The organism is Nocardia kruczakiae NBRC 101016 (genome assembly GCF_001612965.1).
GTDB lineage: Bacteria > Actinomycetota > Actinomycetes > Mycobacteriales > Mycobacteriaceae > Nocardia > Nocardia kruczakiae.
On sequence record NZ_BDBL01000047.1, the window covers coordinates 1 to 57671 of the forward strand.

50 protein-coding genes, 4 tRNA genes, 1 pseudogene and 1 riboswitch are annotated in these 57671 nt (G+C 68.2%); of the genes and pseudogenes, 27 read left to right on the top strand and 28 right to left on the bottom strand.

Translation table 11 applies throughout. The annotated features are described in order from the left end of the window. The 4 genes and pseudogenes from NK1_RS27755 to NK1_RS27770 all read right to left on the bottom strand — a co-directional run. Window positions 1-400 (bottom strand): annotated as a pseudogene (locus tag NK1_RS27755) (LCP family protein); the annotation flags it as partial. 176 nt (window positions 401-576) lie between these two features. Beyond that, window positions 577-1728 carry a tRNA dihydrouridine synthase DusB gene (gene dusB / locus NK1_RS27760; RefSeq protein WP_036497858.1) on the bottom strand — a complete coding sequence of 384 codons (1152 nt, stop codon included), beginning with the start codon at window positions 1726-1728 and terminating at the stop codon, window positions 577-579. A 112-nt stretch (window positions 1729-1840) separates the two neighbouring features. Next, window positions 1841-2806 (bottom strand): acyl-ACP desaturase, encoded by a 966-nt coding sequence (locus NK1_RS27765; RefSeq protein ID WP_036497861.1) that lies wholly within the window; start codon window positions 2804-2806, stop codon window positions 1841-1843. Window positions 2807-3132: 326 nt separating this feature from the next. After that, window positions 3133-3205, bottom strand: a tRNA-Lys gene (locus tag NK1_RS27770). 921 nt (window positions 3206-4126) lie between these two features. On the opposite strand from NK1_RS27770, the gene NK1_RS27775 reads away from it, so the two are divergent. The 8 genes from NK1_RS27775 to NK1_RS27810 all read left to right on the top strand — a co-directional run bounded on the left by NK1_RS27775 (window position 4127) and on the right by NK1_RS27810 (window position 11585). Then, the gene (locus tag NK1_RS27775) at window positions 4127-4792 is read left to right on the top strand and encodes a TetR family transcriptional regulator (RefSeq protein ID WP_063013427.1); all 666 of its coding nucleotides are present in this window, start codon (window positions 4127-4129) and stop codon (window positions 4790-4792) included. 91 nt (window positions 4793-4883) lie between these two features. Beyond that, a tRNA-Glu gene (locus NK1_RS27780) sits at window positions 4884-4956 on the top strand. Window positions 4957-4984: 28 nt separating this feature from the next. Then, window positions 4985-5058, top strand: a tRNA-Asp gene (locus NK1_RS27785). Window positions 5059-5090: 32 nt separating this feature from the next. Beyond that, window positions 5091-5164 (top strand) — tRNA-Phe (locus tag NK1_RS27790). A gap of 195 nt (window positions 5165-5359) precedes the next feature. Further along, window positions 5360-6628, top strand: a complete 1269-nt coding sequence (locus NK1_RS27795; protein WP_063013494.1) for a PucR family transcriptional regulator — start codon at window positions 5360-5362, stop codon at window positions 6626-6628. 266 nt (window positions 6629-6894) lie between these two features. Further along, window positions 6895-8340: a class I adenylate-forming enzyme family protein gene (locus NK1_RS27800; protein WP_063013429.1), complete on the top strand. Its 1446-nt coding sequence runs from the start codon at window positions 6895-6897 to the stop codon at window positions 8338-8340. Between the two features lie 27 nt (window positions 8341-8367). Next, window positions 8368-10170: a DUF3556 domain-containing protein gene (locus NK1_RS27805; RefSeq protein WP_063013431.1), complete on the top strand. Its 1803-nt coding sequence runs from the start codon at window positions 8368-8370 to the stop codon at window positions 10168-10170. Continuing rightward, entirely contained in the window at window positions 10167-11585 is a 1419-nt protein-coding gene (locus NK1_RS27810) for a phytoene desaturase family protein (protein ID WP_063013433.1), read from the top strand. Before NK1_RS27805 ends, NK1_RS27810 begins: the two co-directional genes overlap by 4 nt. Window positions 11586-11609: 24 nt before the next feature. On the opposite strand, the gene NK1_RS27815 is transcribed toward NK1_RS27810, so the two are convergent. After that, window positions 11610-12305: a DUF1345 domain-containing protein gene (locus NK1_RS27815; RefSeq protein ID WP_063013435.1), complete on the bottom strand. Its 696-nt coding sequence runs from the start codon at window positions 12303-12305 to the stop codon at window positions 11610-11612. Window positions 12306-12423: 118 nt separating this feature from the next. Between NK1_RS27815 and NK1_RS27820 the strand changes: the two genes are divergently transcribed. Further along, window positions 12424-12831 (top strand): hypothetical protein, encoded by a 408-nt coding sequence (locus tag NK1_RS27820; protein WP_063013437.1) that lies wholly within the window; start codon window positions 12424-12426, stop codon window positions 12829-12831. 12 nt (window positions 12832-12843) lie between these two features. Here NK1_RS27820 and NK1_RS27825 read toward each other — a convergent pair whose 3' ends face one another. The 7 genes from NK1_RS27825 to NK1_RS27855 form a co-directional block, all read right to left on the bottom strand. Further along, window positions 12844-13722 (bottom strand): DUF1295 domain-containing protein, encoded by an 879-nt coding sequence (locus NK1_RS27825; protein ID WP_063013439.1) that lies wholly within the window; start codon window positions 13720-13722, stop codon window positions 12844-12846. Window positions 13723-13869: 147 nt separating this feature from the next. Beyond that, window positions 13870-14532 carry a TetR/AcrR family transcriptional regulator gene (locus tag NK1_RS27830; RefSeq protein ID WP_063013441.1) on the bottom strand — a complete coding sequence of 221 codons (663 nt, stop codon included), beginning with the start codon at window positions 14530-14532 and terminating at the stop codon, window positions 13870-13872. Window positions 14533-14605: 73 nt separating this feature from the next. Beyond that, window positions 14606-15754: an acyl-CoA dehydrogenase family protein gene (locus tag NK1_RS27835; protein WP_063013443.1), complete on the bottom strand. Its 1149-nt coding sequence runs from the start codon at window positions 15752-15754 to the stop codon at window positions 14606-14608. An 11-nt stretch (window positions 15755-15765) separates the two neighbouring features. Then, window positions 15766-16953: an acyl-CoA dehydrogenase family protein gene (locus NK1_RS27840; protein ID WP_063013445.1), complete on the bottom strand. Its 1188-nt coding sequence runs from the start codon at window positions 16951-16953 to the stop codon at window positions 15766-15768. Continuing rightward, window positions 16950-18593 (bottom strand): class I adenylate-forming enzyme family protein, encoded by a 1644-nt coding sequence (locus NK1_RS27845; protein WP_063013447.1) that lies wholly within the window; start codon window positions 18591-18593, stop codon window positions 16950-16952. The genes NK1_RS27840 and NK1_RS27845 overlap by 4 nt, the downstream gene beginning before the upstream one ends. Window positions 18594-18619: 26 nt before the next feature. Then, window positions 18620-19354, bottom strand: coding sequence for an SDR family NAD(P)-dependent oxidoreductase (locus tag NK1_RS27850; RefSeq protein ID WP_063013449.1), 735 nt, complete (start codon window positions 19352-19354; stop codon window positions 18620-18622). A gap of 13 nt (window positions 19355-19367) precedes the next feature. Further along, window positions 19368-20180, bottom strand: a complete 813-nt coding sequence (locus NK1_RS27855) for an enoyl-CoA hydratase/isomerase family protein (RefSeq protein WP_063013451.1) — start codon at window positions 20178-20180, stop codon at window positions 19368-19370. Window positions 20181-20380: 200 nt separating this feature from the next. On the opposite strand from NK1_RS27855, the gene NK1_RS27860 reads away from it, so the two are divergent. Both NK1_RS27860 and NK1_RS27865 read left to right on the top strand, forming a co-directional pair. Next, window positions 20381-20560 carry a hypothetical protein gene (locus tag NK1_RS27860; RefSeq protein WP_036497946.1) on the top strand — a complete coding sequence of 60 codons (180 nt, stop codon included), beginning with the start codon at window positions 20381-20383 and terminating at the stop codon, window positions 20558-20560. A 120-nt stretch (window positions 20561-20680) separates the two neighbouring features. Then, window positions 20681-21382, top strand: a complete 702-nt coding sequence (locus NK1_RS27865) for a polyprenol monophosphomannose synthase (RefSeq protein ID WP_063013496.1) — start codon at window positions 20681-20683, stop codon at window positions 21380-21382. A gap of 49 nt (window positions 21383-21431) precedes the next feature. On the opposite strand, the gene NK1_RS27870 is transcribed toward NK1_RS27865, so the two are convergent. Both NK1_RS27870 and NK1_RS27875 read right to left on the bottom strand, forming a co-directional pair. Further along, on the bottom strand, window positions 21432-22880 hold the full coding sequence (locus NK1_RS27870; protein WP_063013453.1) for an HAD-IB family hydrolase: 1449 nt from the start codon (window positions 22878-22880) through the stop codon (window positions 21432-21434). Continuing rightward, a complete protein-coding gene (locus tag NK1_RS27875; protein WP_084461647.1) occupies window positions 22877-25240 on the bottom strand; it encodes a glycerol-3-phosphate 1-O-acyltransferase in 2364 nt (787 codons plus the stop codon). The genes NK1_RS27870 and NK1_RS27875 overlap by 4 nt, the downstream gene beginning before the upstream one ends. 297 nt (window positions 25241-25537) lie before the next feature. On the opposite strand from NK1_RS27875, the gene NK1_RS27880 reads away from it, so the two are divergent. Beyond that, window positions 25538-26794 carry a salicylate synthase gene (locus tag NK1_RS27880; RefSeq protein WP_084461664.1) on the top strand — a complete coding sequence of 419 codons (1257 nt, stop codon included), beginning with the start codon at window positions 25538-25540 and terminating at the stop codon, window positions 26792-26794. Between the two features lie 106 nt (window positions 26795-26900). On the opposite strand, the gene NK1_RS27885 is transcribed toward NK1_RS27880, so the two are convergent. Further along, window positions 26901-28547 carry a (2,3-dihydroxybenzoyl)adenylate synthase gene (locus NK1_RS27885; RefSeq protein WP_063013455.1) on the bottom strand — a complete coding sequence of 549 codons (1647 nt, stop codon included), beginning with the start codon at window positions 28545-28547 and terminating at the stop codon, window positions 26901-26903. Window positions 28548-28713: 166 nt separating this feature from the next. Here NK1_RS27885 and NK1_RS27890 point away from each other — a divergent pair, with 166 nt between their 5' ends. The 3 genes from NK1_RS27890 (at window position 28714) to NK1_RS27900 (ending at window position 31564) form a co-directional block, all read left to right on the top strand. After that, window positions 28714-29595 carry an oxidoreductase gene (locus NK1_RS27890; protein WP_063013502.1) on the top strand — a complete coding sequence of 294 codons (882 nt, stop codon included), beginning with the start codon at window positions 28714-28716 and terminating at the stop codon, window positions 29593-29595. 121 nt (window positions 29596-29716) lie between these two features. Continuing rightward, the gene (locus NK1_RS27895) at window positions 29717-30187 is read left to right on the top strand and encodes a carboxymuconolactone decarboxylase family protein (protein WP_063013504.1); all 471 of its coding nucleotides are present in this window, start codon (window positions 29717-29719) and stop codon (window positions 30185-30187) included. Window positions 30188-30475: 288 nt separating this feature from the next. Beyond that, window positions 30476-31564, top strand: coding sequence for a 3-deoxy-7-phosphoheptulonate synthase (locus NK1_RS27900; protein WP_063013457.1), 1089 nt, complete (start codon window positions 30476-30478; stop codon window positions 31562-31564). A gap of 53 nt (window positions 31565-31617) precedes the next feature. Here NK1_RS27900 and NK1_RS27905 read toward each other — a convergent pair whose 3' ends face one another. Continuing rightward, window positions 31618-32787, bottom strand: coding sequence for a pyridoxal phosphate-dependent aminotransferase (locus NK1_RS27905; RefSeq protein ID WP_063013459.1), 1170 nt, complete (start codon window positions 32785-32787; stop codon window positions 31618-31620). 229 nt (window positions 32788-33016) lie between these two features. On the opposite strand from NK1_RS27905, the gene NK1_RS27910 reads away from it, so the two are divergent. After that, window positions 33017-33217 carry a hypothetical protein gene (locus NK1_RS27910; RefSeq protein WP_063013461.1) on the top strand — a complete coding sequence of 67 codons (201 nt, stop codon included), beginning with the start codon at window positions 33017-33019 and terminating at the stop codon, window positions 33215-33217. Window positions 33218-33253: 36 nt separating this feature from the next. Here NK1_RS27910 and NK1_RS27915 read toward each other — a convergent pair whose 3' ends face one another. Further along, window positions 33254-34195, bottom strand: coding sequence for a sigma-70 family RNA polymerase sigma factor (locus NK1_RS27915; protein WP_063013463.1), 942 nt, complete (start codon window positions 34193-34195; stop codon window positions 33254-33256). A 66-nt stretch (window positions 34196-34261) separates the two neighbouring features. Here NK1_RS27915 and NK1_RS27920 point away from each other — a divergent pair, with 66 nt between their 5' ends. The 4 genes from NK1_RS27920 to NK1_RS27935 all read left to right on the top strand — a co-directional run bounded on the left by NK1_RS27920 (window position 34262) and on the right by NK1_RS27935 (window position 38908). Next, entirely contained in the window at window positions 34262-34852 is a 591-nt protein-coding gene (locus NK1_RS27920) for a GNAT family N-acetyltransferase (protein WP_063013506.1), read from the top strand. Window positions 34853-34996: 144 nt separating this feature from the next. After that, a complete protein-coding gene (locus tag NK1_RS27925; RefSeq protein ID WP_036497915.1) occupies window positions 34997-36655 on the top strand; it encodes a DNA repair helicase XPB in 1659 nt (552 codons plus the stop codon). A gap of 70 nt (window positions 36656-36725) precedes the next feature. Beyond that, window positions 36726-37400: a DUF3239 domain-containing protein gene (locus tag NK1_RS27930; protein ID WP_063013465.1), complete on the top strand. Its 675-nt coding sequence runs from the start codon at window positions 36726-36728 to the stop codon at window positions 37398-37400. 77 nt (window positions 37401-37477) lie between these two features. After that, window positions 37478-38908: a M1 family metallopeptidase gene (locus NK1_RS27935; protein WP_084461652.1), complete on the top strand. Its 1431-nt coding sequence runs from the start codon at window positions 37478-37480 to the stop codon at window positions 38906-38908. 31 nt (window positions 38909-38939) lie between these two features. Here NK1_RS27935 and NK1_RS27940 read toward each other — a convergent pair whose 3' ends face one another. Beyond that, complete coding sequence (locus NK1_RS27940; protein ID WP_063013469.1) at window positions 38940-39728, bottom strand: hypothetical protein; 789 nt, start codon at window positions 39726-39728, stop codon at window positions 38940-38942. Between the two features lie 276 nt (window positions 39729-40004). Between NK1_RS27940 and NK1_RS27945 the strand changes: the two genes are divergently transcribed. Further along, complete coding sequence (locus NK1_RS27945; RefSeq protein WP_157104471.1) at window positions 40005-40523, top strand: LppU/SCO3897 family protein; 519 nt, start codon at window positions 40005-40007, stop codon at window positions 40521-40523. A gap of 19 nt (window positions 40524-40542) precedes the next feature. On the opposite strand, the gene NK1_RS27950 is transcribed toward NK1_RS27945, so the two are convergent. Then, a complete protein-coding gene (locus NK1_RS27950) occupies window positions 40543-42897 on the bottom strand; it encodes a helicase-associated domain-containing protein (RefSeq protein ID WP_063013471.1) in 2355 nt (784 codons plus the stop codon). A gap of 41 nt (window positions 42898-42938) precedes the next feature. On the opposite strand from NK1_RS27950, the gene NK1_RS27955 reads away from it, so the two are divergent. Continuing rightward, window positions 42939-43127 carry a hypothetical protein gene (locus NK1_RS27955; protein ID WP_063013473.1) on the top strand — a complete coding sequence of 63 codons (189 nt, stop codon included), beginning with the start codon at window positions 42939-42941 and terminating at the stop codon, window positions 43125-43127. Between the two features lie 156 nt (window positions 43128-43283). On the opposite strand, the gene NK1_RS27960 is transcribed toward NK1_RS27955, so the two are convergent. Continuing rightward, on the bottom strand, window positions 43284-43925 hold the full coding sequence (locus NK1_RS27960) for a resuscitation-promoting factor Rpf1 domain-containing protein (protein ID WP_063013475.1): 642 nt from the start codon (window positions 43923-43925) through the stop codon (window positions 43284-43286). Between the two features lie 9 nt (window positions 43926-43934). Next, window positions 43935-44145: riboswitch (cyclic di-AMP (ydaO/yuaA leader) on the bottom strand. Window positions 44146-44408: 263 nt separating this feature from the next. Next, entirely contained in the window at window positions 44409-44642 is a 234-nt protein-coding gene (locus NK1_RS27965) for a hypothetical protein (protein WP_063013477.1), read from the bottom strand. A gap of 206 nt (window positions 44643-44848) precedes the next feature. Between NK1_RS27965 and NK1_RS27970 the strand changes: the two genes are divergently transcribed. After that, window positions 44849-45277 (top strand): cold-shock protein, encoded by a 429-nt coding sequence (locus tag NK1_RS27970; RefSeq protein ID WP_174552762.1) that lies wholly within the window; start codon window positions 44849-44851, stop codon window positions 45275-45277. Between the two features lie 34 nt (window positions 45278-45311). Here NK1_RS27970 and NK1_RS27975 read toward each other — a convergent pair whose 3' ends face one another. The 3 genes from NK1_RS27975 to NK1_RS27985 all read right to left on the bottom strand — a co-directional run bounded on the left by NK1_RS27975 (window position 45312) and on the right by NK1_RS27985 (window position 48472). Further along, the gene (locus tag NK1_RS27975; RefSeq protein ID WP_036497932.1) at window positions 45312-45851 is read right to left on the bottom strand and encodes a DUF2771 domain-containing protein; all 540 of its coding nucleotides are present in this window, start codon (window positions 45849-45851) and stop codon (window positions 45312-45314) included. Then, window positions 45848-47602 carry an MFS transporter gene (locus NK1_RS27980; protein ID WP_063013481.1) on the bottom strand — a complete coding sequence of 585 codons (1755 nt, stop codon included), beginning with the start codon at window positions 47600-47602 and terminating at the stop codon, window positions 45848-45850. The genes NK1_RS27975 and NK1_RS27980 overlap by 4 nt, the downstream gene beginning before the upstream one ends. A 90-nt stretch (window positions 47603-47692) precedes the next feature. Beyond that, a complete protein-coding gene (locus NK1_RS27985) occupies window positions 47693-48472 on the bottom strand; it encodes a glutaminyl-peptide cyclotransferase (protein WP_063013482.1) in 780 nt (259 codons plus the stop codon). Between the two features lie 17 nt (window positions 48473-48489). Between NK1_RS27985 and NK1_RS36260 the strand changes: the two genes are divergently transcribed. Both NK1_RS36260 and NK1_RS27995 read left to right on the top strand, forming a co-directional pair. Continuing rightward, entirely contained in the window at window positions 48490-49974 is a 1485-nt protein-coding gene (locus NK1_RS36260) for a DUF3027 domain-containing protein (protein WP_063906123.1), read from the top strand. 26 nt (window positions 49975-50000) lie between these two features. Beyond that, on the top strand, window positions 50001-52841 hold the full coding sequence (locus NK1_RS27995) for a sacsin N-terminal ATP-binding-like domain-containing protein (protein WP_245660873.1): 2841 nt from the start codon (window positions 50001-50003) through the stop codon (window positions 52839-52841). A gap of 12 nt (window positions 52842-52853) precedes the next feature. Here the strand turns inward: NK1_RS27995 and NK1_RS28000 are convergent, their stop codons facing one another. Further along, window positions 52854-53480 (bottom strand): TetR/AcrR family transcriptional regulator, encoded by a 627-nt coding sequence (locus NK1_RS28000; protein WP_036497939.1) that lies wholly within the window; start codon window positions 53478-53480, stop codon window positions 52854-52856. Window positions 53481-53567: 87 nt separating this feature from the next. Continuing rightward, the gene (locus NK1_RS35885) at window positions 53568-53804 is read right to left on the bottom strand and encodes a DUF2530 domain-containing protein (RefSeq protein ID WP_030513273.1); all 237 of its coding nucleotides are present in this window, start codon (window positions 53802-53804) and stop codon (window positions 53568-53570) included. A gap of 252 nt (window positions 53805-54056) precedes the next feature. Between NK1_RS35885 and NK1_RS28010 the strand changes: the two genes are divergently transcribed. Beyond that, window positions 54057-55205 (top strand): RNA-guided endonuclease InsQ/TnpB family protein, encoded by a 1149-nt coding sequence (locus NK1_RS28010; protein WP_063013484.1) that lies wholly within the window; start codon window positions 54057-54059, stop codon window positions 55203-55205. Between the two features lie 16 nt (window positions 55206-55221). Then, window positions 55222-55731, top strand: coding sequence for a MarR family winged helix-turn-helix transcriptional regulator (locus NK1_RS28015; protein ID WP_084461656.1), 510 nt, complete (start codon window positions 55222-55224; stop codon window positions 55729-55731). 28 nt (window positions 55732-55759) lie between these two features. On the opposite strand, the gene NK1_RS28020 is transcribed toward NK1_RS28015, so the two are convergent. Together NK1_RS28020 and NK1_RS28025 are read right to left on the bottom strand one after the other, a co-directional pair. Then, the gene (locus NK1_RS28020) at window positions 55760-56149 is read right to left on the bottom strand and encodes a YccF domain-containing protein (RefSeq protein WP_084490958.1); all 390 of its coding nucleotides are present in this window, start codon (window positions 56147-56149) and stop codon (window positions 55760-55762) included. Window positions 56150-56239: 90 nt separating this feature from the next. Further along, the gene (locus NK1_RS28025) at window positions 56240-57442 is read right to left on the bottom strand and encodes a GNAT family N-acetyltransferase (protein WP_063013487.1); all 1203 of its coding nucleotides are present in this window, start codon (window positions 57440-57442) and stop codon (window positions 56240-56242) included. Window positions 57443-57671 lie beyond the last annotated feature (229 nt).

A 57671-nucleotide genomic window follows, 5' to 3' on the forward strand; every position in this document is an offset into this window, starting at 1 on the left:
GGTCGCGCGGGTCGCCGCCGCGGCCCGGCGGGTTTACCGGCTGGGTGCCCCGCGGGTTGCCGCTACCGGCTCGGTTCGCGCCGGTGGCGGGCCGGGCGGTGTTATCCGTTGTGCGCCCGCGGTTTCCGGTCTGACGGCCGGGGTTCTCGGGCTGCGGGGTGCGGCCGGTGCCGCTCTCGTTCGCGGTGCGGCGCTTACCGGCCTCGTCCTTGCGCCGGCGCTCGATACGTTCACTGTCGACCCGCTGCACGAGGTCGTGGACGGTGATCGGCTTGGAGGTCTGCGGTTCGTCCGCACGCCGGTTACGGGGGGCCTCATCGGAATCCGGCGCGGGGTATCGCTCCCACGGGGCGCGACCTCCGGGCCGGGACGAACGCCCGCGCCGATCGTCGTCACCCACCAACGAACCTCACTTCACTCTTCGTCGCGACCGGAGCTGTCGATTCCATCACTCCGGCGGCGGCACGCGCAGTCACATCCGGCCGAATCGGCCCCAGCCATGATAACGATTACGCCACAGTTGGCCACTTCTCAATCACCCATCACTGTCGGCGCAGGTCGGAGAGTATTCGCGCGTCAGCCTCCGCTGTGCATCACATCGGCGGCCGAGGGGACGGTGGGATCCTCGGGATCGTCGAGCCAGCCCTCCGGCAGCACCACCTTCGCCGCCGGGGAACCCTGGCGGCCGCGCGGCCCCTGCGCGTCCGCGGGGAACGGCACGTCCGGCGGCAGTTGCTCGATCAGTTCGCGCAGCTGTGTGAGACTGCCCACGGTCGCGAAGCTGCGGCGCAGCTGCGAACCCAGCGGGAAGCCCATGAAGTACCAGGCCATATGTTTGCGGATATCGCGCATGGCCTTGTCCTCGCCGTCGTGGTCGACGAGCAGAGTCGCGTGCCGGTACAGGATTTCGCCGACCCGGCCCAGTCGCGGTCCCTCCGGAATCGGTTCCCCGCGCAGTGCGGCGCTCAGTTCGGCGAACAGCCACGGACGGCCCAGGCACCCGCGTCCGACGACCACTCCGTCACAACCGGTTTCGGCGATCATCGCGAGTGCGTCTGCGGCACTGAAGATATCGCCGTTGCCGAGTACCGGAATCGTGGTGACGGCCTCCTTGAGCCGGGCGATAGCCGACCAGTCGGCGGTGCCGGAATACAGCTGGGCGGCGGTACGGGCGTGCAGCGACACCGCGGCGGCGCCCTCGGCCTCGGCGATGCGCCCGGTGTCGAGATAGGTCCGATGGTCGTCGTCGATGCCGATGCGGAATTTGAACGTCACCGGCACACCGGCGGGTTCGGCCGCCGCGACCATCTCCCGCACGATCTCGGCGAACAGCCGTCGCTTGTAGGGCAGCGCCGCACCGCCACCGAGCCGGGTCACCTTCTTCACGGGGCAGCCGAGGTTCATATCGATGTGGTCGGCCCAGCCCTCGCCGACGATGATGCGCACCGCCTCGCCGAGCGTCTTCGGGTCCACACCGTAGAGCTGCATCGAGCGGGGATGCTCGTCCTCGTCGAAGGCCATCATGTGCAGCGTCTTCTCGTGCCGCTCGACCACCGCGCGGGCGGTGATCATCTCGCAGACGTAGATCGAGGTGCGGCTGCCGAATTCGCGGCACAGCTTCCGGAACGCGACATTGGTGATCCCGGCCATGGGCGCGAGCACCACCGGCGGATCGACGGGGTAGGGGCCGATTCGCAATCCGGTTCTGGTGTCGAGTGCCGCGGTCACGAGTTCCAGTGTCCCATCCGAATGACAGTGCGAGAGATCACAGGTCTCCCAGTGCGTGCGACGGGACCGGTGCCGTGCGGCACCGGTCCCGGTTGTCGTCGTGCGGGCGAGCTCAGCTCGCCGCGGTGAGGTCGCGCTCGCGCTTGGCGGCCTCGCGGGCCAGCATGCGGTCGCGCTGCTCCTCGAACTTCAGGACGTCCTTGCCCAGCTTGTCCAGGAACAGGCCGAGCCGCTCGCGGGTCTGCTCGCCGCGCGCGGTGAAGTCGTCGCGCTCGAAGATCTGCCACTTCTTCAGCACCGGCTGCACCACGTCCTCGAGGTGCTGGCGCAGGTCGTAGATGCCGTGCTTGGCCATCAGCACACCGTTGCGGCGGAAGTTCGGCATTCCGGCGCCGGGCATCTGGAAGTTCTCGAGGATCAGGGTGATCGCGTCGAGGGCCTGATCGGGCGCCAGATCCAGCGCCGCACCGCACATGTTGCGGTAGAAGATCATGTGCAGGTTCTCGTCGGCGGCGACGCGCTGCAGCATGCGGTCGGCGATCGCGTCGTCGCACACCTTGCCGGTGTTGCGGTGGCTGACGCGGGTGGCCAGCTCCTGGAAGGTCACATAGGCGACCGAGTGCAGGAAGCCGGCGTCGGCCTCGGCGGGCGAGGCGAAGCCGTTGGTCATGTGGACCATGCGGGCCTGTTCCAGCGCCACCGGGTCCACGCCGCGGGTGACCACGAGGTAGTCGCGCATCACGATGCCGTGGCGGTTCTCCTCGGCGGTCCAACGGCCGACCCAGGTTCCCCAGGCGCCGTCCTGGGAGAAGTTCTCGGCGATCTCGCGGTGATAGGAGGGCAGGTTGTCCTCGGTGAGGAGGTTGGTGATCATCGCGGCCTTCGCCACTTCACTGAGCTTCGACTGCTCCGGATCCCAGTCCACGCCGCCCAGCGCGGCGAAGTTGCGGCCCTCGTCCCACGGCACGTAGTCGTGCGGGTGCCATTCCTTGGCCATCGAAAGGTGCCGGTTGACGTTTTCTTCGGCAACCGGCTCCAACTCCGTCAGCAGCTCGAGTTGAGTCAGATCCCTTGCCATACATACGCCCTTCGGTGTTGTCCTGCGATATTGCTGGTCGCCCCCCTGCTGGCCGTGCCGCCGCCGCCCATACCTTACGGCACCGTAGGTGTGATGCGAAGCGCACCTGTATGAGTTCACAGCCTCGGTGACTGAACTCATAAGGGTGTTCGGCACATGCCCCAACCGGTTGCGAGTGTAGGGGGCGGACCTGTGCGCCAACGGTGTATCGGCTGGGAGTCTCGAACGTTAGCCGAGTATCGGATTGCCCAGGTCTCGGGCATCCGAGCTGGGGGACGACACCGGAGACGGCGATGGGCCGGAGCTTGCACTCCGGCCCATCGGTGTGCCCCCACCAGGGCTCGAACCTGGGACCTGCGGATTAAAAGTCCGTAGCTCTACCAACTGAGCTATAGGGGCGCGGTCCGCAAGTCTAATGTTTCGCGCGCGGAAGTGGTAACCGGTATCGGTCTGGCGGTGGGGCGGTGGGTATCTGCGCTGGTCGCGCGGCATTCGACGGCGGGGCGGCGGCTCCCGGGAGCGGGATTGGCGCCGGCGATATCCGGGCGCCCCCCTGAACACCGGGCCGCGCCCGCCTCGACGGTCCGAGGGTTGCGTATCCCGTCCCCGCCGGTTCCGGAGCGACGGGGCGTCCCCGTATACCCGGCCGATTGCCGGGCAATCGCCTTGCTCAGCAATTTGTTTCAGCGCGGAAGTGTGGAAACATTGTCCAAACGTAGTGCGTGACAACATATTTGGTACGGGAGGTGATCGTGTCGGTGGATCCGCCCGGTGGCCGACCGCAGCGGCCGGGATGAGTCCCGGGTATCCACGGCGCCGGCCGGTGGTGGTGAACTTTGCTGGGGCGCGCCGGAATTCGCACACGAGTGCGCTAACCGGGCATTTGCCACAACCGGGTCCGGGTCCCGGTGAAGTGACTCCTCGGTACGTGGCGCGCCGCCCCCGGATTCGGGGTACGGTGATCGCTTGGTGAATTCCGGCGAATCCGGGAGATCTTCCGGCCGTTGGGATTCGGCCGAAGATTGTGGTGCCGGCACAGCTCGCGACCGGACGGGCCGGTCACGAGGTCGGAGGAGACGACGTCGCAGGAGGCGGATCCGAGACGAACAAAACGCCCGGGTGCGCACCCCCTGCGGCGCACCCGGACGTCGAAACTATACCAGCTGGTGTGTTTCAGGTATCCCTGCGAATTTTCGTACCGAAAGTCTGAAAGCCGGGCGTTAGCCCGGAATTAAGTATTTGAAAATCTAATAACTTCTCGTCGAGGACCGTCCCCTATCGGTTCCTCCGGCGGCAAGCAGCTTCGGAGGCGTTTCGAGCATGGCACGGCAGCAAGAGCGGGCCCGCCGGACACGGGCGGCGATCATCAGGTCCGCCGCCGTTGAATTCGGGAAGAGCGGCTATGCCGCGGCATCGCTGAATCGCATATTGGAGGGATCGCGCGCGACCAAGGGCGCGATGTACTTCCATTTCGATTCCAAGGAGGATCTGGCCCGGGCGGTGCTGGACGCTGCCGTCGAACGATATCGGGCGACGACCGAAAGGTGGCTGGCCAGAACGGATCTCGAGCCGCTGGACGTCATGCACGGGATGATCGACGAGGTCGCGCTGCGCCTGGAGAACGACATCATCGCCCAGGCGGAGTTCCGGCTCGTGATCGAACCGGAGTTCTATCAGGACGCGCGAGTCGGCGGCAGCCGTATCGTCAGCCGGTCGGCGCGGCTGCTCGCGGTGCGCGCCGTCGACCGCAAGCAGCTGCGCCTGGACACCGACCCGGACCGCTTCACCCGCACCCTGGCCGCCGCGCTGGCCGGGCAGCGCTACATCATCGATCTGCTCGGCGGCGGGGTCGATCTGCGCACCCGGTTCACCGAGGCCCTGGAGGTGATCATCGAGGCGATGGCGACTCAGGATTGGCTCGAGGAGTTCCGGCGGCACGGCTGGAAGGCCTCGGCACGCCTGGAAGATCTGAATCTGGGCCTCTGACCAGCCGATTTGGGAATAGCGCAAAGCCTGTCATAAGCTATGCGAGCTCCCAACGGAAGCCGTTGAGGTACGGACCGGAGAGATCCGGCGGGCCCCCTTCGTCTAGCGGCCTAGGACGCCGCCCTTTCAAGGCGGTAGCGCGGGTTCGAATCCCGTAGGGGGTACGGTGGCAACACCGTTGAGAGCATGCAAGGCCCTGTGGCGCAGTTGGTTAGCGCGCCGCCCTGTCACGGCGGAGGTCGCGGGTTCGAGTCCCGTCAGGGTCGCTTTGTTGTACGGCATTCGGTTCGGGTGCCCCGGCCAGGTAGCTCAGTTGGTACGAGCGTCCGCCTGAAAAGCGGAAGGTCGCCGGTTCGATCCCGGCCTTGGCCACTTTCAAATCCCCTCGACCTGCGGTCGGGGGGATTTTTCGTGTCCGGGATCACCGAGCGTCAGGCGAGCCGGCTGCCGGGGGTGCGATGTCTCGGCCTGCCGGGACAGATATGAACCGTTCGTTCGTCTCGGGGAGACGAAATCTGGGCGGAACGGGGGTCGGGGCGGGGTTGGGGGCCTACCGTCCGTGGTGTGGTGAAGGCGCGGGATGGTGACGTCGGGTCGGGCGAATATGTCGCTCGGATCGCCGCGCGGTTGAACGAGCAGGTGACCGGGGTCAGTTCGCTGATCAAGGATGCGCTCGAGCAGCGCATTCCGGAGTTGCGGGGGGATGCGCGGACGGTGGAGTTGCTGGGGGCGAGTGTCGAGGGGAATGTCGACACGATTCTGCATGCCCTGCGGCACGGGATCGCGGTGGAGCGGATCACCGCCCCGACCGCCGCGCTCGAATACGCCCGGCGGCTCGCCCAGCACGGGGTGCCGGTCAATGCGCTGGTGCGGGCATATCGGCTGGGGCAGCGGCGATTGACCGAGCTGGTCTTCGCGGAGCTGCACGCCATAGATATGGAGCCGACCACCCGGATCGCGGTGATCGAGGAGATCACCGATGTGCTGTTCGCCTATATCGACTGGATCTCACAGCAGGTTGTCGCGGTCTACGAGGAGGAGCGCGAGCGCTGGCTGGAGAACCGGAACAGCGTGCGCGCCATGCGGGTCCGGGAGGTACTGGCCGAGGACACCGCCGTCGACGTCGACGATGCCACCGCCGCGATCCGGTATCCGCTGCGCCGGCATCACGTGGCGATGGTGCTCTGGTATCCGGACGCCGACTCCGACAGCGACGACCTGGCGCGGTTGCAGCGATTCGTCCGTGAACTGGCCGGCGCGGTCGAGGTGGCTGCCGCTCCGCTGTTCGCCGCGGCCGACCGCACCAGCGGTTGGGTCTGGCTGCCGTACACCTCGGATCCCGATGATCCGGCCGCGCGGATCCGCCGGTTCGCCGCCCACCGGACGGATGCACCGCATATCGCGATCGGCGCCGTGGGGGTGGGAGTCGAGGGTTTCCGCCGCTCGCATCGTCAGGCCCAGCGGGCTCGCACGGTGGTGAGCCGAAGTGGGGCGGCGGACAAGGTCGTCGCGGCCACCGATCCGGGCTTGACCGCGGCCGCACTGCTCGGCGAGAACCCGGCGGCCGTCCGGGACTGGGTCGCCGACGTCCTCGGACCGCTGGCGGCCGACACCGCGAGCGATGCCAGGCTGCGCGACACCCTGCGCGTGTTCCTGCGCACCGGATCCAGCTACAAGGCGGCGGCGCAGGAACTGGATCTGCACTACAACTCGGTGAAGTACCGGGTGAGCCGGGCGGTGTCGCGGCGCGGGCGACCGATCGCCGACGACCGGCTCGATGTGGAGATCGCACTGCTGGTGTGCCAGTGGTACGGCACATCGGTGCTCATGCGCTGAGTCCGCGAACGCGCGCCGATTGGGTGAACTAATCGTGCAAAGCCCGGCGATTCTGCGCGATTTCTCGCATTGTCGCGGAGGTTCGCACGGAAAGTTCAGGTGTACCGCCCCTGGACGCCGCACTCGCCGGGGCCCGCCGCGCGCAGATTTTTTGTCTCGCGAAGACGAGACCTCCGGAGTAATTCGTCCACACGCGACGGTGTGGTACAGCTCACTAATTTCTACCGTTGACGTGTCCGTTCGAGACCGAGGATTCAGGACCGTCCATGCACCTTTCCGAGTTACCCGACCTGCGCAGCCGGCACGACCCCGGCGGGCCCTGTGTGGCCGACGATCAGGTCGAGCTGACCAACGCCGAGTTCGCCGAGGCGGTACACCGCGCGGCCACTGCCCTTGCCGCGCACGGAGTTTCCTCCGGTGATGTCGTCGCGGTGTCGTTGCCCAACACCGTGGCGCTGGTGGTATCCCTGTTCGCCGCGTGGCGTCTGGGCGCCGCGGTGACGCCGATCAATCCGTCGCTGGTTGCGGCCGAGGCCGGCTATCAGGTCGCCGACGCCGGGGCCGAGGTGCTGGTCACCGATCGGCCGATGGATATCGGGGCCACGGTCCTCACCCCTGACGAGCTCACCGCGCGACCGCCCGCCGATATCGCCCCCGAAACTCGCGACGATGCGCTGGCCCTGCTCGTCTACACCAGCGGGACCACCGGGCGCCCCAAGGGCGTCATGCTCGATCACGCGAACCTGAACGCCATGTGCGCCATGGTGATCGGCGCCTTCGAACTCACGGCCGCCGACCACAGCCTGCTGGTGTTGCCGCTGTTCCATGTCAACGGCATCGTGGTGAGCACGCTGGCACCGCTGCTCGCCGGCGGGCGCACCACGATCGCGGGACGGTTCAGCCCGAACGCGTTCTTCGACCGGCTCGAGCGCAGCCGCGCCACGTACTTCTCCGCCGTGCCGACCATCTACACGATGCTGGCCGATCTACCGCCGGAGATCGCCCCCGATACCTCGGCGGTGCGTTTCGCGGTCTGCGGCGCCGCACCCGCCAGTGCCGAACTGCTGCTGAAGTTCGAAAACCGTTACGGCATACCGATCGTCGAGGGCTACGGCCTGTCCGAGGGCACCTGCGCGAGCGTCGTCAATCCGCTGCGCGGCCGCCGCAAGCCGGGCACGGTCGGTCTCCCGCTGCCGGGCCAGACGATCCGCATCGCCGACCCCGACGGCAATCCGGTCGCCGACGGTGCCGCGGGTGAGGTGCTGATCCAGGGCCCGAATGTCATGCGCGGCTACCTGAATCGGCCGGAGGACACCGCCCGGACGATCGTCGACGGCTGGCTGCACACCGGCGATATCGGCCGCATCGACGAGGACGGCTACCTCGTCCTGGTGGACCGCGCCAAGGACATGATCATCCGCGGCGGCGAGAACATCTATCCCAAGGAGATCGAGAGCGTCGTCTACCAGCTGCCCGAGGTCGCCGAGGCCGCGGTGGTCGGCCGGGCCAGCGAGCTCTACGGCGAGGAACCGGTGCTGTTCCTCGCCCTGAACTCCGGCGCCACCCTCACCGCCGAACAGGTGCTCGCCCATACCCGGCGGAATTTGTCGAAATACAAACTGCCGGTGGCGATCACCTTCCTCGACGACCTGCCCAAGAACGCCGTCGGCAAACTCGACAAACCGTCGCTGCGCCGCGTGCCCACCGCCTGATCCGCCCCACGAGAAGGAGATATTCCGATGGGATTCACCAAGCCGGATCTGCCGGCAGTCGATCCGGACACGTTCCTGCAGAAACCGCTGATGGAGCGCATGCGCATCCTCGGCGCCGATTGGGCCGAAAACGGCTTCGGCTCACCGAAGATGGTGCATTGCGTCTACATCCTCAAACTGGTCGTGCTCTACGCCATCGGCGGAATCACGGTGGCCACACTGACTTCCGGCCTCCCGGCGTTCTGGCATGTCGCCGAATGGTGGAATCAGCCGATCGTCTATCAGAAGGCGGTCGTCTGGACCGTGCTGCTGGAGGTCGTCGGTCTCGCCGGTTCGTGGGGGCCGTTGGCCGGCAAGGTGAAACCGATGACCGGTGGCATCCTCTTTTGGGCCCGGCCCGGCACCATTCGGCAACGCCCGTGGGCATGGATACCCGGCACCGGCGGTGACCGCCGCACCTGGTTCGACGTCACGCTGTATCCGGCCCTGCTCGCGAGTCTGGTGCTCGCGCTGGCTCTGCCCGGCGCGCACAGTGATTCGCTGGCGGCGGTTGTGCCGGACAACGTGTCCGGGCTCATCGCTCCCGCCGTGCTGCTCGCGCCGATCGCGCTGCTGATTCTCAACGGCCTGCGCGACAAGGTCGTCTTTCTCGGTGCCCGCGGCGAGCAGTATCTGCCGGCGCTGATCGCGTTCACCGTATTCCCGTTCGTGAATATGATCGTCGCGTTGAAACTGCTGATCGTGGTCGTCTGGGTGGGCGCCGGATTCTCCAAACTCGGCAGGCATTTCTCCAACGTGGTGCCGCCGATGGTGTCCAACAGCCCGTCGGTGCCGTTCAAGTCGGTGAAACGCGCGCACTACAAGGACTTTCCGCGCGATATGCGTCCCTCCGGCATCGCGCATTTCATGGCCCACGTCAACGGCACCTGTGTGGAGATGCTGGTTCCGCTGGTGCTGCTGTTCTCCACGAACAAGTGGGTGACGCTGATCGCCGTGCTGATCATGGTGATCTTCCACCTCTTCATCGTCTCCACCTTCCCGCTGGCCGTGCCACTGGAATGGAACGTGCTGTTCGCCTACGCCACCGTCTTCCTGTTCCTCGGATTCCCGGCCTGGAACGGATACGCCGTGTGGGACATGTCGCCGGTGTGGCTGGTCGTCCCGGTGGTCGCCGCGCTGCTGTTCTTCCCGGTGCTCGGCAATCTGCGGCCCGACAAGGTGTCGTTCCTGCCGTCGATGCGGCAGTACGCGGGCAACTGGGCCTCGGCGGTGTGGACGTTCGCCCCGGGCACCGAGGAGAAGCTGAACCGGGTGACCCGCTCGGCCGGCAATCAGATCGATCAGTTCATCGAATTCGGTTACGAACCGCACTGGGCGGAGATCACCCTGCAGAAGACGATCGCCTGGCGCACCCTGCACAGCCAGGGCCGCGGCCTGTTCTCACTGCTGATCGCGCGGCTGCCCGATATCGATTCGCGCACGGTCCGGGAGGGGGAGTTCCTCTGCAACTCGATCGTGGGGTTCAATTTCGGTGACGGCCACTTCCACGACGAGGAGATGATCCGCGCGGTGCAGGACGAGGCTCGCTTCGAACCCGGCGAATGTGTGGTCGCCTGGGTGGAATCGGAGGCGTTCGGCAGCGGCGTGCAGCACTACAAGCTGATCGACGCCGCACTGGGTGTGATCGAACGCGGTACCTGGCGGGTCGCGGACGCGGTCGCCGAGCAGCCCTGGCTGCCGAACGGGCCGATTCCCCTGCAGCCCACCTGGACTCGTGCCGCCGCAGCGCGGATCGAACCCACGCAGGACGATTTCGGAGTGGTGGCGTGACAACCGCAGTGGTGGTCGGCGGCGGGCCCAACGGGCTCGCCGCCGCCGTCGCCCTCGCCTCCGAAGGTGTGGAGGTCACCGTGCTCGAGGCGGCCGAGCGGATCGGCGGCGGCACGCGCAGCGGCGAGGCGATCGTTCCCGGTCTGCTGCACGACCACTGTTCGGCCATCCACCCGATGGCCGTCGGATCCCCGTTCCTGACGAGTCTGGGCCTGGACCGCTACGGGCTCACCTGGCGGCTGGCCGAGATCGACTGTGTGCATCCGCTCGACGACGGCAGTGCCGGTGTGCTGTACCGCTCGGTCGAGCAGACCGCGGCCGGGCTCGGTCGTGACGGCTCGCGCTGGCGCCTGGCATTCGAACGCCCGGTGCGGCGATACGACGCGCTGAGCGAGGACATCATGCGCCCGCTGCTGCGCCTGCCGCACCATCCCCTGACGCTGGCCCGGTTCGGGTTGCCGACGCTGTTGCCCGGATCCACCTTCGCCCGGCTGTTCCGGACCGAGCAGGCCCGAGCGTTGTTCGGAGGTGTTGCGGCGCATGCCTTCCGGCCGTTGCATCAGCCGCTCACCTCGGCCATCGGACTCGGGATCTTCACGGCCGGGCATCGGCACGGCTGGGCGGTCGCGGCCGGCGGATCACAGGCGATCAGCGATGCGATGGCGGCGCTGCTGACGGAGCTGGGCGGAAAGATCGAGACCGGAGTGCGGATCGAGTCGGCGGCACAGCTGGCCCCCGCCGATATCACGCTCTTCGATCTGGCGCCCGATGCCGTCGGCCGCATTCTCGGGGACCGGCTGCCGGGCCGAGTCCGTCAGGCGTTCGGCCACTTTCGTCGCGGACCCGGCGCCTTCAAGGTGGATTTCGCGGTGGCGGAGGGAGTGCCGTGGACCAATCCGCAGGCCCGCCGTGCCGGAACCGTCCATCTCGGCGGGACCTACGCCGAACTCGCCGCGACCGAACGCGAGATCCACGCCGGTCGCATGCCCGAGCATCCGTTCGTCCTGGTCGGCCAGCAGTACCTGGCCGATCCGCAGCGCTCGGCAGGCGATGTGCATCCCGTGTGGAGTTATGCGCACGTCCCCCACGGCTTCACCGGCGACGCGACCGAGGCGATCATCGCGCAGATCGAGCGGTTCGCGCCCGGGTTCCGGGAACGCATCGTGGGACAGGCGGTTCGCTCGACGACCGAGATGGCCGTCTACAACCCGAACTATGCCGGCGGCGACATCATGACCGGCGCCAAGGACATTCGACAGTTGATGTTCGGACCGCGAACCACGTTGTCCCCCTACAGCCTCGGCGTTCCCGGCATGTACATCTGCTCGGCGGCGACACCGCCCGGGCCGGGAGCGCACGGCATGTGCGGCGCCAACGCGGCACAGCTCGCACTCGCCGAGATGAGGCTCAGGTAGGGGCCGAGGCACCTCGCTGCGCAATCACTTCAACACGTTGACCGCCCGCGCGATGACCAGTGCCGCGGTGATCAGCGATAGCGCGGATTCGGCCATCATCAGCGTCTTGGCCCAGCGGGTCATCGGCATCACATCGGTGGGGCTGAAGGCGGTGGCGTTGGTGAACGACAGGTAGAGGTAATCGAGAAATTCCGGTTCCCAGTCGGCGGGTGCCAGGTCGCGGTTCTGCATCTGGACGAACAGGAAATCCGGGAGCGGCTCCCGGGCGTGCGCCCGAGCGGCCGGCCCGCCGCGATCGAATTCCCAATACCAGAGCGCGAATACGGTGACGTTGGTCAGCCAGATGGCCGCTCCGGAGCCGAGCAGCACCGGCGGATCGTCGCTGAGAGTGCCGTCGATGAGCCCGGCGACGAGCCGGAACACCGACCATGCGGTGGCGATCCCCAGCAGCGCCGACATCGCCAGGCCACACCACCGCAGCCAGATCTCCTCCCGGTTCAGCCGCACCGGGCTGCTCACCACCAGCACGACCAGCAGCAGCACCTCGAGCATCGGCAGCAGCCAGATCGGCCGCAGCTGGAAATGATGGGGTAGCAGCAGCTGCAACACGATGATCCCCACCATCGCCGCCGTCGCCGCCCACCGCGATTCGCCCGCGGTGCGCCGTTTCCACGCCGGGATCTCGTCGCCGCTGGAGCTGTCGTTTCCGGAGGCGCTCACCCGAGCAGTATTGCCCGCGCGGGGACGGCACGCACGCAGGAACGCGGGCCCGGCAGGGCGGGGGCGACCCTAAGATGGGGAACCAACGCGCGTATGTCGGCTCGCAGGAGGCTCGGTGATGACTGTGGTTCGCAAGATGGTTCTGGGCGGCGCGATCGCCGTGATGCTGGGCTCGGGCACCGGGGCGGCGGTTGCAGAGACGGTTCCGTTTCAGATCAACCCCGCGCCGTACGGTAATCCGAACGGCAGCGTCGATTCGCTACCCGCCCGCTGTGTGGCCGTCACCGGTGCGCGAGCGGGGGAAATCACCATCACCGGCGCGAACGACCGTGGGTGGGGCTGCTACTCGGCGCCGGTGCGATGGCTGAACCTCGCCACCGGCGCGTCCGGCGAAGCCCGTCTTTCCGACGGCCTCAACGGGATTCCGCCGGCCGTCACGGTCGTGACCGGAAGCGGACCCGTCGTCGCCGTCGTTCTCACCGGCGGTGTGTACACCCCCGGCTTCGTCTCCGTGCAGGTGCCGTAACCGACGGCCGGCTCACAGCGCACGGGGGCGCGGTGGCAGCGGTACGAAGGCCGAAACCCGGTGCACCACATCCCGATACGCGGGGCGCCGCTGGAGACTGCGCTTTTCCATCATCGGAATGCTGACACCGACGAACATCGCGACCATGGTCACCACACCCGCGAGAACCCACCAGCTGCCCGGGGCCGCGGCCAGACCGAACAGGCCGAACGACAGCCAGACGCCGCACTCACCGAAATAGTTCGGATGCCGCGACCACGCCCACACTCCGCGGTCCATGACCTGGCCGGGAGATTTGGTGGCGGCGAAGCGATGCATCTGCAGGTCGGCGACGGTTTCCAGCGCCACCGCACCCGCACCGATCACGAATGCGACGACGTCGAGTACGCCGAACGGTTCGCCGGCGCGTGTCGCGACCACGTACACCGGAATCATCCCGGCGAACACCTGCAGCGTCGGAAAGATGTGAATGCCGAACAGATCCGCGGCGAAGGCGAATCTGCCCGCGCGTTCGCGCACCATCGGATAGCGCCAATCCTCATGGTGCATACCGGGAAATGTGGTCACCCAGTTGGCGGTGAGCCGCACCGCCCACACCAGCATGACGGCCATCATCAGCCACCAGCGCGCGGAATCGGACGGCTCGTCGCTGTGGATCCACCAGTAGAAGGCCAGCAGCGGCGGGATCACACTCCAGTACGGGTCGTAGAAACTGGAATTCTCGTAGATCCGGCTGAAGGCGAAGACCACGACCGTCGCGATCAGATCGGCGATCAGGCCGTCCAGCCACAGCAGTCCGGTGCCCGGACCCCACAGCAGCCACACCAGCGCGACCGCGACGGCGACCACATAGGCCGCCGTGACTCGAACCAGGGAGCCCGCTCTGCTCATGTGCGCACTCTATGCATCATGCGGCTGGGCCGAGTGGGATTCGGGTTGGGCCGAACTAATCGTGCAAACCTCGGCGCTTCGCGCAGATTTCGCGCATTTCGGCGCAGGTTTGCACGATAAATTCACCCTAGTCGTCGACAAGCCGATTCACTCCATGAGATGTCGATATTCGTCCGCGGCAGCGGGGGCGAGCAAGGTGGGCAGTACGAAACGCACCTGTGCCCGGATGTATTGCTCGACGGTGTAGCGCGGCGCGAAATGCCAATGTTTGAGGGCCCAGGCGTGGGCGAGCATCATCAGGTTGAAGACGACGAGATCCGGATCGAGGTCGTTCATCAGCCCGGCCGCGATTCCCGCCTCGACAGCGGCCCGCAGCGGGGCCGAGGTTTCGACCTCGAGTTCCTTGATCCGTTCGCGGCCTTCCGGATCGAGGGTCCGGCTCTCCCGATAGGTCAGGACCACGGCGTCGAGGTTCTCGTCGACGATTTCCACGTAGTGGCGGAAACCGGCGACGAGCCGCTCCACCGGATCGTCGCCGACCGCGTCCATGGCCGGAGCCAATTCGTCGCGGAAGGCATCGAGGATGTCGACGATGGCCGCGAGCAGCAGGTCTTCCTTACCGCCGAAATACTTGTAGATGAGCCCGACGCTCACATCGGCCTGATCCGCGAGTGCCTGCATCGACATCTGATGAAAGCCCGTGGTCTGCATGACGGCGACGGCCGCGTCGAGGAGTTGGCGCCGGCGCGAACTGGTTCGCACCGCGCGCACGGCCTCCTCGATTTCCATCGGTGCGGATCGCTTCGCCATCGGGCATACCCTTCCGTATCTGCGTAGTCGAATGAACGACGGTTCACTCAACTCTAGAGTGGTCCACCGGGAATCAGATGCCCAGCTCCTTCGCGATGATCGTCTTCATGATCTCGGTCGTGCCGCCGTAGATGCTCTGAATACGCGCGTCGACGAACGCCCGCGACACCGCGTACTCACGCATATAGCCGTAGCCGCCGTGCAGTTGCAGACAGCGGTCGGCCACGCGCATCTGCAATTCGGTGGTCCACCATTTCAGCCGGGCGGCGCGGGCCGCGGTGAGGCCGCCGGTGATGTGTTCGGCGAGGCAGTCGTCGAGGAAGGTCCGCGCGATATCGAGTTCGGTCGCCAACTCCGCGAGCACGAATTGCGTGTTCTGGAAGCTCGCGACCGAGGTGCCGAACGCCTTGCGTTCGCGCACGTAGTCCAGGGTCTGTGCGAGCACGCCCTCGGCCGCCGCGACCGCGCCGACCGACAGCGACAGCCGCTCCTGCGGCAGATTCCGCACCAGCTGATAGAAGCCCTCGCCCTCCGCGCCGAGCCGATTCGCCACCGGCACCCGCATCCCGGTGAAGGTCAGTTCGCTGGTGTCCTGGGCGTGCAGGCCGATCTTCTCCAGATTGCGGCCGCGGCCGAACCCCGGTGTGCCGGCCTCGACGACCAGCAGCGTCAGCCCCTTGTGCTTGTCCGCGCCGGTGCGGACCGCGACGACGAACAGGTCGCCGTTCTGCCCGTTCGAGATGAAGGTCTTACTGCCGTCGACCACGTAATGCTCGCCGTCGCGGACGGCGGTGGTGCGAATGCCGGTGAGGTCGCTACCGGTGCCCGGTTCGGTCATGGCGATCCCCAGGACGGTCTCGCCGGTGACGACGCCGGGCAGCCAGCGGGCCTGCTGTTCCTCGTCGGTGAGATCGGTCAGATAGGGCAGCACCACATCGTTCTGCAGGGAGAACGCGATACCCGCCGCGGCCGCACCCGCCCGCGTGATCTCCTCGATCACGATGGCGTGGTAGCGGAAATCCTCGACCCCCGGACCACCGAAGCGCTCCGGGACCGGGAAGCCGAGCAGTCCCAGCTTGCCCGCCTCGGTGAACAACGATCGGTCCAGGCAACCGGCACGTTCCCAGTCCTCGTGGGCCGGTGCGACCGTCTGCCGAACGAAATCGCGCACCACGGAACGGAATTGGCGGTGTTCGGAGTCGTACTCGAGTCGTGCGTTCATGAGACCTCTTGTCAGCGGAAGGCGTTCTGGCCGGTGAAGGCCTGGCCGAGCACGAGTTGATGCATCTCCGGCGTCCCCTCGTAGGTGAGTACGGATTCGAGATTCACCATGTGCCGGATGACCGGATATTCGAGCGAAATCCCGTTGCCGCCGAGAATGGTTCGCGCGGTGCGGCAGATCTCGATCGCCTCGCGGGTGTTGTTGAGTTTGCCGAAACTCACCTGTTCGGGGCGTAGTCCCACCGAATCCTTGAGCCGGCCCAGATGCAGCGAAAGCAGTTGCCCCTTGTGCAGTTCGACGGCCATATCGGTGAGTTTGGCCTGGGTCAGCTGGAATCCGGCGATGGGACGGCCGAACTGGTTGCGCTGCATCGAATAATCGCGAGCCGCCTGCCAGGCCGAGCGCGCGGCGCCCATCGAACCCCAGATGATGCCGTAGCGCGCCTCGGACAGACTCGACAGCGGCGCCTTCACGCCCCGCCCCTCGGGCATCATCGCCTCGGCGGGCAGACGCACATCGTCGAGGACCAGCTCGCTGGTGATCGAGGCGCGCAGCGACAACTTGTGTTCGATGGTGTGTGCGTTGAATCCCTGGGTGTCGGTGGGCACGATGAACCCGCGGATGCCCTCGTCGGTATCGGCCCACACCACCGCGACATCGGCGATCGAGCCGTTGGTGATCCACATCTTGCGGCCGTTGAGGATCCAGTCGTCTCCATCGCGCTCGGCGCGGGTCCGCATGGCCGACGGATCGGAACCGACATCCGGTTCGGTGAGGCCGAAGCAGCCGATGATCTCGCCCGCGGCCATACCGGGCAGCCACCGCTGCTTCTGTTCCTCCGAACCGTTGTTCCAGATGGAGAACATGGCCAGCGATCCCTGGACCGAGACCAGGGAGCGGATACCGGAATCGCAGGCCTCGAGTTCCAGACAGGCCAGACCGTAGTGCACGGCCGAGGCGCCGCTGCATCCGTAACCCTCCAGATGCATGCCGAGGAGGCCGAGTCTGCCGAATTCGCGGGCCAGGTCCCGCGCGCCGGGCAGATCACCCGCCTCGAACCAGTCGGCGATATGCGGGGTGATGTGCTCGGCGCAAAAGCCGCGCACACTGTCGCGCACCGCCCGTTCGTCCTCGGTCAGCAGCGAATCGATGGCCAGCGGGTCGAGTGCGTCGAATGCGGGGGGACGTTTCGCGCTCATGGGATTTCCTTGTCCGGATAGGTGAACAGGCCGGCCGCGGCATCGTCGCGGGCCTGCTCGGTGAGTTTGTAGTGCAATTTCTTGCCGGTGGCCGACACCGGCAGCGAATCGACGAAGCGGTAGGCGCGTGGGCGTTTGAACGCCGAGAGCATGGGATGGGTGCGGCAGTGCCGGTCCAGCTCGGCCACGCCGACGCCGGGTTCGGCGGCGACCACATAGGCCACCACCACCTGCCCCCAGCGCTCGTCGGGAATGCCCACCACCAGGCAGTCGTCTACGCCGGGATGTTCGTTGAGCGCCTCCTCGACCTGGACGGGATGGACGTTCTCGCCGCCGGACAGCAGCATGTCGTCCTTCCGTCCGACGATGGTGACGAATTCCTGCTCGTCCCAGGTGGCGAGGTCACCGATATACAACCAGCCGCGATGGAACTTGCGGGCCTCCTGGTCGGGCGAGTCGACGTAGGCATTGGCGCCCTTGGGGGAGCGGACGATGACCTCGCCCACCTCCGTGCCGTCCTTGGCGACGGTCTCCTCCGGCTCGGCCAGCCGGTCGTCGAGGACCCGCACCACCGCCACGTCGTCGTCGATGCACGCACGCCCGGCGGTTCCGGCCATGGCGGGCAGATCGGTCGGCCGCAGGAAGGTGTTCCAGAATCCCTCGGTACTGCCGTAGCCGTTGAAGATGTTGGGATTCAACACCTTCTGATATCGCAACGCGGCCTCGCGTTCCAGCGGAGCGCCCATCGTCACGATTCCGCGCAGGCTCGACAGATCGCGCCGCCTGGTCTCCTGCGCGTGGGCGAGCATGGCCAGATTGGTCGGCGCGCCGATGAGGAAGGTCAGACCGTAGCGCTGCACATGGTCCAGGGTGGTGTCGGCGTCGAAGGCGCGCATCGGCACCAGGGACGAGCCCAGGTAGAACGTGGGATTCGGTCCGGCGCAATACAATCCGCCGCGGTGGAACCACGGTGTCATGTTGAGCGTCTTGTCCTCCGGTGACAACGGGAAATGCATGACGACGTCGTGCGCGCTGAAGATCTCCGCCAGGCTGTTGAGCGGTACGCCCTTCGGCATCCCGGTGGTGCCGGAGGTGTAGAGGCGGGTGGTCTCGTCCCACACCGTGCGCCGGGCGTCGAGTGGACGCGTCGCCGCCGCGGACAACTCGTCGAAGCGGACCGCGCCCGGTAGCGGCTCGCCCGGACCCGAAGCCACCAGCAGGCCGGGTCGGAACGCGCTGCGCTCCAGCGCTTCTCGCACCATCGACGTGAGATCGGTGTCGTAGACGAAGACCCGGGGGCGGTTCGACGCGAGGATGTAGGACGTCTCACCGGCGGCGAGCCGGAAGTTCATCGGCGACCCGACGGCTCCGGCGGCCTGCGTCGCCAGATACAGCTCGGCGAACTCGACCCCGTTGAACAGCTGATATGCCACGACGTCACCCGGCTCGACACCGGCGTCGGCGAGGCCGGTGGCCAACCGGTCGACCCGCTCGCCCAGCTCGGCGTAGGTGACGGTGGTCCCGGTCGCCGGATCCTCGATCGCCGGGTGGTGGGCATAGCGGTGGACGTTGCGCCGGAAACCGTTGAGATAGGTGAAATCGTGTTCGAAGTACTGCCGGTAGGCGTGGGCGTCGTACATCTGGTCCTCCGAAGTCGGCTCGGCGCTCAGCCGGCCATGGTGAGTCCGCCGCTGACGCTGAGCACCTGACCGGTGATGAACGAGGCGTCGGGGGAGGCGAAGAACAGGGCCGGGGCGGCGACCTCCTCCGGCCGGGCGAGGCGGCGGAACGGAATCGCCTTGATCAGCGCCTCTTTCAACTTCTCGTCCTGAGCCTGGAACAGCGGGGTGTCGGTCGGCCCGGGGCAGACGCAGTTCACGGTGATCGAGTAGCGGGCCATCTCGCGCGCCAGTGATTTGGTCAGGGCGATCACTCCGCCTTTGGCGCCGGCGTAGATGGTTTCTCCCGAGCTACCGACGCGTCCGGCGTCGCTGGCCAGGTTGACCACCCGCCCGCCGCCGGCCTCCACCATGCCCGGCAGGAACGCGCTGCACATGTGCACCGGCCCCAGGTAGTTGATCGCGACCACCTTCTGCGCGAATTCCGGTGTGGCGTTGAGGAATTTATCGGTGCGATCCCAGCCGGCGGCATTGACCAGGATGTTCGGCACACCGACCTCGGCGTGCACCTGATCGCGCAGGGCCTGTACCTGCGCGGCGTCGGCGATGTCGACCTTCATCGCGACGATGCGGTCGGTCTGCTGTTCGGCGGTGCGCTCGGCGGCGTCTAGGTCCAGATCGGCGGCCACGACCCGGTCGCCGCGGGCAGCGAGGGCCAGGGTGATCGCCCGGCCGATGCCCGATCCGGCTCCGGTGACGACCGCAATGGTGTTGTCGCTCATCGTATTCGGCTCCTCAGTTACCGGTGACCGCGCGGGCGGAGGGGAAGTTGGGGGCGCGCTTCTCGCGCAGAGCGGTGTAGCCCTCGATGACGTCCGGGCCCATGAAGCAGAGCATTTCGTAGGCGGCGGACTGGTCGAAGATCGGACCGGCCTGCTTGAGCCAGTTGTTGAGCGCCTTCTTCGTCCACCGGATGGCCAGCTGGGAACCGCTCGCCAGCTTGTTCGCGACCGCCAGCGCGTCGTCGAGCACCCGGTCGCGCGGCACCGCACTGGTGACCATGCCGATGCGTTCGGCCTCGGCGCCGCCGACCATCTCACCGGTCAGCAGGTAGTACTTGGCCTTGGCCATACCGGACAGCAGCGGCCAGAGGATCGCCGCGTGATCGCCGGCGGCCACGCCGAGCTTCACGTGCCCGTCCCCCAGCTTGGCGTCCTCGGCGCAGATCGAGATATCCGAGAGCAGGGCCACGACCAGTCCCGCGCCGACCGCGACGCCGTTGATCGCGGCGACGACCGGCTTCTCGCAATTGATCATGTTGTAGACCAGGTCGCTCATCTCCTGCAGCATGTTCGCCACCCGCTCGTGGTTGCCGGCCATGCGCTCGACCATCGCCAGGTCTCCGCCGGCGGAGAACGCCTTCCCGGCGCCGGTGATCACCGCGACCCGGGTTTCGGGATCGGCGGAAACGTCCGTCCAGACCCGGGCCAGCTCGGCGTGCATCTGCTCGTCGGCGGCGTTGTATTTCTCCGGCCGGTCGATGGTGATCAGCAGGACGCCTTCGTCGAGGCGTTTGAACGTGAGCTGGGAGTAGGTGGAGAAATCCATTGCGCTTCCTTCTGCTCCGACGAGTCGGCATGCGGATCGCCGCCGCGATGAGTGAACTGGCATTTGTTGTGAATGAACGTACATTCAACGCATGGGTGTGTCAAGGGCCACAGGCGCCGCTCGGTCATAGCAGAGGCAGTCCGACGTGCGGATTCGCCGGTTACCTGACAGGCCGGGCGCCGGATGCGACGATGATCGGCATGGGCGATTCCGACGATCAGTGGTACTACTGCCTCAAACATCACCGCGCCGAACAGGGCAAGCGGTGCTGGTTCGCCGATCGGATGGGGCCGTATCCGGACCGCGCCACCGCCGAGCGGGCGCTCGAGATCGTGCGCGAACGCAATGCCCGCGAGGATGCCCGCGACGGGAGAGACTGAGCCGCTCGTGCCCTCTCAGGTGGGTGGGCTACGGTTCTCCAGAGCACGTCGTGCCCGGATCCGGGGGCGCGCAGTCAGGTCGAATCGAGTGGAGGGCGACTTGTGAAGGTGACCGTGGTGGTGCCGACCTACAACGAGCGGGAGAACCTGCCGGTGGCGGTGGAGCGGCTGACCGCACTACCGGTCGCCGATCTGCATGTCCTGGTGGTCGACGACAACTCCCCGGACGGCACCGGCGAGGTCGCCGACAAACTGGCCGCCGACCTGCCGTCGGTGGTGGGTGTGCTGCACCGGACCGAGAAGGACGGCCTCGGGCGTGCCTACATCGCCGGCATCACCGCGGCCCTCGACCAGGGCGCCGACGTGGTGATCCAGATGGACGCCGACCTCTCCCACCCGGCCGAGGTGATTCCGGCCATGCTGGAGAAGCTCGAGACCTCCGACGCCGGTGTGGTCCTGGGATCGCGCTACGTCGAGGGTGGCTCCACCGCGGCGGAGTGGAAGTGGTACCGCAAGGCGCTGTCGGCGTGGGCGAACTTCTACGTCAACGCGATCCTGCGGCTCGGCGTCAAGGACGCGACCGCCGGATTCAAGGCGTGGAAGGCGGACACGCTGCGCGCCATCGATGTGGCCTCCATCCACAGCAACGGCTACTCGTTCCAGGTCGAGATGAACTACCGCACGATCAAGCAGGGCATTTCGATCGCCGAGGTGCCGATCCGCTTCGAGGAGCGCACCAAGGGCGCCTCGAAGATGAGCCTCAAGGTGCAGCTCGAGTCGGCGCTGATGCCCTGGAAGCTGCTGTTCGGCCGCCGCGTCTGACGGCTGAGGCGCCGGAGGCCAGGGCGTCGGGAGGCTGGGCGTCCGAGGTTCAGGGCACGGCCTCTACCTCGGCGTCCACCGGCCAGTCCAGCAGCGTATCGATGAACAGCTGTCGCACGCGCGCGATGTCGGCATCCATGTCCCGCGGATCCCAGCCGCTCACATCGATCGGTGCCAGCACCGCCACGTCCACCGTGCCCTTGCGCACGATCGCCGAGTTCCGCCAGGCGATTTCGCCCGCGTTGCGGATGACGAGCGGAATGATCGGCACTCCGGCTTCGATCGCGATGTGGAAGGCGCCCTTCTTGAAGGGGCCGATCCGCGGCGTCATCGAGCGCGTGCCCTCCGGCGCTACCACGAGCGAGAGCCCGCCGCGCAGGGTGTCGACGACCGGTTCCAGTGCCGCCTTCGCGCCGGTGGTGTCGGAGCGATCGATGAAGGTCGCCTCGGCGAACCGCAGCAGCGGGCCGAAGACCGGGTTGGTGGTGACCTCCTTCTTCACCACCGCGGTGAATCCCGAGCGCAGCACCGCGGCCAGCACCACCATGTCGAACTGGCTCTGGTGATTGAACAGGAAGACCGCCGGACGCGGTTGCCGGGCGTGCTCGGCGCCCACCACCCGCACCCGCACGCCGGTGGTGCGCAGGGTGGCGTCGGCGGCGGTGGCGATCATGGCGTCGGCCATCGCGCGGTGGCGGCGGGTGGCCGCGCGGGTGGCGACCCCGAAGGCGGCGCCGCTCAGCAATCCGGTGAAACCTACTGCGGTACGGGCGAAGTCGGTGACGCCCGCCGGATCCCGCGGCTTGAAGGTCAGGGTCGGCCAGTCGCGCTCACCGGCGGTCATCGACATCCGCGGACCCGGATTCACCGCGACCGGATGGCCGACCGCTTCCAGCAGCGGAACGTCCGGTGCCGCATCGGCATAGGCGTAACTGCCGGCGGCATCGATATCGTGTTCGGCGGCGAAGCGGCGCACCGCCGCGGCCTTCTCGGTACGCCACAGCGGTTTTCCCTCGGTGAAGCCGGTGAGCACACCGTCGGCGGTGGCCATCGCGGTGTAGAGGACATGGTCCACGCCGAGTTCCCGGGCCACCGGCAGCACCTGGAAACGGGTGAGGCTGGTGACGATCACCACCGTGTGCCCGGCCGCCTCGTGCTCCCGGATCAGGTGCCACGCTTCGGGATACACGTGCCCGTGCACGGTGCTGCGGAACAGCTGTTCGCCGAGTTCGGTCAGCTCCTGTTCGGAACGGCCCACCCATACCCTGGCGACGCGCTGCAGGAAGCGCTCGTACTCACCTTCGGTCCGGGAACCGCGAATGCTGTACAGCAGCGTGTCGGTCAGCGCCCGGCGCGAGTCGCGTCCGCGCAGCAGGCGTAGCGGTGCGGCGGCGGGCGCGAAGCCCGCGACCACCGTTCCGCCGAAGTCGAAGACGGCCGCCACTCGCGGGCCCTGTGGCCCCGTCCGGATGGCGGAAATCGCTTCGGAAAGGTTCACACTGTCCCCTGCGGTGCGCGATTGGACGGGTCGAGGGCGGCGGCGCGGGAAATGCGGATACCGATGGTGCGCAGTTCGTCGGCGAGTTCTCGGCGACGCCGTGCGAGATCCGGGGTGTCGGGATCGAGCAGACCGTGGTTTTCCGCGAGTTTCATCGCACTGGAGAACAATTCGGAGGACACCGACTCGGTGCTGTGCAGCCGTTGCTGCAGCAGCATCTGGCGTCCCACGGCCAGGCATTCGTCGACGAACTGTTTGCGGTCCAGCGGCGCGGCCGGATCGGCGGCGGCCAGGCGCTCGGCCACTACCAGCTGGGCGTCGAAGAACGACCGCACGACGCGGTGCGCCATGATGAAACCCGAATCCGCCAGTGCGCAGACCAATTCCGCGGCGCTGGCGCGCTGCTCCCAGTGCGGATCCAGCAGTAGCAACTCGGCGTTCATCGCCGCGGCAAATTCGACCCGGTCGGGAAAGAAGAATTCGAACTTCAGCAGATCGCGCAGCCGGTAGGCCGCATCCCAGATCACTTCGATGCCGGGAGCGGCGCCGGCTTGTTCGTCGGCGACCTCGAGGATCGCCAATTCCAGGATCGCGCGGTCCACGAACCAGTGCACCGCGCTGTTGCGGTAGAACGCCGCCTCCAGATGGGCGCCCGCTTCGATCGAATACACCGGTTCCAGCCCACCGCGGTAGACCGTCACCACCTTGGCCAGCGACAGCTGTTCCAGCACCACCGCCAGGCCCTGATCGTCGCGCAGCGTATCCAGCTCGCCGGTCGGAAGAGCGCGTCGCTCGATGTATCCGCGGACCGGCTCCAACGTCTGACGTACCTCGCCGAGAGTGAGCGCGCGCTCGTGCACACCCAGCAGGGCCAGCGTCACCAGTGCGTTGACCGTGACCGGCGTGACCGCGTTGATACCGACCGCCACCTCGAAGGCCAAGCGCTGCACGGCCTTGCGCTGCCGGTCCGTCGCTTCCTCGCTGTCCGGGGCCGGCGATTCCGGATCGCCGTGGGCGGCCAGCCGGTCGCGGGCCGACAGTGGGGCGCCGAAGCGGACGTAGACCCGCCCCGCGGAATGCTGCTGGCTGCGGATGTAGCGGGCCAGCCAGGTCAGGCCCTCGGGCTTCTTGGTGCCGCCGACCTGTTCGGTGGCAATGGATCCCAGTTCGTTGAGCCGCTCGTAGGTGATCGACACCGGCACCAGCATCACATCGTCGATGCGCCGCGAACGGATGGCCGAGGCCAGATAGTTCAGCAGTCCGAACCGGGGCGGGCGCAGTTTGCCGGTACGGGTGCGCCCACCCTCGAAGTACCACTCCAGATTGAAGCGTTTGGCGAGCAGATAGGCGAAGTACTCCTCGACCACGGCCTTGTAGATCTCGTCGTCGCCGAAGCTGCGGCGAATGAAGACGGTGCCGGTGCGGCGCGCGATCGGCCCCATCGGCCAGAAGCTGAGATTGGCGCCGCCGATCACGTGGTTGGGTGGAAAGTCGTTGCGCGCCAACGCGTCGCCGAGGACGAAGGCGTCGACGTAGGAGCGGTGCGAGGGCAGGAACACCAGCGGGTAGTTGCGATTGAGCCGCCGCAACGCGGCCAATCCGGACCGGTCGCAGTCGATCTTCCAGGCCGAGGCGTGTACCGGCCGCATCGCCTGGGTGAACAGATCCGAGATCAGCCGGCTCTGCGCGGCCACGAGTTCCCGCAGCGCCTTCTCGGCCCGCCGATACACCTCCCGGGGGTCGGTGCCGGTTTCGGTGGCGATGGCGTCGAGGCGGCGCAGGAAGTCGGGGGAGTCGAGAATCTCCTCGACCACCATCCGGGGGACCTTGTAGCGGTCGCCGATCACCGATCGTTCGGCGCGTTCGAGCGCCACCGTGCCCGCGCGGACGATCGCCCGCGCGAACGGTTCCGAACGTTCCGCGGCCCCGGGATTGTTCGCGCGCAGATCGCTCAGCCGCGCGGGCTGTCCGGTGAGGATGAGATGCCGGTCGGGCGCCTTGTTCACCAGCCGGCGCTGCAGTAGCCGGTGTGGCCGGCGCGGATCGCTCAGCAGCGCCAGATCGGCGAAGGTGGTGCGCCGCACGCCGTCTCGCTCGGGTGGCAGCCACAGCACCCGGATCGGGATCACGATCGGGTCGTCGCGGCGGCCGACGAGCCGGGCGGCGATGGCGGCGGCGTCCAGGTCGATCTGGGTGACGGGCGCGTCGATGCCGAGTTCGGCGGCGATCCCGCCCTCGGCGAGCCAGCCGCCGATCAGCTCGCGTTCCACCGGCGACACCGCGTCGACCAGGGCGACCGCCGAGCGCGGCAGATCCTTCGCGGTACTCGGAGCCGGATTGCCGGCGGCGTGATCGATCATGGCGGGCCCCTCCTCGACGGCGCTCCACCATTCAAGCTCGCGGAAGCGGATTCGCGCAGGAAGTTGGCCACGACGCTCGCAAAGCGAGTCCGATGTGTGCTCCAGCACAACACCGAGAAGGCCAGGTAATGCTAACCTCACCTCTTGGAGTTAGGTAAGCATAACCTTGGAGGAACGGTGTCGACCACGGACGAGCGGGTGCGAAACGGTTACGGGGACGGTCCGGGGGCGACGGGGCAGCTGGCACCGGGGACAGAGGTGACGGGCACGGCGCCGGCGATCGCACCCGCCGACGCCATGGCCGCGCTCGCCGCAGCCGACCGGTTCGGCGAGTACGTCGGCTACGAGGGTCCCGACGGCTGGGTGTTCGCCGCCGATCCGATCGGCAGCATCGAATTGGATTCCGGGGAACTGCGTGTCGAGTGGGAGGGCCGGGCCACCGTCGAGCCGTGGCAGGGCCGGCCGGCCGCGGTGATCGATGCGGCGCTGGGCGCGCTCCCGCTGCGGGGACGCAACGCCTACGGCTGGATCGGATTCGAATTCTGCGCATGGGCGCTGGGCGCCGACGCGCACGTACCGGCCCGAACCGCCCTGGCGCATCTGATGATTCCGCGCATCGAGGTGCGCATCGACGCCTCCGGTGTGCGGGTGTCCGGTGCGACGCCCCGCGAGACCGCGGAGATCCACGAACTGATCGCACAGGCGAGTGCGCAACCTCCGGCCCCGCCGCGGCCGGTGGATGTCACCATCGACCCCACCGACTACCGCGGCCGGGTCGCCGAGGCGGTCGACGAGATCCGGGCCGGGCGGTATCAGAAAGTGATCCTGTCGCGGAAAGTGGATCTGCCCTTCCCCGTGGACGTTCCGCAGACCTATCGGCTCGGGCGCGCCAACAACACGCCCGCCCGCTCGTTCCTGTTGCGGCTGGGCGGCCTGGAGGCGGCCGGATTCAGCCCCGAACTGGTGGCTTCGGTCGACCGGCACCGGGTGGTGACCACCGAACCGCTGGCCGGCACCCGTGCCTTCGGCCGTGGTGAGACGGTCGACGCCGCCGCCCGCGAAGAGCTGGTCGGTGATCCGAAAGAGATTGTGGAGCACGCCATCTCGGTGCAGACCTCGTTCGGCGAGATCGCCGCGGTGGCCGAGCCGGGCAGCACCGCCGTCTCCGATTTCATGGCGGTGCGTGAACGCGGCAGCGTGCAACATCTGGCCTCCACCGTGCGTGGCACCCTCGCCGAGGACAAGAGCGCCTGGGATGCGCTGGAAATGCTGTTCCCCTCGGTGACCGCCTCCGGCATCCCCAAGCGCACCGGTGTGGACGCGGTGTTCCGCCTCGACCACGACGCCCGCGGCCTGTACTCGGGTGCGGTGGTGACCGTTTCGGCCGGCGGTGCGCTGGAGGCCACGCTCGTGCTGCGGGCGATCTACCAGACCACGGAGGGCGCCTGGCTGCGCGCCGGGGCCGGCATCGTCTCGCAGTCGCGCCCGGAGCGCGAATTCACCGAGACCTGCGAAAAGCTGGGCAGCGTGGCGCCCTACGTCGTCGAAGCCTGACGGAGCGGAACGCGGATCGAGCCCGGCGGGAGTTCCCGCCGGGCTCTTCGTATCGAAGGCCGTTCGCCGAGTTCGGTTCGGCGGCAGGGCCGTTCGGCGACGAGGCTCAGCGCGACGCGGTCGCGGACTCGGTGTCGTAGCGGGACCGCAGGACCTTCTTGTCGATCTTGCCGACGGCCGTGAACGGCAGCGCGTCGGCCTGCTCGAGGATGTCGGGCAGTTTGTAGGTCGCCAGGCCGCGAGCGGTGAGGAACTCCTTGACCTCGACCAGGCTCGGCATCTCGCCGTCGATCACCAGTACGGCACAGACCTTTTCGCCGAGGGCCGCGTCCGGCAGGCCGACCGCGGCCGCATGACGGACCGCGGGATGGGCCAGCAGGTGTTCCTCGAGTTCGTCGCAGGAGATGTTCTCGCCGCCGCGGTTGATCACATCCTTGATCCGGCCGGAGACGATCAGGTGCCCGCTCGGCAGTTGCCGCACCAGATCGCCGCTGCGGTAGTAGCCGTCGGGGGTGATGGCGCGGGAATTGTGTTCCGGGGCACGGTAATAACCGCGGATGGTGTAGGGGCCGCGGGTGAGGAGTTCGCCCTCCTCGCCGGGCGCGACGTCGTTGCCTTCGCCGTCTACCACGCGGACCTCGTCGGCGGGGGACAGCGGGCGCCCCTGGGAGACCGCGATCGTTTCCTCGGGATCGTCGAGACGGGTGTAGTTGATCAGCCCCTCGGCCATGCCGAACACCTGCTGCAGTGTCGCGCCCAGCGCCGGAGTCACCTCGCGGGCATTGACCTCGGCCAATTTCGCGCCGCCGACCTGCAGCAGCCGCAGGCTGGACAGGTCGGCCTCCTCCCATTCCACTGCCGCACACCACAATTGGGCCAGCGGCGGTACCACCGCCGTCACGGTGACGCGGTGGCGTTCGATGGTCGCGAACGCGTTCTCCGGACTCGGGTCGGCCAGCATGACGATCGACGCGCCGGCCGCGACCGTACCCAGAATGCCCGGGCACGACAGCGGGAAGTTGTGCGCGGCCGGCAGCGTCGCCATGTACACGTCGTCGGAGGTCAGCGCGCAGATCTCGGCACTGGCGCGAGCGTTGTAGTGGTAGTCGTCGTGGGTGCGGGCGATGAGTTTCGGCAGGCCGGTGGTGCCGCCGGAAACGAGCATCACCGCGATACCGGACGCGTCGACGTCCGGCAGCGAATCACCGTCGCGCGCAATCGTTCTCAGATCGACGTAAACACCGGGATCGCCGAGGACGAAGATCGTGCGCAGCGACGGCACCCGCTCGGCCACCGCGGCCGCCAGCTCGCGGTAATCGAAGTCGCCGACCTTGTCGGCCACGATGTAGCCGGCGGCGCCCGAGAGCCGGGTCAGATGTTCGATCTCGGCCTGCCGATGGGCCGGCAGGGCCAGCACGGGCACGATTCCGGCGCGTAGCAGGCCGAACAGCACTTCCACGAATTCGATCACGTTGGGCAGTTGGACCACGACGCGGTCGCCGGGTTCGAGTCCGGAGGCGAGCAACCCGTGGGCCGTGCGGTCGGCGCGGCGATCGAGTTCGCCGTAGTCGATCGGTCCGGCGTCGGTGTGCACGGCCGGACGCCGAGGCCGGGTGCGGGCGGCGTCGCGCAACAAGTCGCCCAGCGGTTCGCCGCGCCAGTAGCCGGCGGCTCGGTAGCTCTCGGCGAGTTCGGCCGGAAACGGTACGAAACCGTCGAGCAGGTCCTGCTGGGCGGGGGATATCGAAGTCACGGGTATCGCCTCACGGGTCGAGCTGCGCAGTATCGAAGCTGCCTTAGATAGGTTAGGCAACCCTATATTAGAAGTGGCGGTGTCGCGTCCCGGGTGGTCCGAAACGCCGCGGCCCGGCTCCGCGACAACAGCGCGCACCGGCCCGTGCCCGCCTAGACTCGTGCGGGTGAGCGGTTGGAACATCTCCGATATTCCGGACCAGAGTGGGCGCACGATCATCGTGACCGGCGCGAACAGCGGACTGGGCGCGGCCACCACCAGGGCGTTGGCGCAGGCCGGCGCGCAGGTGATCATGGCCTGCCGCGACGAGGTGAAGGCCCGCGCGGTCGCCGACACCATCGGCGAACGGGTGCAGGTGCGCCGGCTCGACCTGGCCGACCTGTCCTCGATCCGCGAATTCGCGCGCACGATCGAGGGCGCCGACGTGCTGATCAACAACGCCGGCGTGATGGCCCTGCCGCTGCGCCATACCGCCGACGGCTTCGAGATGCAGTTCGGGACCAACCATCTCGGCCATTTCGCGCTGACCGGTCTGTTGCTCGACAAGATCTCCGATCGCGTCGTCACGGTATCCAGCGGCGCCCACATGATCGGCCGCATCGACCTCGCCGATCCGAACTACCAGCACCGGCGCTACGAGCGCTGGCGCGCCTACGGTCAGTCGAAACTGGCGAATCTGATGTTCGCCTACGAACTTCAGCGCCGCCTCACCGCGGCCGGTTCACCGAAGGTCTCGGTGGCGGCCCACCCCGGCTACGCCAGTACCGAACTGCAGTCGCATACCGAGTCGTTCCTGGACGCGATCATGGCCCTGGGCAACCGCATTCTCGCCCAGTCGGCCGAAATGGGTGCCCTGCCAAGTCTTTACGCCGCCACCGCGAAGGTCGAACCCGGCGCGTTCTACGGCCCGACCCGCCTCGGCGGTCTGCGCGGCTACCCCGAGCGCTGTGGCTCCTCGGCCGCCTCGCGCGACGAGGTCACCGCCCGCCGCCTCTGGGACCTGTCCGAACAACTCACCGACGTCACCTACTCGTTCGCCCGCCGCTGAGCCGACCCAATCCGGTGTGATCGGCATCACTTTCGGTGATGTCACACCCCGTGGGTGCTGTTCCGTCATCTCTGTGTAGCGACGCCGCGCCGCGCGGCTCACTTTCCACAGGAGGATGGTCATGGAACCCCGTTTCGCTCTCTTCGACAACGAGATCGCCGCGAAGTTCGTCAAGCGGATCGGTAACGCCGGCCAGGTCGTCGACAACTCGCCGCTGCCCAAGGCGACGCAGGAGTTGGTCAAGCTGCGCGCCAGCCAGATCAACGGGTGCGGCTTCTGCACCGATATGCACTCCAAGGACGCGGCCGCCGCGGGTGAGACCTCGGTGCGGCTCAACCTGGTCGCCGCGTGGCGCGAGGCGATCGTCTTCACCGAGGCCGAGCGGGCCGCGCTCGCGCTGACCGAGGAAGGCACCCGCCTCGCCGATGTCCACCGCGGCATCAGCGAGGAGACCTGGGAGCAGGTGCGCAAGCACTACGACGACGAGCAGATCGGCGCCCTGATCTCGCTCATCGCGCTGATCAACGCCTACAACCGGCTCAACGTCATCGCCGGCACCCCGGCCGGCACCTACGAGCCCGGCATGTTCTGACCGCCGCACGCGAATTCGGGCCCGGCACAGGATCGTTGGATCCCGGCCGGGCCCCGTCGCATCCACGGTGGCTGTGGGGGCCGTCACGTCCGCCGACCCGACCGAACCCATCCGCGCCGCGCCCCTGGTACAGTCGCCCTCGTGCAGCGCGCGTATTTCTGGTTTACCAAGCCGGCCCCGGGTGGGTCGGTCGGTGACCCGCGCTGACCTTCTCCCACCCCGAGCCGGACTGCAGACCGGCTCCACGGGATTTCGCTCGGTGGGTCGGCCTGAGAAAAGGAACCCATCATGACCACCGCAGCCGATGTCGATGCCTCACACAGTGACCTCGACGATCAGCGCACGCTGAGTATCAGCCCGCTACTCTCGCCCGCCGAGGTTCGCCGCGAGCATCCGATCGACGATGCCCTCGCCGACACCGTGCGGGCCGGTCGCGCCGCCACCGTCGACGTCCTCGACGGCGCCGACGACCGCCTGATGGTCGTCGTCGGCCCGTGTTCGGTGCACGACCCCGAGGCTGCCCTCGACTACGCGCGCCGCCTGGCCGCCAAGAGCGCCGAACTCTCCGACCGGCTGCATATCGTCATGCGCGTCTACTTCGAGAAGCCGCGCACCACGCTCGGGTGGAAGGGCCTGATCAACGATCCGCATCTGGACGGTTCGTTCGACGTCAACACCGGTCTCGGACTGGGACGTCGGCTGCTGGTCGACATCACGGGTCTCGGCCTGCCCGTGGCCTGCGAATTCCTCGATCCGATCACCCCGCAGTACATCGCGGATCTGGTGTCCTACGGCGCGATCGGCGCGCGCACCGCGGCCAGCCAGGTGCACCGGCAGCTCTCCAGTGCGCTGTCGATGCCGGTCGGCATCAAGAACGGCACCGACGGCGATGTGCAGGTGGCCGTGGACGGGGTGCGGGCGGCCGGGGCCAGCCACGTCTTCCCCGGCACCGATCTCGACGGCCGCTCGGCGCTCATCCGCACCAGCGGCAACCCGGACTGCCACGTGATCCTGCGCGGCGGTAGCGCCGGTACGAACTACGACGCCGCCTCCGTCGCCGAGGCCTGCCTGCGCCTGGAGAAGTCGGGGCTGGCGCAGCGGGTGGTCGTCGACGCCAGCCACGGCAACAGCAACAAGGACCACAACAAGCAGGTCGACGTGGTCACCGATATCGCCGAGCGCATCGCCGCCGGCGACCGCGCGGTGGTGGGCGTGATGATGGAGAGCTTCCTGGTCGCCGGCCGCCAGGACCTCACCCTCGGCCACGCCGACGATCTGACCTACGGCCAGTCCATCACCGACGCCTGCCTGGACTGGGAGACCACGGCGGCGCAGCTGGACCGCCTCGCCGACGCGGTGGCCCGGCGCCGGGGCTGAGACTCGGTAGCGGTCACCTTCGCTCGCGGCTCGCGGCGTTGGTGACCGCGCGATCACACGTGGGCCGCGTGCAGACGGCGGACCGCCTCGTCGAGGGTGTCGTCCCGTTTGCAGAATGCGAAGCGCACCAAGCGATTCCACGAGTCGCGGTCGTCGGCGAAGACTTCGATCGGGACCGCGACGACGCCGAGCCGCTGCGGCAGCTCCCGGCAGAAGACCAGCGCGTCGGCGGAGCTCAACGGACTGATATCGGCGCAGACGAAATAGGTCGCATCGCTGCGCTTGACCAGGAATCCGGCGTCGGCCAGTGCCTCCGACAGGCGAATGCGCTTGTCGGACAGGCTGTTGCGAAGATCGGCGACCCACTGCTGCTCGTTCTCGAGGGCGTAGGCGACCGCCGGTTGGAACGGTCCGCCGCCGACGAAGCTCATGAACTGCTTGGCGGCCAGCAATCCGTCGATCAGCGGTGCCGGACCGCACGCCCAGCCGATCTTCCATCCGGTGACGCTGAAAGTCTTCGCGGCACTGGAGATCACGACCGTGCGCTCGAACATGCCGGGCAGCGTCGAGATGCTGATATGGGTGTTGCCGTCGTAGACGAGATGTTCGTACACCTCGTCGGAGACCACGATCAGATCGTGCTCGCGGGCCAGCTCCGCGATCGCCTCGAGGTCGGCGCGGGACAGGATCGCCCCCGTGGGGTTGTGCGGCGAATTCAGCAGCAGCATGCGGGTTTTCGGGGTGATGGCCGCGCGCAGGCTGTCCAGGTCGAGGACGAAACCGTTGCCGTCGGGCACCAGCCGCGCGGTGCGGCGGGTGGCGCCGGCCAGGGCGACCACCGCGGCGTAGGAGTCGTAGTACGGCTCGATCAGCACCACCTCCTCGTCGGCCTCTACCAGGCCGAGCACCGCCGCCGCGATCGCCTCCGTGGCGCCGACGGTGACCACCACCTGCGAGTCGACGTCGTAGTCCACGCCGTAGCGCCGTTTCCGGTCCGCCGCGATCGCCCGGCGCAGCACCGGCATGCCGCGCCCCGGCGGATACTGATTCAGCCCGTCGGCGATGGCGGTGCGGGCCACCTCCAGCATCGCGGCCGGGCCGTCCGTATCGGGGAATCCCTGACCGAGGTTGACCGCGTCGTGGCGCACGGCCAGTTCCGTCATCTCCGCGAAGATCGTGGCGCGGAACGGGCGCAGGCGGGCGACGGTGGGGATGGCTGACATGGTCCCAACGTAGCGATATCGCCCCCGTGGCCGCGGCGCGCACCCCGTACCGGGGACCGGGCCGATGCTTGCCGTGCGTTCGCTATGGTTGCGGCGCGATAGCGAAAGGCTATGTTTCACATTTCATTCGGGCGTTTGACCTGCATGGTTGTGCGGTTTCCTGGCGGCAGCTAGCCTCCCCGTGTTCTATCTCACAACCACTTCGGTGGTGGCTCGAAAGGGGCGATGTATGGCCTCCTATCTCGACCTTCTGCTGCATCCGGCGGCGGGAACGATTCTCGGATACATCAACGACACCCTGCACAACATCTTCAGCAACGATTGGGGCTGGGGTTCCTCGACGCCGAACTGGGGTACCGGATCGTCCACGGGCAACTGGGGACTCGGTTCCAGCACCCCGGACATGTGGTCCGGTTCGTCCACTCCGTAGTCACGAGCCGCCGGGACGCTCGATGCGTTCCGGCGGCTACGCCGGATCCCGGGGCAGGCGAATGCCACCGAGCTTCGCGGGATTGGCGACATCGTAAGTGCCCCAGATCAATCCGTCGCGGACGGCGAAGCCGACCACGCGCGGTGGTGACCCCGGCGCACCGTTGCGCGGGGCGCGCTCGTGCAGCAGCAACCCGAGTTGCCCGTTGACGCCGACGAATTCGAATCGATCGGAGTCGGTGGGCGACAGTTCGGCCTGGTCCACCTGATACATCCGGATGAGCCCGAGGACGAACCGCGCGATCTTGTCCGCGCCGACGATCGCCCGCGCGGCCGTCTTCGCGGTGCCGCCGGTATCGCCGATGAAGACCGAATCCGGATGCAGGGCCGCGACGACCGCGTCCACGTCGCCGGAATACAGCGCCTCGAGCAGTCGCTGCACGGCAGCGAGATGTTCGGTGTCCGACACCGGTTCCGGGGCCGCGGCCAGTGCTTTCCGGGCCCGGACCGCGAGTTGGCGGGCCGCCTCCGGCGTCACCTCGAGCAGTTCGGCGATCTCGTCGAACGGCACCGAGAATCCGTCGTGCAGGACGAAGGCCACCCGCTGCGCCGGCGTCAGCGCGTCGAGAACCACCAGCGCGGCGAAACGGCAATCCTGTTTGCGCACCACCGCTTCCAGCGGATCCGGCAGATTCGACGGGGTCACTCCGGTGACGATCGGCTCCGGAAGCCATTGCCCCACATAGCTTTCCCGCCGGACGGCGGCGCTGCGCAGCCGATCCAGGCAGATCCGGCTGACCACCGTCGTCAGCCAGGCGCGCAGGTCCTCGATCTCGGACTGATGGGTGGTGGCCAGTCGCAGCCAGCTCTCCTGCACCGCGTCCTCGGCGTCGGCCACGCTGCCGGTCAGCCGGTAACCCACCGACAGCAGATGCGCCCGATGGGACTCGAACAGATCGGCGAGCAACGCGGCAACCATTGGCCCGATTCTACGGTCGCCGGAAATCCGCTGGGCCACCGCAGGGTTGCGTGCCAGCATGAAGCGGTGGAGGACTGTGTACTGAGCGACGAGACGGTGTGGTTGTCGCGCCCGGCCGAGGCCGATATCGACGCGATCGTCGCCTGCTGCCGGCAGCCGTCGATTCCGGAGTGGACGACGGTGCCGGTGCCGTATCGGCGGGCCGACGCCGTGGGATTCCTGACCGATATCGTCGCGCCCGGGTGGGCGGCCCGCAGCCCGGTCTGGGCCGTGCGGACGGCGGCGGACGGGCCGGTGGCCGGCATGGTCGGCCTGGAGGCCGGCCCGCAGCCCGGGGCCGCCGAGATCGGCTTCTGGCTCAGCGACGCGGTGCGCGGCCGCGGGTTGATGACCCGCAGCGTCCGGTTGGTCTGTGATTTCGGTTTCGCCGCCGACGGGCTCGGCCTGAGCCGCATCGAGTGGCGGGCGTTCGTCGGCAACCTCGCCTCCGCCGCGGTGGTGCGGCGGACCGGCTTCCACTACGAAGGTCTGCTGCGCGGGGCCGGGGTGCAGCGCGGCGTGCGCCGGGATTCCTGGATCGCCGGGCGACTGGCGGGCGACCCGCCGGGTCCGGCCACCGACTGGCCGCCCCTGCGCGGGCCCGGATCGGCGCACTGATCGGCGTCCGGGTGCGAGTGCGCTCACAGCGAACATCTGCCCAGCTCGCGTAGGGTTGATGAAGGTTTGTCGGGGGGTCCGGCAACAATGTGGGACGTATTCCCCAAGCGCAGGGGGCCGACCCGAGAATCTGGAGGAGGTGCCGTGACGGACGGACCGCTCATCGTGCAGAGCGACAAAACCCTGCTGCTCGAGGTGGACCACGAGCAGGCCGATGCGGCCCGGCAGGCGATCGCGCCGTTCGCCGAACTCGAACGCGCACCCGAGCACGTGCACACCTACCGGGTGACACCGCTGGCACTGTGGAACGCGCGGGCGGCGGGGCACGACGCCGAACAGGTCGTCGACGCGCTGGTCAACTATTCGCGCTATGCGGTGCCGCAGCCGCTGCTGGTCGACGTGGTCGAGACCATGGCCCGCTACGGGCGGTTGCAGCTGGTCAAACATCCCGCCCATGGGCTGGTGCTGGTCAGCCTGGACCGTGCGGTGCTGGAAGAGGTGTTGCGGCACAAGAAGATTCAGCCCATGCTCGGCGCCCGCATCGACGACGACACGGTCGTCGTGCACCCGTCCGAGCGTGGTCGGATCAAACAGATGTTGCTGAAGGTCGGGTGGCCGGCCGAGGACCTCGCCGGCTACGTCGACGGCGAGGCCCATCGCATCGATCTGGACTTCGGCACCCACGAATGGCATCTGCGCGACTATCAGGAGCTGGCGGCCGACTCGTTCTGGGCCGGCGGATCCGGGGTGGTGGTGCTGCCCTGTGGCGCGGGCAAGACGATGGTCGGCGCCGCCGCGATGGCCAAGGCCCAGGCGACGACGCTGATCCTGGTCACCAACACCGTGGCCGGCCGGCAGTGGAAGCGGGAGCTGCTCGCACGCACCTCGTTGACCGAGGACGAGATCGGGGAGTACTCCGGCGAGCGCAAGGAGATCCGCCCGGTCACCATCGCCACGTATCAGGTGATCACCCGCAAGACCAAGGGCGAATACAAACACCTGGAACTGTTCGACAGCCGCGACTGGGGCCTGGTCATCTACGACGAGGTCCACCTGCTGCCCGCGCCGGTGTTCCGGATGACCGCGGATCTGCAGTCCCGGCGCAGGCTCGGGCTCACCGCGACGCTGGTGCGCGAGGACGGCCGCGAGGGCGACGTGTTCTCGCTGATCGGCCCGAAACGCTACGACGCGCCGTGGAAGGACATCGAGGCGCAGGGCTGGATCGCGCCGGCCGAGTGCATCGAGGTGCGGGTCACGCTCACCGAAGCCGAACGCATGGCCTACGCCACCGCCGAACCCGAGGAGCGCTACAAACTCTGCTCCACCGCGCGCACCAAACTCCCCGTCGTCGAATCCATCCTGGCCCGCCACCGCGACGCGCCCAGCCTGGTGATCGGAGCCTATCTCGATCAGCTCGACGAACTCGGCGAACATCTCAACGCTCCGGTCATCCAGGGCTCGACCCGCACCAAGGAGCGCGAGGCGCTGTTCGACGCGTTCCGCAACGGCGAAATCCCCGTCCTCGTGGTCAGCAAGGTGGCGAACTTCTCCATCGACCTACCGGAAGCGTCCGTGGCCGTTCAGGTTTCGGGCACCTTCGGTTCCCGTCAGGAGGAGGCGCAGCGTCTGGGCCGGCTGCTGCGCCCGAAATCCGACGGCGGTCAGGCGCACTTCTACTCGGTGGTGGCACGTGACACGCTGGATGCCGAATATGCGGCCCACCGCCAGCGTTTCCTTGCCGAACAGGGGTATGCCTATCGCATCACCGACGCGGACGACCTGCTGGGCCCGGCGATCGGGTAGGCGCAGCCGATCGGCCGCGGTGGGCGCGCCGCTGGGTTACCGCTGCCGGACAGATGTGAGGATTTGAGACGTGCGACGCTTCGAATTCGCGGTCGACCGCGAACATGCCCGGGCGGTGAACGAAGTCGTCCGCGATATCCGGCGGCTGCGAATACTGGCGTTCACCGCGGCCATCGTGCTCGGCCTCGGCACGGCCGGGCTGATCTGGCTGAATCACCCCTACTCGTTCCTGCTGGCGGTGGCCTTCGCCTTGGCGACCATCAGCGCGCTGTTCGTCGCGCTGTGGACGCCGTACCGCTCGCGCATCGAGAAGTTGTACGCCGAGGGCGAGCTGGTTCCGGCCGTCGTTTCGGGGCAGCATCCGAAAGGGATCACCCTGCTCGCGCTGGTGAACCTCGCCAAACCCGGCGCCGTGCCGCGCTACGCGCTGATCACCCGGGTGGTGCGCGCCCTGCCGGGACACGACACCGACGCCGGGGAACAGGTGCCGGCGGTGACCGTGCGAGCCGATCGCGCGCCGCGATCGGTCGGCGATCTGCGCCAGCCGGTGAGCGCCATGCCGATCGCCTGGGGCACCCGCGACCTCGGCGTGATCGAGCGCGCCCGCGCCGCGATCAGCGATGTGGAATGGAAGCTGCTGGCCGACAATCTCGGTCTCGCCGAGAAGGTGGGCCGGGTCGACTCGCAACGGCTGCTGCTGGATCCGCAACAGCTGCCGGAGGAACTGCGCGGTCGACGCGTGTGACGGTTCCGGGGTGCAGCGGGGCCGACTAGCATCGTCGGTTGGTCGGCACGCCGTGCCGCGAAAGGGGTGGAGGGTCGATGAAGTCGCATGCCTGGGCACGGTGTCTCACGGCGGGAGCGTTGTGCGGGGTGGCGCTGGTGCTCCCCGCCCAGGTGCAACCGGTACCGGCGCAGGCCCAGCCCGCCGCCGATCCGTTCACCGGATCGCCCGGCCTCGGTGACCCCTACTATCCCGATGACGGCAACGGCGGCTACGACGTGCAGCACTACGACGTCGCCATCGATTACGACCCGCCGAGCAGGCATCTCACCGGGAAGGCGCGGATCGACGCGGTGTCGACGCAGCCGCTGCGCGCGTTCAACCTCGACTACGCCGGACCCGCGGTGGCGAAGGTGTCGGTGAACAATCTGCCGGCGGGATTCACCACCGGTGGTGAACACGAACTGACCGTCACTCCGGCATTGCCGGTGCTGCCCGGGCTGCCGTTCACGGTGACGGTCGAGTACGCGGGCACCGAATCCGACGATCCCGATTCCGGCTGGACGATCTCGCCGAGCGGCGGCGCCTTCGCCGCCGGTGAACCGCATTCGGCGACCACCTGGTACCCGCTCAACGACACCCCGGTGGACAAGGCGACTTTCGATCTGCAGGTGACGATTCCGCAAGAGTGGCAAGCGGTGTCGAACGGCCTGCGGGTCAGCGATACCGTCGCCGGGGACAAGCGCACGGTGAAGTGGAGTTCGAGCCATCCGTCGATCGGCTATCTCACCACCGTCGCGATCGACCACTTCGATTTCCTCGAACAGCGCCGCGCGAACGGCACTCCGCTGATCAGCGCCTTCGCGCCGGGTGCGGACAAGGGGCGGGCGCTCGAGCAGCGGCTGCCGGAGGTGCTCGATTTCCTCGAATCCCTCTACGGCCCCTATCCGTTCGAAAGCGGCGGCGGAATCTACGTCGACACCGACCTGCATTTCTCGCTGGAGACCCAGACCCGGCCCATCTACGCGCCGTGGACCGATCTCGACACCGTCGTCCACGAGAACACCCATCAGTGGTGGGGCGATTCGATGTCGGTGCGGAACTGGTCGGATATCTGCCTGAACGAATGCTTCGCCAGCTATACCGCCGATTATCTGTGGCCGGAGCGGAAAGAGGGCAAGGATGTGGACACCCTCTACCGCCGCACCATCGCCAAAACCCTCGACAAACCGGAGTACTGGGAGATTCCGCTGCAAAATCCCGGGGCCGGAAACGAATTCACCACGGTGTATTCCCGGGGGCCGTTGTTCCTGCACGCTCTGCGCCACGAACTCGGTGACGACGTGTTCTTTCCCGCTGTGGCGCAATTCGTACGGTCACATGCCTACGGCAACGCGTCCATGCCGGAATTCCGTAGCTTCATCCAAACGAAGACCGCGACGGATCTGAGCGGATTCTTCACCGCCTGGCTCGATACCACCACGCCGCCGCCGGACCAGTACCTGTACCCGGGTTCGCTGCGCGGCTGAACGTTCTCGGCGGGAACACTTTTCGTGGTTCTCAGCGCAGCTCGTCCACGCGCCGCTGCGCCTGCTCGAGGTCCGCGTCGGCTCGTCGCAACGCCGCTTCGGCGGATCGGACCCCCGCGGCGGCGAATCGGCGGGATTCCTCGGCCTGCGCGAGTTCGTCGCGCAGCGCGGTGATCCGTTCGTCCAGGGCGGCCACCTCGGAGCGTTGCCGCTCGAGGTCGGCCGCCGTCGAATCTCGTTCTGCACGAGCGGCTTCCAGCGCTTCCCGGGCGGCGGCCGCCTCGTCGGCGCCGGCGTCGGCGGGTTCCTCGGTCTCCTCGTCGGGGACGGCCGCCAAGGCGGGCCCGGCCGGGCCGAAACCGGCGTAGTCGACCGCGGCGGCCAGCACGCCGGCACGGACCTGGTCGGCGACCTCCGGATCCGCCAGTGCCGCGTTGAGAGTCTGCGCGACCGCACGCAACACCGGTTCGGTGAGATTCTTCCCGGCGTCGGAGGCGAGGCGAGCGGCCTTGTCCGTCAACGCGTTCACCGCTTTGCGACGTTGGTCGGCGAGGGTGCGCATCCGGTCGGCCGACAGGGTGCGCTGCGCCTCGCGCAACGCCTCGCCGAGATCCAGCAGTGCCCCCAATTCCTGGGTTGCCTTGTGCGCCAGCAGATTCACCGCCCACGCCGCGACGGTCGGACGCCGCAGCCTCGATATCGCCGTGGCCAGCTGTTTATCGCCGTCGGCGCGTGCGGTGCGGGCCGCTTCGTCGCGAGCGGCCACGAATTCGGCGGGCTCGAGGGCATAGAGCTCTGCGGTTGTCTGCTCGAGCTTCATGCTGCAGAGCGTAACGATTCGGGCGAGGATATCGACTACAGATCGCGCGTGTGTGGCTGCACTCGCGGATTGTCGAAAGGTGTATCTGATCGTGAATTCCTTCGGGCTCCTGCTACTCAACCACCTGCTGCCCAGCATCGTGAACTATTCGCTGATGGGTCTGTACGGCCTGCACTCGCTGCACATGTGAGGCAGGACCCGCCCGGCAGGGCGGGCGGGTATCCTCCCCACCACGTTCGCCATAGGTGAGCGGCTCGGCGAGAAAGGTTTTCGTAGGTGAAGTTCGCAGGACCGAGACCGATCAAGGGTCTCGTGCTGGCGCTCATGGCGGTCGCCGCCCTGACTGTGACCGGCTGTTCGATGTTTTCCGATGCGGCAAAATCCGACACCGCCCGCGCGAAGGTCGGTGACTGCATCAATGTGCTGGAGGGATCGCCCGCAGATTCCAAGACCGAGCCGGTGGATTGCTCCTCGGCCAAGGCCGTCTACACGGTGAAATCGACCTCCGACAAGAAGCAGGACTGCGGGACCGAATACTCCTCGTACGAGGAGACCTTCAACGGCGGTACCACCGCGTTCCTGTGCCTGGCGCCCAATCTCAAACAGGGCAACTGCTATCACGAGGACAAGACGACCGGATACTCCTATGCCGAATGCGACTCGGCGGAGGCCACGGTCAAGGTCGTGAAGCGGGTCGACGGTCAGAACGACGAATTCCTGTGCGATGCGAATTCGACCTTCCTGACGCTTTCGGAGCCCAAGACCACGTTCTGTCTGGCCAACCCCAAGAGTTGAGCCCGCTTTCAGCCGTGGGTCACGACTCGACCAGGGCCACCGACGCGATCCGGTGCAAGGTGAAGTGCCGGATCGCGCCGGTGTCCGGATCGGTCGCATCCAGCTGACCGCCGGCCACCCGCACCGGTTCCACGATGCGCTGGGTGGCCACGCCCTGGGCGTCCACGTAACCGATGTGCACCGGGCGGCGCACCCGTACCGCCAGTTGCAGCAGCGCCAGCGTGGCCGCGGTACTCGTGCGGGTGCCGTCGCTGCGGACGCGCTGCCCGGACCGGCTGCGGGCGGCCTTCTCCCCGGCGCGTAGTTCGCCCACCAGCAGCCGCAGTTGTTCGGCGCTGGGCGGGGTGGGCCGCCAGGCGTGGCGTTCGTTCGGTCGGGTGGACAGCCGCGCCCCGCGCGGGCGCAGATCCACGATCGCGCCCGATGAATCCTCGCCGGCCGGGCTGAATCCCGCCGCGCGCAATTGTTCGAGCACCTCGCCCAGCGGCGCCTGCGAGATCGCCACCGTCGGCGCGACGGCCCGCAATGCCAGCTGTCCGGCCACGGGGGCGGCCAGCACCTCGGCCAGCAGCGCCGGATCCTCACTGCGCACGAACGATTGCGCCATCCCGGCACGCAAGCGCCCGTGCCGGCGTGCCACATCGTCGATCAGGTACGTCAGCGATTGCGGGACCGGGGTGCGCGAATGAGCGGTGAACAACTGATGCAGTTCGGCGGCGGTCATGCCGGCGTCGAGCGCGCGCCGCACCGACCCTTCGCCGATGCGGTAGACGGTGGCCGCGCCCGCGGATTCGATATCGGCGACCAGGGCGATGCGCTCACGCAGTTCCGGCACGAGCGGTCCCGGGGCGACCACGGTCAGATCGGCTTGGACGAGCACGTGATCGACCGGTTCGGGCAGCGCCGCGTCCATTTCGGCCTCGGCGTCGGCGACGGTACCGTGCAGCAGCGCCCGGCCCGCGGAGGTCAGCGCGCCGCGGCCGACGACGCCCAGCGCGGCCGCCTCCGACAGTGTGCGCTCGACCGCCTCGATGCGGAAATGTCTGCGCCGCCGCGGCATTCGCCAGCTCAGCACGCGCGCCACATCGGCGGCCGTGATCGCCGTACCCGGGGGAAACTCCGCGGTCACCGCCAGAATCGCGCGTCGATCGGGCACCGCGTGTGCCGTGCGTAGCTCCGCCGAGAGGGCGGCCAGCGGTTTGTCGTTCACATCGCGCAGGCCGATCATCCACGGGAATCGGTCCAGCTCCAGCCAGGCGTGGGCGAGCACCGCCCATCGGCGCGCCGCCGGGCCCTCCAGCCAGCCGTCCGAGGCGATCGTGGGCGCCCAGTAATCCTCACCGGCGTCGTTGTCCGGTGCGGGCTCGGGAATTCCCTTGTCCAGCAACCGGGCCGCCGCCAGCACTTCCACGAGCAGCCCGACCCGGGCCTCGTCGAGTCCGGCCTGTTTGGCGATGCGCCGCAGTTCCCGCACGCCCAGGCCGCCCGCCCGCAGCACCGGCGCCGGCAACTGGGAGAGAACGTCGAGGATGTCGCCGGCGTGGCGCAGCAACTCGCCGACCTCGCCGGCGGCCGCGGCGTTCACATCGGCGGCGGAGTGCTCGCGGGTCTGCGGCTGCGGGGGTGTGAGTACATGGGGATCGGTGACCGGCTCGCGCCGCAGCACCTGGCCGACGGCAGACGGGAGTTCGACCGTCTCGTCGTCGATCCAGATCAGGAGCCGGCGGGCCAGCAGCCGCTGGATGGGCCGCTCCGGATCGGTGCCGGGCGCGGCGTCTCGGGTCCGGCCGCGGGGGCCGGTGGTCGCCAGTTTGTCGAGCAGAGCGCGTTCCGCGCCGCCGATCTCGGGTAGCGCCGCCTCGATCTCGGGTTCGGTCAGTGCGTCGGGGAGTTCCGTGGTGGCGCCCATCTGCCACGGCAGTGCCTCGGGCGCGGCGGCCACGACGAACAGATCGTCGGTGCCCCAGACCAGCGCGCGCTCGATCAGCCGCGCGAGCGCGGTGTCGACGGCCGCGGCGGATACCCGATCGGCGAGCAGTTCGTGCAGGCGCCCGCGGGGCAGCGGTCGCTCCTGGCGACCACCGCCGAATGCGTTGTGCGCGGCGAGGGTTTCGATCACGGCGAACTCGAGTGTGTTCAGATCGTCGGCGGCGCGCAGTACCGACGCCCGCTGTTCCGCGCGGGCGGCCAGTACGGTCATCGACCCGGGCAACGGCACGGCGAGATCGGGGCGCAAACCCAGCAGCCGGACGAGGTCGTCGTCGCTGCGGGAGCTCAGCCAGTCGGTGAGCGTGCCGAGCTCGGCGGGTCCGGCGTCGGCCCCGGAATGCGTCCCGGCGCCGTCGTCGGAGGCTCGGGCATCGGTCGTGGTCATCCAATCCAGACTACGGCGAGCGAACATGCCAGAATGAGCCCGTGGTGAACAAAACGAAGAAACCCTACGTCGACAACGGCTGGCCCCAGGTGGACCACGGTGACCATGCGGTCACCGAATTGTCGTCGACCCGTTCCGGTGGCCTGTCGCCCTACGGCGAGGACACCGAGTTTCCGGTGCCGGCTGACACCCTGCCCTACGTGCATCCGCACACGGTGGTCAACCGCTGACGCGAACACGAAGAAGGCCCGCGTTCCGGTAGGAGTGCGGGCCTTCTTCGTATCCGGGGTCGCATCGGGCACACGGAGTTCGCCGCCTCGGTACGCAGAGAAGGCCCGCATCGTGAGATGCGGGCCTTCTCTGCAGGGGGAAACTATGTGAGTGGTCTAGTTGGGCAGCAGGCCCTTGTTCGCCTCGTAGAAGTTCACGATCGACGGATCCAGCTTGGCGCCACTGGCTTTGAAGGCGTTGTACGCGTCGAGCGCCGGCTGCGGCAGCTGCACGCCCTGCGCCTGTGCGACGGTGACGGCCTTGTCGACGGCGGAGAACACCTGCTGGTTACCGTCGGCCGGGGCCTGGGTCGAGGCCTCGCTCTCGGGGGCAACCGGCTGCCAGCGCGGGGTCTGGGCGGGAGAGGCGGGCACGTCGCGCTGAGTCGCGCTGCCGTGCAGGCCGAGGCTGGAGGAGCAGGAAGGCCACGCGCCCCAACCCTGGGTCGCGAGCACCTTCTCGGCGACCGCGATCTGCTGGTCGCGGCTGGCCTGGTTGGCCGAGGGAGCGTACTGCGTGCCGCCGTGAGCGGCCCACGTCGACTGCGAGAACTGCAAACCGCCCTGGTAGCCGTTGCCGGTGTTGATGCCCCAGTTACCACCGGATTCACACTGTGCGAGGCGGTCCCACTCCGAATCGGGAGCCGCGGCGGCGTGTCCAGCGAGAGCCACACCCGCGCCACCCATGATCGCGGTGGAAACAGCGACCTTGGCGACGGTGCGACCGGTGTTGGTCTGCTTGCGATGGCGTCCACTCATGTCGGGTCGTCTTCCTCTCGTACGCGCCTGCGAGGTGAGCTGTCGGGTTCGGACTGAGAGGCCGTCCGGTCCCGGCTCGCCGGGACTTCACCCCAAGGGAGCGGTCGTTGTCGGCCGTTCCCGCTTTCCTGCGGAGGCTTCGAAACCCGGTTGAGCTCCGAAAACCTCTGTGGGAACGTGGGTTCCCCGCCCTCGCCCCTGGTTCCGTCGGGGTCCGTACCCGCGGGGCGAGGCTCGGTGCGGCGGGCCGGTGGTGCCGGGATGTCCCGGCTGCGATAGACGGTACGACGATCCGGCTGAAAAATCACTATTTGGTAACCGGCGTGTATGGCCGGTCGTGCTGTGCCGCAAGACCTTCCGAATCCGCGTCTATGCAGGTGAGTGCGGCGTGTCACCTTCGAGTGCGGGTCGTGACCGTGGCGTTATCGCGTCGTTATGTGATGAAGGTCACACGTGTAATTGCCCGGCGTGTTGGGGAAACCGTCAGCGAGCGCGTCGGCCCGACCAGAGCGCGAACGCGATCGCGAGCAGCAGGCCCAGCGGAGTCGCCGCCATCGCCACCAGATACAGCCACAGCGGCGGGTCCCCGTCGGTCAGGATCGGCGTGAGGAAAATGGCGACGATCGCGAGCACGCCGACCGCGAACAGGCCCACGGCCACCCGCAACAGCACGTCACTGGAGCCCCGGGGTACGCGGGGCGAGGAGGAGTCCGGCATGGGTGCACCGTAAAACGGATGTGCTTGCCGTATCCCCACCGGGGTAGACTCGAACCAATCGCGTCCTGCATAGCTGTGTGGGGCGCGTTCTTTTCGCACAGAGATAGGTTCCGGCGTTCTGCCGGGACCTACGTCCGTGTCCGGGGTCGTTCGCCGTCCCGCTGGATCCGGACGGACCGGACAACGATGACGAACGGGTGAGCGCAGTGCCGACCGGCAAGGTGAAGTGGTACGACGTCGACAAGGGCTTCGGCTTCCTTTCCCAGGATGAGGGCGAGGACGTCTATGTTCGGTCGTCCGCCTTGCCCAAGGGTGTCGAGGCGCTCAAGCCCGGCCAGCGCGTGGAGTTCGGGATGGCCGCCGGTCGCCGCGGCCCGCAGGCGCTGAGCCTGAAGCTGCTGGACCCGCTGCCCTCCGTGCGCACCGCGCAGGGCCGCAACGACCGCGTCCGCAAGGAAGCTCCGGCCCATCCGCGCAAGGCGCCCGACGACCTGCACGGGATGATCGAGGACATGATCACCCTGCTGGAGGCGACCGTGCAGCCGGAGCTCCGCAAGGGCAAGTACCCCGATCGCAAGACCGCGCAGCGCATCGCCGAAGTGGTGCGCGGGGTGGCGCGCGAACTCGATCACTGAGTTCGCGAGCACCGCATTCGCGAGCGGACCGCGCTCACGCGGCCTTGATCGACCACGCCTGATACGGCGAGAAGGCTTCGTTGCCGGCCTCGTCGCGCACGAGCAGCAGCAACTGCACCTCGACGCCGATCAGGCGCAGGTTCGGTTCGGGATGGCTGTCCACCGTCACGGCCAGGGTGCCCTGCGGGTAGTCCCGGTACGAGGCCAGGTGCTGCACGGTCTTACCCGGATTGTCGATCTGCTGGTACTCCAGCACCATCACCCAGGGCGCGTCGGCGATGTGCCGAGGTAGCGACAGCTGCACCGGGTAGCCCAGCGGCGGATTCAGTTCCGCGGTGATCTCGGTGCGCTTGCAGTCGGGAGAGACGCGGCCGTGCGGATCCGGTTCGCCGATCGTGCAGTACAGATAGGGCGGAACCGTGACGGTTCTGCCGTGCGCGTAGGCGGTGACCGTGGGATCGGCCTCGTGCGCGTTGTGCACCGCCACCGCCACGATGCCGGCCACGGCCGCGGCGACGACCAGAACTGCCGCCAGGGCCAGCGCGAGGATCGTGCGGGTGCTGGGCTTGGTCACTGTGGCTGTTTTCCTGTCGCTAGGGGGACTTCCTGTTTGACATGCTGCGGACGGTTACCGCCCAATCCGGGGAGCAGCGAATGCCCACGGTAGCTCACGAAGGTCTGCGCCAAACCGAGCGCCAGGACCGCTGTGACCACCGCGAAACCCTCCCAGTACACGGTCGGCAGCAGTACGCCGCCGGCGCCGCCGACCACCCAGGACAGCTGCAGCACCGTTTCCGAGCGCCCGAATCCGGAGGCGATCGATTCCGGCGGCAGATCGTCCTGGATCGAGGCGTCCAGCGAGACCTTGGCCAGTGCGCTGGCACACGCCGCCACCAGCGCGGCGACCGCTGCGCCGATCAGATTGTCGAGCAGCATGGCGACGACGGCGACGGCGGTGCACGCCGCGGTGCACTCCACCACGATCAGCGACGGCCGGCCCAGTTTCAGCCGGGCGCCGGTCGCGTTGCCGGCGAAGTTGCCGATCGCCGCGGCCGCGCCGACCAGTCCGAGCATCGCGGCCTGCTGCACCGGGCGGTGTTCGGTCGATTTCGCGACGAAGGCCACATAGAAGGTGAGAAAGCCGGTCAGCACCCGGATCGCGCTGTTGCCCCACAGTCCGGTGACCACCGACCGGCCCAGCGGCTGCCGGCGCCGGCTCGGTTTCACCGTCGATTTCTCGCCGCGGTCCAGCACTTCGGTGCCGCCGTCGCGACTGTGGTAGCCGAGGGTCGCCGGCACCTCGCCCTCGGTGACCTCGACCCAGGACGGAATGCGCAGGCTCAGATAGGCCCCGGCCGCCGCGATCAGCGCCGCGAACACCAGGGCGCCGACGGACCCGGCCACCGCGGCGACCGCGCCGGCCACCGCGCCCGCACCGAGCGTCCCGCCGACCAGGCCGAATACGGTGAGGCGGGAATTGGTGCGGACCAGATCGATCCCGGGTGGCAGCACCCGTGGCGTCACCGCGCTCTTGAGGACCGCGAACGATTTGCTCGAGATCATCATGCACAGCGCCAGCGGGTAGAGCGCCCAGCTGTCGAAATTGAAGATCAGCAGGATCGCGAAGACCACCCGGATCGCGAACGAGGCCGACAGCGCGAGTCTGCGCCCGCGTTGCAGCCGGTCCAGCAGCGGGCCGATCAGCGGCGCGATCACCGCGAACGGCGCGATCGTGATCAGCAGATACAGCGCCACCTTGGTCTTGGATTCGGCGGTGGCACTGGCGAAGAACAGCGTATTGGCCAGCGCCACCGCGATCGCGGCGTCGAGGGCGAAGTTGGCCATCGTCGCGTAAACGAGTGCGGTGAGCCCGGATTCGCCCGCGCCGTCGGCCCGCGCCGCGCGCTGGAAGGTGTGGAAACCCTTCTCGGTGAGGTCCCTGGTGCGCATCGCCATCACCCGCGTCACCGTCATCTTGCGAGGGACACGTTGGCGTTCGGCGATTTTCGCGTCCTTGGGCCGGGGGCGCTCGGCCGCGCTCGGGGCCTCGGAGGTCGGGGCCTCGGATGCCTCGCCGGAACGGTCGTCGCTGTGCGAGCCGCGCGGGGGAAGTGCCCGCGGCGGTTCGCCCGACGCCATGCGCCGGGTCACGAATTCGGGCACGTCCGGTTCGCCGTTGCGGCGCGGGAGCGGAGGCAGCGGTGCGGACGACGGGGCGTTCGGCGGCGGGTACCGGTCGTAGCCGGGATGCCGCCGGGTAGCGGGATACTCCTCGCCGTCCCACGGACCGGGTTCGGTGCCGGAGGGTTCGCGGGAGGCAGTCACGATTCGATTCTCTCGCACTCGGCCGACGCGTGGACATCGGCCGGGCTGTGATCCGATGCGTGTCGGCCGCCGTCGGGGCGAGCATCGCGCTCACATCGGGACGAATCGGACCTCGAACATGGTGGGCCAGTACTTTCCGGTGATCAGGAAGTGGTCGGTGCCCGGGATTTGGGCGATGCCGTTGAGGACGTCGGCTCCCGTGCGCTCGGTGGGGCGCAGCAGGCCGCCGGCCTCGATCTCGGCCAGTACCGCACCGCTGACGGGATCGATGTGCAGGATCTGATCGGTCGGCCACACGTTGGCGTAGATCGAACCGTCTGCGGCGCAATCGAGTTCGTTGAGGCGGGCGTCGTGATGGCTGGTGAGCCGGATCGTGCCGGTGGTCGCGAAGGTGGCGGGGTCGCGGAAGGTGAGGGTGTCGCTGCCGTTGCTCATCACCACGCGGTCGCCGCGGGTGCACAGGCCCCAGCCCTCGCCGTCGTAGTGGACGCGGCGGCGTTCGGCGAGTGTGCGCGGATCGCGGGCGAAGGCGGTCTCGTTCTTCCAGGTGAGTTGCCAGACGGTGTCCCCGGCGCGAGTGACGCCCTCGCCGAAGTAGTCGCCGGCGAGTGTCGCGGCGGCGATCGGCGCGCCGGTGGCGAGATCGGTGGCCCGCACTCCGGAGTCGCCCTCCATCCCGGTGCTCTCGTAGAGAACCGGGCCGTCGACCTCGAGTCCCTCGGTGAATGCGGCCCGGTCGTGCGGCCGGGTGGCGACCACCTCGACCCGCAGGCGCGCAGTGTTGTCGTCGCGCTCACAGGCCGTGGCGGACAGCATTGTGGCCGCCGTGATCAGCACTGCTGCGGCCGCCGCACGGCGTTGGCATTTCATACGGCAAAATGTAGGGCGTGAGCGCAGTGTCTGTTTCGGAGTCCGGCGTGCGACCGATCCTGGCGGAGGCGGTCGACCTGGCTCGCCGTGCGCTCCTGGAGTTGCAGCCCACGGGTGTGGGCGAACATCTGGGCGTCACCGGCGAGAACGAGTGTGCGGCCACCCATCACTTCGCCGCGACCCTGCCGGGGTATCGCGGCTGGCAGTGGGAGGTCGTGGTCGCGGCCGCGCCCGATGCCGAGTACGCGACGGTCAGCGAGTCCGCCCTGCTGCCCGGGCCCGACGCTCTGGTGGCGCCGGACTTCGTGCCGTGGGAACAGCGCATCCGCCCCGGCGATCTGGCTCCCGGCGATCTACTCGCCCCGCGCGTGGACGATCCGCGTCTGGTGCCCGGATATCTGGAGACCGGCGACCCGGTGGTCGACGAGGTCTGTGAGGAGATCGGCCTCGGCCGCCGTCAGGTCCTCAGCCGGGAGGGCCGCGTGGAGGCCGCCGAGCGCTGGTACTCCGAATTCGGTCCCGACACCGAGATGGCACGTTCGGCCCCCGGCACGTGCGGAGTCTGCGGCTTCTTCGTACCCCTCGCCGGCGCCCTGCGCGCCGCCTTCGGCGTCTGCGCCAACGCGATGGGCGCCGACGGCCGGGTGGTCCACGTCGAATACGGCTGCGGCGCCCACTCCGACACCGAAATGCCCACCGGAGCCGGCTCCCCGCTCTACGAGGCTTACGACGATGCGGCGATCGAGGTCGTGCCGATGGAGGAATTGACCGCGCGGGACGGATCCGCCGATGCGGAACAGACCTCCGCCACCGAGGGATCGGAGGCACAGGCCTCCGCCGGAGACACGGCCGGTTCCGCAGCAGCGATCGCCGTCGACGCCGGAGAACCTTCGAACGCCGATCCGGAGACGGAAAAGGGTGCACCCGCGGACCCCGACACGCCCGCAGCGTCGGCCGCGGCCGTGGCACCGGTCGGCGAAGGTGCTGCCGAGACCGAAACGCCGTCGGGCCCGGCGGGCGACGCCCACGGTGCCGGCGACACCGGAACGGCTGCCGACACATTGCCGCACAACGGCGCGGCCGCGCACGAGCCTCCCGGCGCCGATCCCGCGCCGAAAGACGTTGCCGCCGAAGGTGTTCGGAGCGGTGCCGAATCGCCGTCGACCACCGTCGGCGTCTCCTCGACCGGCGGCAGCGGAACCGCCGAGGCGTCGCCTGCCGATCCCGACGCCGCCCGCGCTCCTATGACCGACACCGTTGGCGGGCCCGCCGAAACGGCTCCGGGCGCCGACACGACAGCTGTGCGCGAGCCGGCCGATCCGGCTGCTACGTCGCCCGAAACAGCCTCGAACTCCTCGGCTTCGGATGTCGAAGCGGTGGAACCGTCCACAGCGGTATCCGGTAGCGATGCCGGTGGCGAACCGGTGCGCTACAGCGATGCCTGGGCGGTGTCCGCGGTGCGGGTGCAGCCGGGCGAGTCCGGGGCGGCGGAGGAGAACTGACGAGCGCGAGCGGGGGAGCCGTAAGGGTGACAGAGGATCCGTTCGGCACCGCGGACTTGCGTGCGGGAGTACTCACCGCATGGCGGAATTCGCCGACTCGCCTGCGCGAGGACGCCGCCACCGAGGCGGATCTGGTCCGGGCCGGGTATCGCGATCGGCTGCTCACCGAGCTGGCGCAGAACGCCGCCGACGCCGCGGTCAAGGCGGGGGTCTCCGGCCGGGTCTCGGTGTGGTTGCGGGGCCGGGCTCTGCATATCGCCAATACGGGTGCCCCACTGGATCTTTCGGGCGTGCACGCACTGACGGCGTTGCGCGCGTCGGGCAAGACGGGCACGGCGGTCGGCCGGTTCGGTGTCGGGTTCACGGCGGTGCTCTCCGCCGGTGACGAGGTGGAATTTCGTTCCACCACAGGATCTTTGCGATTCTCCCGGGCGCAGACCCTGACCGAACTGCGCGACAACGGTATCGACATCCCCGTCGGCTCGGACGGCCCCGCCGTCCCGGTGCTGCGCTTGGCCTGGTCGGTGGCCGTCGCCCCGGAGCCCGGTTTCGACAGCGAGATCGTGGTCTGGCTGCGCGAGGATGTCGACGCCGCGGACCTGCTCGCGGGCATGCGGGCCGAAGCGGTGGATCTGCTGCTGGAACTGCCGGGCCTGCATACGATCCGGATCGGAGACGACGAATCCTGGCGCGCGGTGGAGGATCTCGGCAACGGCCTGCAGCGGGTCTGCATCACCGCACCCTCCGGCGAGGACTTCCGCTGGTGGCAGTACACCACCGAGCGGGCGCGCTGGCTGCTCCCGGTGCGTGAAGGCCGGGCGGTGGCGGCGTCCGCCGATGTGCTGCGCGCGCCGACCCGCACCGACGAGGAATTGTCCCTGCCCGCCCTGGTGATCGCCGACATCGCCCTGCAACCGGATCGGCGCCGGCTGTTGCCCGGCGTCCGGGTGGCCGAATTGGCCGAGGGCTATGCGGATTTCGCCCGTGCGCTACCGGCGGGGGATCGGCTGGTACTCGTTCCGGCGCCCGGCTTCGCGCGCAGCGAGGCCGACGGCCTGCTGCGGGAGGCAGTGGTGAAGCAGCTGCGCGAAAATCCGTGGTTGCCGGTGCTGGCCCCGGCTGCCGGTGCGAGCGACGACCCGGCCGATGCCGGGTTCGCGCTGCCCGATTTCGGCGGCGCCGCGAGCACGTCCGGAGACGGCGCGGGGGCCCCGGTGCGGACCGATGCGGCGCCGTCGCGTGCGAGTGTATTTCCCGGCGTCACCACCGAACTCGCCGATCTGCTGGCGACTCTGCTGGGGCCGCTGGTGGTTCCGGAGTTGTCGGGCCGCGGCAGCGCCGAACTGCTGGGCGTTCTGGACGTCCACCGCATCGGCCTGGCTCGTGTCGCCGAACTGACCGGAAGTGTGCAGCGCCCGCCGCAATGGTGGTATTCGCTCTACGACGCGCTGGAACAGTTCGTCACCGACCCGCTCGCCGCCGAGGAGTTGGGAGCGCTGGCCGTTCCGCTCTCCGACGGCCGACTGGTCACCGGCCCCCGCACGGTGGTGCTCGACGATCAGCTCGAGGACGCGGTGGCGGTGCCGTGGGCGCGGCTGGCCCACCCGGAGGCCGCGCACGAGCTGCTCGGCCGCCTCGGCGCACAACCGGCCGGCGTGGAGGATCTGCTGACCGACACCGCGCTGCGCGCCGAACTGGATCACCGCCCCGACGACGAGGATCTGCGCGAAGCCGTGCTCGCTCTCGCCGCCCACCTGCCGGCCGGCGTCACGTTGCCGACCTGGCTCGGCGCACTCGAATTGCCCGACAGCACCGGAGAATTGCGCCCCGCCGACGAATTGCTGCTCCCGGGTGCCCCGCTGGCCGAGGTGCTGGTCGGCGATTCCCCGTTCGGCACCCTCGACCCGGAGGTCGCGCAGCGCTATCCGGCCTCGGCCTTGCGTGCGATCGGCGTCGGCTGGGGGTTCACCGTCGTCACCGAAACCGATCCCACCGGTCCGGACCACGACCTCGACGACGAGGACCGCTGGTGGCAGGGGTTGCCGGAAGATCCGCCGGAGTTCGCGGCGGTGCGGGATCTGGATCTGGTCGCCGACGACGCGTGGCCGCAGGCGCTGCGGCTGCTGCTGTCCGAACCGGCCACCCGCGGCCTGCTCGCCGACCGCGACGGCTACACCGCGTGGTGGTTGCGCCGGCACGCACGGGTCGACGGCCGCCCGCTCGGCGTGCATCGGGCCGGATCGGATCCGGTGTTCGCCGATCTGCTGCCCGAACTGCCGGGCTTCTCCACGGCCGATCTGACGGCGCTCGACGCGGTGCTCGCCGATCCGGCGAACATCACCGCCGACCTGGCCGTGGCCCTGCTCGAGGCGCTGGCCGATCCGGCGAAAAGGCCCACCCCGGAAGCGGTTTCGCAGACCCACCGCCGGATCGCCGCCGCCGTGCCGCAGCTGGATCTCGACGAGATCGGCGTGCCGGAGCGGGTGCGTGCGCTGTCGGGGGCGGTGATCGATCCCGATCGGGCGCTGGTCCTGGACCGGCCCTGGCTCGGCTTGGCGTTGCCGCCGGATCGCCTGGTCGCCGGCGATATCGAGCATGCGGGCGAGCTGGCGACGCTGCTCGACGTGGCCGCTGCCTCGGAGGCCGTCCATGCCGAGGTGCTCGGCGCCGGAAAACGCACGACCTGGGCGGACGAGCCGCTGGGTGTGCTGTTGCGACTGCAGTTCGGACTACCGGCACCGGCCGGTGACCTGGTGCTGCACGATCGTCTGGAGGTCCGGATCACCGGCGCCTACGAGGCGACCGTGGCCGTGCCGTGGTGGCGTTCGGGCGACACCACCCACGTGCAGCGGCAGCCGAGTGCGTGATACGCGACGCGGCTATTTCGCGTAGGTGGTGATCATTTCCGCCAGCACGTCGAGCTGGGTGCGCACCGCCGCGCTGTCGTCGTCGACGAGCCAGCGCAAAACGATTCCGTCGATGACATTCAGGGTGAATCGGCTCAACGTCTGAACCGGAATTCGCCATTCGGTCCCGGTGGCCACCCGCCCGTGCTCGAGGACGTCGGCGACTGTGGCGTCGTTGAACAGATACTGTTCGCGCGCGATCGCGAGTTTCGCTGGGGTCTGCTCACTTTCACGCAGAGCGTAGGTGGTGGTTTCGTAGGTGAGCAGTTGTCGTTGCGGTGTGGATTCGATGTTCAGCCAGAGCAGTTCCAGGCTGGCGCGCACCAAATTTTGAAGGGATTCTTTTCCACTTCCGACTTCCTGCCAGACCGTTTCATTGGTCTCGACGGAATCGCGCAATTCCATCGACAAAGCTTTGACCAGCTCGGTCATCAGCGCATCTTTGTTTTCGAAACAGTAATGCACCACACCGAGCGATACCCCGGCCGCCTGCGCGACATCGCGCGTAGTTACCCCGGCGACGCCCTTTTTCTCCGCGAGGCCGATGGCGGCCTCGATGAGGTGGGCTCGTCGTTCTTCGACGCTCAATCGGGAGGACACGGAAGCGAGTTAAGCCGCCAGGACGCGATGAGTCAATTCGCACACTGTAAAGTTGGCGCGCTCGGGCGTGGCGCGTGTCGGCCGGTGTCACAGCCCTTTCTGCGCGCCTTTGTCACCCCTGCGGGCGCCGCGGCGCTGAATCACGAAAATGCTGTAGCCGAGCAGTCCCACTCCGAGCCCCATCAAACAGATCGGCCGGGCGTCGGCCCAGCTGTCGTTGCACCAGACCACGACCGTGGCCACCAGCCACACCAGCGAGCCCACAGCCAGCACGGGACGTGGATCGGTCAGCCGCGGCGGGATCTCGGGCACCTCTGGGGTCACGAAGTCAACGATAGCGGCGGGATGGTGGGTGTGGCATGCGACGTCCCGTATCGTTTCGGTCCGTGAGCTGGAAACGTTGTGCGCAGGACCCGCCCTCCGGGGTCCGGGCTGCACGTCGGGTTCAGCCTTCCGGGAAAGGGAAGGGCCCCGAAGCGCCGGCTTGCCGGGCCGCCACCTGGCGAGTTTCCCGAAACCGTTGCGCTGCTGCAGTATTCGGGCTCCGGCTGTCGCAGCCTGTATTAGGCTGCGCATGTGCAGCTCCGTTACCGGTACCGCGTCTATCCGACGCCGGAACAACGGGAATCGTTGGCTCGGGCGTTCGGGTGCGCGCGGGTGGTGTTCAACGACTGCTTGCGCACGCGTCGGCAGGCATACGAACACGGTGTGAAGGTGTCGGACACCGAGGTTCAGAAGAAAGTGGTCACCCACGCCAAGAAGACCCCGGAACGCGCGTGGTTGGCCGATGTGTCATCGGTGGTTCTGGTACAGGCGTGCCAGGACGCGCGACGGGCTCATCGGAACTGGTTCGACTCGATCGCAGGGAAGCGAAAAGGCGCAACGCTCGGCTGTCCCCGGTTTCGTTCCCGCAAGGACAATCGGCACAGTATCCGGCTCACGCGCAACGGATTCGGCCTGCGTCCGAACGGCAGGCTGTATATCGCGAAGATCGGCGAGTTGGCGGTGGCGTGGTCGCGGAAGCTGCCGTCGGAGCCGTCGAGCGTCACGATGATCAAAGACTCGGCCGGCCGCTATTTCGCGTCGTTCGTGGTCGAGGTGGATCCCGAGCCGTTGCCGGTCGTGGATTCGGAGGTTGGGATCGACCTAGGACTCACGACGTTTGCCGTCATGTCGAGTGGCAAGGTGATCACCTCTCCGAGGTTTCTGCGCGGCGCGGAACGCAGGCTCCGCAAGGCGCAGCTGAACCTTTCTCGAAAGCGGAAGGGTTCCAGCAACCGGGCCAAGGCACGTGCGCGTGTCGCCAGAATTCACGCCAAGGTCGCCGACACCCGCAAGGACTGGGCGCACAAGAACTCCACGGCAATCATCCGCGACAACCAAGCGGTGTATGTCGAGGACCTGTGCGTCACCGGCCTGGCGCGAACCAGGCTGGCCAAGCCGGTCCACGATGCTGCGTGGGCTATGTTCACACGGATGCTGCAGGACAAGGCAGCCCGCAGCGGGCGGGTCTTCGTGAAGGTGGACCGTTTCTACCCTTCGAGCCAAATCTGCTCGGACTGCGGCGCAGTCGACGGGCCGAAGCCGCTGTCTATCCGGCAGTGGCAGTGCGCGGCCTGCAACGCAGTTCACGATCGCGACATGAACGCCGCGAAGAACATCCACGCCGCCGGGCGGGCGGAGTGGCTAAATGCCTGCGGAGGGGCTGTCAGCCTTTCCGGCTAGCGGAAAGCGAGCCTCGATGAAACAGGAACCCTCCGAAGCGGCGCGCAACACCGCAGTCGGGACCCCGGACGATCACGTCGGGGTGGACGTCAAAACGCCTTCCGATATCCGCGCGCTCGCCGGTGAACTGTCCCTGGCGGTCGTGCGGCTGACGCGCCATCTGCGCGGCCGTCGCGCCGACGCGCAGATTTCGCTCACTCAACTGTCGGCTCTGGCGACCCTGGCCAGGGACGGGGCGATGACTCCCGGTGTGCTCGCCGCCAAGGAGCGGGTGCAGCCTCCGTCGATGACGCGCGTGATCGCCTCGCTCTCGGAACTGCAGCTGGTCAAGCGCGATCCGCATCCCACCGACGGCCGCCAGGTCATCGTGTCGCTGTCGGACGCCGGTAAGGCACTGATCCAGGACGAGAACAACGCCCGCGAGGCCTGGATGTTCGACCAGCTGTCCGGTCTGACCCCCGATCAGCTGCGGGTGCTCGACGACGCGGTCTCGATCATGAAGCAGCTGGTCGCCGACTCGGAGTAGGGTCCGTCCGGCGTCCCGGGGTGGGCGCTCAGGCCACGAAAGCGTGGTCGCTGGAGACGATTTCGCGACCCAGCGGCATCAGCGAGACCGGGATGAGTTTCAGGTTCGCCCAGCCGAACGGGATCCCGATGATCGAGACGAACAGCGGAATGCTGGTGACCAGATGCCCGATCGCCAGCCAGAATCCCGCGAAGATCACCCAGATGATGTTGCCGATCAGCGAGGGAGCCCCCGCTCCCGGCTTTGCCACCACCTCCCGGCCGAACGGCCACAGCACATAGGCGCCGATCCGGAACGACGCGATCCCGAACGGGATGGTGATGATTAGGATGCAGCAGAGGATTCCGGCCAGGAAATAACCCACGGCCAGCCAGAACCCGGCGAAAATCAACCAGAGCACATTCAGTACGAACCGGATGAGGGTCACCTCCCCAGCATGCCAGGGCGGTGCCGCCCTGACCAGAGACGACAAGTTCCGCGTGAATATGCCCGGCGCCGCTGCGCCCGCTCAGAAGAACCAGCCGAGGATCGGTTCGCGTTCGGCCCGGAAAGCGCGGTCCACATCCGCGAGCACGCGCGCGTTCTTCGCGCGCACCCGGTTCGCGCCGGCGAAGGTGCGGGTGGAGTAGGCGCCGAGGTACAGACTTCCGAGCACGTCGATGCCGAGCTCGAGGTCGGGGGTGCGGGTGGTGGGTTCGCATTCGGCTCGCCCGTCGCGCACGCGCAGCGCGAAGGTGCCCCCGGCGTGCCGGAACGGATCGTCCACGGCGACAACGATATCCAGATCCGTCTCGTAGCCGCGCGCGGACAGGGCGGCGGGGACGTCCATCGGCCGGGCCCACAGCCCGTCGTGGCGGCTGACGGTGCGGACCAGGCGGGAGTCGGTGAGCAGGTGGGGCAGCGGGTCGTCGTCACCGATGGTGGCGGTGACGGTGTCCACCAGGTCCAGACCCAGCAGGGCACGCCACAGGGCTGCATGCGCCTCGGCGGTGACCGCGCGCAGTTCCACCACCTCGGCGGTGAGCTTGCGCGGCTCGGGGTTGTCGTAGCGGTAGAGCGCGTACCCGTCGGGATGGGTGAGGGCGTACAGGGCGGCCTGGCCGCCGCTGCCGACCAACTGGATCAACCACGCCGAATGCGGGCGGACCTGGGCGCCGGGCACCAGTCGCCGCCAGCGGTCGTAGATGCCGGGCGCCACGGTGATCGCGTCGTCCAGCGAGCTCAGGGTCACACCGCCGGGATCCGGTGCGGTGGGCAGGAACTCGGCGAACCGCCGGTCGATGGTGACGCGGTTCTCCACCACACACGGCCCGTATCCGAACCGTCCGTAGATGGTGGCCCGGCTGGCGGTGAAGATGGTCAGCGGCAGCCCCGCGGCCTCGATGCGCTCGTGCAGTTCGGCGTACATCGCGCGCAGAATCCCGCGACGGCGATGGGTCGGCGCCACCGCGACACCGGCCACGCCGCACACGTCGACGGGATGCGGACCGGGCACCGTGAGCGTCATCGTGGTGTCCCGGGTGTGCCCGACGATCCGGTCGCCGTCCACGGCCACGAGCGCACGCTCGATCGGGAACAGTTTCAACCGCTGCGCGGTGACGACCGGATCCTCCCTGGGCGAGACACCGAATGCGTTCGACAACAGCAACCCGATGCCGGGAATGTCCTCCTCGGTCGCGGGCCTGAGCGTGACCTCCGATGCGATCGCCATACCTCGACCTTCGCACGCCGGCCCGATCCCGCGCACCAGGATTTTCCTGGCGCAGTCCACCCGCCGGAGCGAAGGCCGAAGATACGGATCGGGGCCTGCCGTCCCCTCCGAGGCAGGCCCCGATCCGGCGCCCCGGTGTCGGTTCCGGGCCGCGACAACGATGGTGCCGGGCAGCGCCAGCGAGCCGCTTAACGTGCGCTTGTCATTCGCGCGAATCCGCTTGCGGCGC

What these genes read in the sequence shown, in the direction of transcription:
- NK1_RS27765 (WP_036497861.1), bottom strand. Translation starts at nt 2,806, where the DNA reads ATGGCAAGGGATCTGACTCAACTCGAGCTGCTGACGGAGTTGGAGCCG.
- NK1_RS27775 (WP_063013427.1), top strand. Translation starts at nt 4,127, where the DNA reads ATGGCACGGCAGCAAGAGCGGGCCCGCCGGACACGGGCGGCGATCATC.
- NK1_RS27800 (WP_063013429.1), top strand. Translation starts at nt 6,895, where the DNA reads ATGCACCTTTCCGAGTTACCCGACCTGCGCAGCCGGCACGACCCCGGC.
- NK1_RS27805 (WP_063013431.1), top strand. Translation starts at nt 8,368, where the DNA reads ATGGGATTCACCAAGCCGGATCTGCCGGCAGTCGATCCGGACACGTTC.
- NK1_RS27820 (WP_063013437.1), top strand. Translation starts at nt 12,424, where the DNA reads ATGACTGTGGTTCGCAAGATGGTTCTGGGCGGCGCGATCGCCGTGATG.
- NK1_RS27825 (WP_063013439.1), bottom strand. Translation starts at nt 13,722, where the DNA reads ATGAGCAGAGCGGGCTCCCTGGTTCGAGTCACGGCGGCCTATGTGGTC.
- NK1_RS27830 (WP_063013441.1), bottom strand. Translation starts at nt 14,532, where the DNA reads ATGGCGAAGCGATCCGCACCGATGGAAATCGAGGAGGCCGTGCGCGCG.
- NK1_RS27835 (WP_063013443.1), bottom strand. Translation starts at nt 15,754, where the DNA reads ATGAACGCACGACTCGAGTACGACTCCGAACACCGCCAATTCCGTTCC.
- NK1_RS27840 (WP_063013445.1), bottom strand. Translation starts at nt 16,953, where the DNA reads ATGAGCGCGAAACGTCCCCCCGCATTCGACGCACTCGACCCGCTGGCC.
- NK1_RS27845 (WP_063013447.1), bottom strand. Translation starts at nt 18,593, where the DNA reads ATGTACGACGCCCACGCCTACCGGCAGTACTTCGAACACGATTTCACC.
- NK1_RS27850 (WP_063013449.1), bottom strand. Translation starts at nt 19,354, where the DNA reads ATGAGCGACAACACCATTGCGGTCGTCACCGGAGCCGGATCGGGCATC.
- NK1_RS27855 (WP_063013451.1), bottom strand. Translation starts at nt 20,180, where the DNA reads ATGGATTTCTCCACCTACTCCCAGCTCACGTTCAAACGCCTCGACGAA.
- NK1_RS27860 (WP_036497946.1), top strand. Translation starts at nt 20,381, where the DNA reads ATGGGCGATTCCGACGATCAGTGGTACTACTGCCTCAAACATCACCGC.
- NK1_RS27875 (WP_084461647.1), bottom strand. Translation starts at nt 25,240, where the DNA reads ATGATCGATCACGCCGCCGGCAATCCGGCTCCGAGTACCGCGAAGGAT.
- NK1_RS27880 (WP_084461664.1), top strand. Translation starts at nt 25,538, where the DNA reads ATGGCCGCGCTCGCCGCAGCCGACCGGTTCGGCGAGTACGTCGGCTAC.
- NK1_RS27895 (WP_063013504.1), top strand. Translation starts at nt 29,717, where the DNA reads ATGGAACCCCGTTTCGCTCTCTTCGACAACGAGATCGCCGCGAAGTTC.
- NK1_RS27900 (WP_063013457.1), top strand. Translation starts at nt 30,476, where the DNA reads ATGACCACCGCAGCCGATGTCGATGCCTCACACAGTGACCTCGACGAT.
- NK1_RS27905 (WP_063013459.1), bottom strand. Translation starts at nt 32,787, where the DNA reads ATGTCAGCCATCCCCACCGTCGCCCGCCTGCGCCCGTTCCGCGCCACG.
- NK1_RS27910 (WP_063013461.1), top strand. Translation starts at nt 33,017, where the DNA reads ATGGCCTCCTATCTCGACCTTCTGCTGCATCCGGCGGCGGGAACGATT.
- NK1_RS27915 (WP_063013463.1), bottom strand. Translation starts at nt 34,195, where the DNA reads ATGGTTGCCGCGTTGCTCGCCGATCTGTTCGAGTCCCATCGGGCGCAT.
- NK1_RS27935 (WP_084461652.1), top strand. Translation starts at nt 37,478, where the DNA reads ATGAAGTCGCATGCCTGGGCACGGTGTCTCACGGCGGGAGCGTTGTGC.
- NK1_RS27940 (WP_063013469.1), bottom strand. Translation starts at nt 39,728, where the DNA reads ATGAAGCTCGAGCAGACAACCGCAGAGCTCTATGCCCTCGAGCCCGCC.
- NK1_RS27950 (WP_063013471.1), bottom strand. Translation starts at nt 42,897, where the DNA reads ATGACCACGACCGATGCCCGAGCCTCCGACGACGGCGCCGGGACGCAT.
- NK1_RS27960 (WP_063013475.1), bottom strand. Translation starts at nt 43,925, where the DNA reads ATGAGTGGACGCCATCGCAAGCAGACCAACACCGGTCGCACCGTCGCC.
- NK1_RS27965 (WP_063013477.1), bottom strand. Translation starts at nt 44,642, where the DNA reads ATGCCGGACTCCTCCTCGCCCCGCGTACCCCGGGGCTCCAGTGACGTG.
- NK1_RS27985 (WP_063013482.1), bottom strand. Translation starts at nt 48,472, where the DNA reads ATGAAATGCCAACGCCGTGCGGCGGCCGCAGCAGTGCTGATCACGGCG.
- NK1_RS28015 (WP_084461656.1), top strand. Translation starts at nt 55,222, where the DNA reads ATGAAACAGGAACCCTCCGAAGCGGCGCGCAACACCGCAGTCGGGACC.
- NK1_RS28025 (WP_063013487.1), bottom strand. Translation starts at nt 57,442, where the DNA reads ATGGCGATCGCATCGGAGGTCACGCTCAGGCCCGCGACCGAGGAGGAC.